The organism is Saccharothrix luteola (genome assembly GCF_020859565.1).
In the GTDB taxonomy this organism is placed as follows: Bacteria; Actinomycetota; Actinomycetes; order Mycobacteriales; family Pseudonocardiaceae; genus Actinosynnema; species Actinosynnema luteola.
Window position 1 is genome coordinate 182,081 of sequence record NZ_JAJHUO010000016.1, and the last position, 51,954, is coordinate 234,034.

The window sequence follows — 51,954 nt, forward strand, 5'->3', positions numbered from 1 at the left end:
GCCTGCCGGGTGCCGAGGGCACGCTGAAGGTCAAGGAGCCGAAGACGAGCAAGGCGGACCTGTTCGCCGCCGCGCTCGCCGCCGCCGGCGACGCGCCGTCCACCGAGGCGACGACCCCGAAGAAGAAGTCGGCCAAGAAGGACGACGCCAAGAAGGCTGACGCCGAGGCCGCTCCCGAGGCTGCCAAGGACGAGGCGTGAGCTTGTTGGCTGACGCCCTCGAACACCTCGTTCGGGGCATCGTCGACCACCCGGACGACGTCCGGGTGAACCTGGTCACGACCCGCCGCGGTCGCACGCTCGAGGTGCACGTCCACCCGGACGACCTCGGCAAGGTGATCGGCCGCAGCGGTCGCACCGCGACCGCCCTGCGCACCGTGATGGCCGGTATCGGTGGTCGTGGCGTGCGCGTCGACGTGGTCGACACCGACCGCTGAACGCGCACATGGACGTCGTCGTCGGCCGAGTGGCCAAGGCGCACGGGATCAGCGGCGAGCTCGCGGTCGACGTGCGCACGGACTCACCCGAGACCCGGTTCGCGCCGGGCTCGGTGCTGACCGCCAAACTGCGCGACGGCACCTCCCGCAACCTCACCGTCGCAGCCGCCCGGAACCACTCCGGGCGGCTGCTGGTGCGTTTCGAGGAAGTGCTGACCCGTGACGTCGCCGAGACGCTGCGCGGCACCTTGCTGCTCGCGAGCACCGAGGACCTGCCGCCGACCGGTGACCCGGACGAGTTCTACGACCACGAGCTCGAAGGGCTGACCGCCGAGCTCGCGGACGGCACGAGGATCGGCACCGTGCTGGAGGTCGTGCACGGACCGGGCGGCGAGCTGCTCGTGGTCAAGCGCGAGAACGGCGACGAGGCCCTGATCCCGTTCGTGCGCGAGATCGTGCCCACCGTGGACCTCGCGGGCAAGCGCGTCCTGCTGGACCCGCCCGAGGGCCTCCTCGATGCGGATTGACGTCGTCACGATCTTCCCGGAGTACCTGGACCCGCTCCGCGCCGCCCTGCTCGGCAAGGCGATCGACAAGGGTCTGATCAGCGTCGGCGTGCACGACCTGCGGAACTGGACGCACGACGTGCACAAGGCCGTCGACGACAGCCCGTACGGCGGCGGTCCGGGCATGGTGATGAAGCCCCAGGTGTGGGGCGAGGCGCTGGACGACGTCGTCACCCCGGCCACCCGCCTGATCGTGCCGACACCGGCCGGTCGGCCGTTCACCCAGCGGTTGGCGCACGACCTGGCCGCGGAGGAGCACCTGGTGTTCGCCTGCGGCCGGTACGAGGGCATCGACCAGCGGGTGGTGGACGACGCGTCGCGCCGGATGCGCGTGGACGAGGTCTCCATCGGCGACTACGTGCTCGTCGGCGGCGAGGTGGCGGTGCTGGTGGTGGTCGAGGCCGTCGTCCGCCTCCTGCCCGGTGTGCTCGGCAACCCGAAGTCGGCCGCCGAGGACTCGTTCTCCGACGGCCTGCTGGAGGGCCCCAGCTACACCCGGCCCGAGGTGTGGCGCGACCTCGCCGTGCCCGAGGTCCTGCGCTCGGGCAACCACAAGGCGATCGACCGCTGGCGGCGCGACCAGTCGCTGCGCCGCACCCGCGAACGCCGCCCCGAACTGCTCGAGGCCCTGCCCGAAGGGGCGCTCGACAAGCACGACCGCAAGCTGCTCGACGAGCTGGACCGAGGGCTGGACTAGGGCCGATTTCTCCCCGCCGCCCCTCGTCTGGCACACTGGACAGGTTGCTGCACCCGGTTCAACTCATCCGGCGTGCGCTAGGCCCGCCCCCGCGCGTGTGTGACTTGAGTTCGGCCGCGCCTTGGGGGAGTACGCAATACACGTGAGGACGAGGACGGACCACCGATGAACACCCTGGACGCTCTTGACGCCCAGTCGCTGCGCTCCGACATCCCCAGCTTCCGGCCGGGCGACACGCTGAAGGTCCACGTCCGCGTCATCGAGGGCTCCCGTGAGCGGGTCCAGGTGTTCCAGGGCGTCGTGATCCGCCGGCAGAACGGCGGCATCCGCGAGACCTTCACCGTCCGCAAGGTCTCGTTCGGCGTCGGCGTCGAGCGCACCTTCCCGGTGCACTCCCCGAACATCGCGGAGATCGAGGTCGCCTCCCGCGGCGACGTCCGCCGGGCGAAGCTGTACTACCTGCGCGACCTGCGCGGCAAGGCCGCCAAGATCAAGGAGAAGCGCGACGCCCGACCGGCCTCCTGACGCCGGACACACGCGGAAGCAGTAGCCTGCCCACGTGGCAGATCCCGTGCACCGCTCCGCTGACGAAGACGGTCAGGATCCCGCAGTCGAGTCCACTCCGGACTCGACTGCGGGCGGCAAGTCGAAGAAGGACAAGAAGAAGCCCCCGCTCTGGCGCGAGCTGCTCGTGCTCGGGGCCACGGCCCTGGTCCTCACCATCCTGATCCAGACGTTCCTGGCGCGGGTGTACGTGATCCCGTCGCAGTCGATGGAGGAGACCCTCCACGGCTGCCCCGGGTGCAACAACGACCGGGTGCTGGTCGACAAGCTGGTCTACGACTTCACCGAGATCGAACCGGGTGAGGTCGTGGTCTTCCGCGGCCCCGAGACCTGGGGCAACAACGACTTCAACTCCGGCCGGTCGGACAACCCGATCGTGGCCGGCATCCAGTCGGTGGCCTCCCTGGTCGGCCTCGCGCCGCCGGACGAGCGCGACTTCGTGAAGCGGGTCATCGCGGTCGGCGGGCAGACCGTCGAGTGCTGTGACGAGCAGCACCGCGTGAAGGTCGACGGCAAGCCGCTGGACGAGCCGTACATCTACTGGCAGCCCGGCACGTCACCGGAGAACCACGACCCGTTCGAGCCGGTCAAGGTCCCCGAAGGCCACCTCTGGGTGATGGGTGACAACCGCACGAACTCCACCGACTCCCGCAAGCAGGGCGGTGGCGGCGTGGCGGGCACCGTGCCGGAGGACAACGTCATCGGCAAGGCGCGGGTCATCGTGCTGCCGCCGTCGCGCTGGCAGGGCATCGGCGACCACAACCCCCAGTCCCTCGCGCTCGGCGCGCCCGCGTGGCAGGGCGCCATCCCGGCGGGTGCCGGCCTGGCCGCGGCGTGGCCGCTGGTGTTCTTCGGCCGCAAGGTCCGCAGGCGGTTGACCAGGGCCACACAGCCCTGATCGGTAGGCTGACCGGGTGGTGGACGTCGCGTCGTCCCGGGGCTCTTCCGACGAGGGTGAACCGGAGCACGAGGAAAAGGTCGAGCAGTGGCGCGCCCGCGCGCGCAAAACGGCCAAGCGCAAGGGCTCGTTCTGGAAAGAGCTGCCGATCCTGATCGGCGTCGCGGTGGTGCTCGCGGTGCTGATCCAGTCGTTCCTGGCGAAGGTCTACATGATCCCGTCGGAGTCGATGGAGCAGACGCTGCACGGCTGCTCCGACGGCTGCTTCGGCGACCGGGTGCTGGTCGACAAGCTGGTCTACGACTTCTCGGAGATCGAACCGGGCGAGGTCGTGGTCTTCCACGGCCCCGACACCTGGATCAACCAGGACTTCATCGCGCCCGAGCCGACGAACCCGCTGGTCAAGGCGTTGCAAGGGCTCGGGTCGCTGATGGGGTTCCCGGCGGCGAACGAGGAGGACTTCGTCAAGCGGGTCATCGCGGTCGGCGGGCAGACGGTGCAGTGCTGCGACGACCGCAACCGGGTCGTGGTCGACGGCAAGCCGCTGGACGAGCCGTACGTGTACTGGGCGCCGGGCCGCAGCACGGTGCAGGAGTCGTTCGCCGAGCTGAAGATCCCCGAGGGCTACCTGTTCGTGATGGGCGACAACCGCAACGACTCGTGCGACTCGCGGTGCCAGGGCGACGGCCGCGAGGGCGGTCTCGTGCCGGTGGACAACGTGGTGGGCAAGGCGCGGGTGATCGTGCTGCCGCCGTCGCGCTGGCAGGGCGTCGGTGACCACAACCCGCAGGTCGTGGCCATCGGGGCGCCCGCGTGGCAGGACGCGCTGCCCGCCGGGGTCGGCCTCGCGGCGGCGTGGCCGGTGCTGCTGCTGGGCAAGCGGGTGAGGTCGCGGTTGCGGGGTTCACGGCTGGGATAGGGTCGAGGGGTGATCCGCAAGCCGCCTCGCGTCCAGGTCCGGCAGACCGCGGGGATCTGGGCCTTCGAGGCCGCGTTGGACCGGCGCGGGTTCGGCCCGGTGGCCGGCGTCGACGAGGCCGGCCGTGGCGCCTGCGCGGGCCCGCTCGTCGTGGCGTCGTGCGTGCTCAAGCCGGGTGACGCGGCGAAGTTCGAGGGGCTCACCGACTCGAAGTTGCTCACCGCCGCGGCGCGCGACCGGATGTACGACCTCGTGCTCAAGCGCGCGCTGGACTACGCGGTGATCGTGATCCCGGCCGCCGAGGTCGACCTGATCGGCGTGCACGTGGCGAACATCGAGGGCATGCGGCGTGCGGTCGCGCGGTTGGAGGCACATCCCGGGTACGTCCTGACGGACGGCTTCCCGGTGCCCGGTCTCACGGCGCCGAACATGCCGGTGGTCAAGGGCGACCGGGTGGCGGCGTGCGTCGCGGCGGCGTCCGTGCTGGCCAAGGTCACGCGGGACCGGATCATGACCGGTCTGCACGAGGAACTGCCCGTCTACGGGTTCGACGTGCACAAGGGCTACAGCACCCCCGAGCACTCGGCGGCGCTGGTGGAGCACGGCCCGAGTGCGCAACACCGCTGGTCGTATGCGAACGTGGCCGCCGCGGCGCTCCGGCACGGGATGGCGGCGCCGCACCGGGTGGCGCGCGGCGTGGTCGCGGCCGCCGTGGTCCAGAATGGGACAACCCCGCAGACCAGCGGTGGCAGGCTCGCGACGAGGAGGGGCGCGGATTCGATGATTACCCGCGCGGAGGCGTAATGAGTGCAGAGGATCTCGAGAAGTACGAGACCGAGATGGAGTTGTCGCTGTACAAGGAGTACCGCGACATCGTCAGCCAGTTCTCGTTCGTCGTGGAGACCGAGCGGCGGTTCTACCTGGCCAACTCGGTGGACGTGCAGGTCCGCAACGCGGACGGCGAGGTCTACTTCGAGGTGCGGATGTCCGACGCGTGGGTGTGGGACATGTACCGCCCCGCCCGGTTCGTGAAGAACGTCCGCGTCATCACCTTCAAGGACGTCAACGTCGAGGAGTTGGACAAACCCGACCTCAGGCTGCCCGAGGACGGCCCGTTCAACTCCTGATACCCGCAAAGTCGCAGGGGCCCGCCCGTGAGGGTGGGCCCCTTTGCGTGTGTGGGCCGTTACCACGCGCCACCGACATTTCCCCGGCGGCTGTCCACAGCCCTTGAAGTTGTCCACAGCCGGCGAACTGCCCATCGCCACCCCTCCAGCACCCCGGCAAGGTCGAACCAAGACCGATTCCGGAGGAGGGGGACATGAACACGGCGACCGACCTGGGCAGGCGTGGCGAGGACGCGGCGTGCCGGTACCTGGAGCACCAGGGCCTGTCGATCCTGGCGCGCAACTGGCGGTGCGACGACGGTGAGCTGGACGTCATAGCCACCGACGGCGCCCGGCTGGTGGTGGTCGAGGTGAAGTGCCGTTCGGGCACCGGCAGGGGCACGCCCCTGGAAGCCGTGACGCCGGACAAGCTGGAACGGGTCCGGAAGTCCGCCCTGCGCTGGCTGAGCGCCAACCGGATCGGGCGCGTGGAGGTCCGGTTCGACGTGATCGCGATCGAGTGGCCGCCCGAGGGCAAGGTCCGCCTGCACCACCTGCGAGGTGTGTGATGGCGCTCGCGCGAACGTGGTCGGTGGCGTTGTTCGGCGTGGACGGCGTGCCGGTGGAGATCGAGGCCGACGTCGGTGTCGGCACCGTGAAGACCCAGCTCCTCGGCCTGCCGGACGCCGCCCTGCACGAGTCGAAGGACCGCGTGAAGGCGGCGGTGCGCAACAGCGGGCACGACTGGCCGTCCCAACGCGTGACGCTGGGCCTGTCCCCGGCCACGCTGCCCAAGAACGGCTCCGGCTACGACCTGGCCATCGCGTGCGTCGTCCTGGCCGCCGCGAAGGCGATCCCGGGCGAACGCCTGGCCGACACCGTGCTGCTGGGTGAGCTGGCCCTGGACGGCCGGGTCCGCACCGTCCGGGGTGTGCTGCCCGCGCTGCTGGCGGCCAAGCGGTCGGGCCTGACCGAGGCCGTGGTCCCGGTGGACGCGCTGCCCGAAGCCGCCCTGGTGGACGGCATGACCGTGCACGGCGCCACCACGTTGACCGACGTCCTGTCCTGGCTCGCCGGCGAGCACGCCCTCCACCACACCAACCCGCCCGCCATCGCCCCACCGCCGGACGGCCCGGACCTGGCGGACGTGGTCGGCCAGCCGGAGGCGAGGTGGGCCCTCGAAGTGGCCGCCGCCGGCGGTCACCACATCCTCCTGACCGGGCCGCCGGGCACCGGCAAGACCATGCTGGCCCAACGCCTGGCCGGCCTCCTGCCGCCGTTGTCGCCGGAGGAGGCCCTCGGCGTCACGGCGGTGCACTCCATCGCGGGCCTGCTCTCCCCGGAGACCCCGCTGGTCGCCACGCCGCCGTTCGTCTCGCTGCACCCGACCACGTCGGCGGTGGCGCTGATCGGCGGCGGCACCGGCATGGCGAAGCCGGGCGCGATGAGCCGGGCCCACCGGGGCGTGCTGTTCCTGGACGAGGCGAGGGAGTTCGGCGCGGCGAAGCTGGAGGTGCTGCGCACGGCGCTGGAGGAGGGCGAGGTGCGCCTGGCGAGGCGTGACGGCATCGCCCGCTACCCGGCCAGGTTCCAACTCGTGATGGCCACCAACCCGTGCCCGTGCGCACCGCCGAAGGACATCGACTGCGTGTGCCTGCCGGCCGCGCGGAGGCGCTACCAGAGCAAGCTCTCCGGCCCACTGCTGGACAGAGTGGACCTGAGGGTGGTGATGCGCCCCCTGACCGCCATGAGCAACGCGGAGATCGCCCCACCGGAACCGACGGCCGCCGTCCGCGAGCGGGTCCAGAAGGCCAGGACCAGGGCGACGGAACGCTGGGCGGCCCACGGCTGGCTGACCAACGCCGAGGTCCCGGGCCCCGCCCTCAGGCGGGAGTACGCCCTGCCGAGACACGCGACCACCGTCCTGGACCGGGCACTGACCACCGGAGCCCTGACGGGCCGGGGCGCGGACAGGTGCCTACGGGTCGCCTGGACCCTCGCCGACCTGGCCGAGGTCGACCAACCGACAGCAGACCACGTGGCCGTCGCCCTGGAGTTCCGAGAGCGCAGGAAGTCATGACCCAACCAACCCCGACCGCCCCGACCGCCACCGCCTCAACCCCCATTCAACCGACCACCGCCCCAACCCCAGCCCCGCCGCCCTCACCTGCACAAGGCCCTCAATCCACACCGCCGCCCTCCGCGCCCCAGACCCCGGCCATGCCCTCCCCTCCTCCCTCGAACACGGCCCCGAATCCCAACTCACCCCCAAGCCCCGAGCCGGCAGTGCAGGAGTCGACGTCGTCCCAAGCCACGCTCGTCGACCCCGTGAGGTCAGTGCTCATGCCGGGCATGGCCGTGCCGTCCGATGCCACCCCCACTGCAGCGGCGCGGACCGTGGTCGCGTCCAGCCGGGTCGAGGGCGGCCACCTTGCGGGCAGTCGGCTCGCCGGCCGGTCGGTCGAGTCGGGCCCGCCCTTCGAGCCGGGCTCCGGAATGCGGAGCGGGAGCGAACCGGTGCCGGCCGGGTCGAAGGCGGCTCGGGTGGCGGGGTCGGCGGACATGGGGCATGGCCCTGAGCCCGGCGAGGTGGTCGCGCCGGTCACGCGCCCCGGCCCCGACGAGTGGTGGCGGTCGCCGTGAGCACCGATGAGATCCGGCTGGCCCGGGCCTACCTGTCACGGGTGGCCGAGCCGCCCGCCACGGCGCTGGTCCGGTTCGTCGCCGAAGTCGGGCCGGTGCGGGCCGCCGAGTTGGTCAAGAGCGGGGAGGTGCCGTCCGGGGTCGACAGCCAGACGTCGGCCCGGCGGGCGTTGGACCAGGCCGAGCAGGACCTGGAGGCCGCCGCGAAGGTCGGCGGGCGGCTCCTGGTCCCCGAGGACGACGAGTGGCCCCGCTGGCCCTTCAACGCCCTCGCCATCGCCGCCGCCAACGGCCTGCGGTGCGGTGTCGAGCCGTTGGCGTTGTGGGTCCGAGGCGAGGCCGACCTCTCCTCGATCACCGAGCGGGCCGTCGCGGTGGTCGGCAGTCGGGCCGCCTCCGGCTACGGGCAGCACGTCGCGGGCGAGTTCGGCTTCGGGTTGGCCGAGGCCGGCGTCACCGTGGTGTCCGGCGCGGCCTACGGCATCGACGGCGCGGCGCACCGGGGCGCGATCACGGCGGGCGGGCCGACGATCGCCGTGCTGGCCTGCGGGATCGACGTCGCCTATCCGTCAGGCCACCGGGCCTTGCTGGAACGCATTCCGGGCCAAGGGCTGCTCGTGAGCGAATACCCGCCGACCCACACGCCCGCGCGCCACCGATTCCTGACGCGAAACCGGCTCATAGCGGCGCTGGCCGAAGGCACCGTCGTAGTCGAAGCGGGACAGCGCAGCGGCGCCAAGAACACCGCCGCGTCGACGGCGGCGCTCGGCCGGGTGCTCATGGCGGTTCCCGGGCCGATCACGTCGGTCAGCTCGTCGGGCTGCCACGAGCTGCTGCGTTCGGGGATCGCGCTGCCGGTGACCAGCGTCGCCGAGATCATCGAGTCGACCGGGCGGCTCGGCGTCGACCTCGTCGAAGCCACCAGGAACACCGACACCGGACCACCGCAGGGCGAGGCGATGCGGGTCTTCGAAGCACTGGGTCTGACCTTCGGGCACAGCCCGGAGGCGATCTCCGTCGAATCCGGTGTCGAGTTGGCCAGGGTGCGCGCATTGTTGCCGCAATTGGAACTGGCCAGTCTCGCCGAACGCGTGGAAAGCGGTTGGAAGCGCTCCCAGGACGGGAGTTGGCGTGGCGATACTTGACCAAGAGCGCTTGAGGGCGGAGCGTCAGGGGCTATGTCCCCGCCGCCGCCCGCTCGGACACGTCGTGTCGACCTGGTTCGCCTGCGTCGCGCGCTGCCCGCGGACGTCGCGGCGGCCCTGGACCGCTACGAACGCCACCTCGCGATGGAACGCGGTCTGTCACCGCACACGGTGCGCGCGTACCTCGGCGACGTGGTCGCCCTGCTGGTCCACTTAGCCGAGGGCACACCCGACAACGCCACCGTGGAAGCGATCGACCTGCCGGGCCTGCGGTCGTGGTTGGCTTCCCAGCACTCCGCCGGCGCGAGCCGGACGACGATGGCCCGACGCGCCGCCTCCGCCCGGACGTTCACCGCTTGGGCCTCCCGCAACGACCTGCTCGCCGCTGACCCCGGCCCGCGGCTCAGCGCGCCCCGCCCCCACCGGACCCTCCCCGCCGTGCTGCGGCCGGACCAGGCCGACGCCGCCATGGCAGTTGCCGAAGTAGGCGCGGAACACGGCGATCCGGTTGCGCTGCGTGACCAAGCCGTGGTGGAGTTGCTGTACGCAACAGGTGTCCGGGTCGCCGAGTTGTGCGGTCTCGACCTCGACGACGTGGACTACTCCCAAAGGGTGATTCGGGTTCTGGGCAAGGGTAGTCGCGAACGCACCGTGCCGTTCGGCGTTCCGGCCGAACGGGCTGTACGGCGCTGGGTGGAACATGGCCGATCCGCCCTGGTCAGCGACCGTTCACACCGTGCGCTGCTGCTCGGCGCGCGAGGTGGGCGGCTCGACCCGCGTACCGCCAGGAGGGTTGTCCACGATGTAGTGGGTGCGGTACCTGAGACGGCCGACACCGGGCCCCACGGCCTGCGCCACTCCGCGGCCACGCACCTGTTGGAAGGGGGAGCGGACCTGCGCACCGTCCAAGAGCTTCTTGGTCACGCTACGCTCGCAACGACTCAGCTCTACACACACGTCACCGTCGAACGGCTGAAGGCGATCCATGACCGAACCCACCCCCGCTCCTGACGTCGCAGGGGGAGGTTCGCGGACCGCAACCGTGACCTCTCCCTCCGCCGCGCACGTCGGGACCTCGTCGGCGGCGCGCACCCCGGCTGGGACGTACGGTCACCACGTCGACGCCGAGCCGCCGCGCACGAACGGGCACGCCGGTCCCGCGGCGGTCCCCGGCAGGCCCGCGCACGCGGCGTCTGAGTCGCGCACCGCGGATGACGTGGAAGCCGGGATCATCGCGCTGTGGCACACCTACGGCGAGTCACGTCGGCAGGCCCTGCGGGACCGCCTGGTGCTGCACTACGCGCCCCTGGTGAAGTACGTCGCCGGCCGGGTGGGCACCGGTCTGCCCGCGCACGTCGACGTGGCGGACCTGATCCAGTCCGGCATCTTCGGCCTGGTCGACGCGATCGAGAAGTTCGAGCCCGAGCGCGGTCTGAAGTTCGAGACGTACGCGATGCAGCGCATCAGAGGCGCGATCCTCGACGACCTGCGCTCACAGGACTGGGTGCCCCGCTCGGTGCGCAGCAGGGCACGTGACGTCGAACGCGCCCTGGAACGCCTGGGTGGCCGCCTGCAACGCACCCCGACCGACCGCGAGCTCGCCGCCGAGCTGAAGATCGGCCTCGGTGAGCTGCGCGAGCTCTACGCCCAGCTCCAGCTCACCAGCGTGGTCGCCCTGGACGAGCTGATCGCCGCCGGCCGCAGCAGCGGTGGCGCGGGCTCGTCACTGGCCGAGTCCCTGCCCGACGAGGGCGCCGAGGACCCGATCGCCACGCTGGTCGACCAGGACAGCCGCCGCCAACTCGCCGACGCGATCGCCCAGCTCGCCGAACGGGACCGCGTCGTGGTCACCCTGTACTACTTCGAGAACCTGACGCTGGCCGAGATCGGCAAGGTCCTGGGCGTCACGGAGTCCCGCGTGTGCCAACTGCACACCCGGGCGGTGCTGCGCCTGCGCACCAAGCTGAACGAGCAGCTGGAGGCCTAGCCCGGCTCCGCCGACGCTGGGTCGGCAGCAGCTGCCAACCGCCGAACGCCCCGCCACAGGCCATCGGCGAATCCCACACGCACATGCACCGCTCGCGGATCGGAATACGCGGTCTCGCGAAATCAAGGCCGCAAATCAAGGCTGCGCACTCAAGGCTGCGCAATCCGGGTCGTCCGCCCGGAGGCCACTCGCCCGCCGCGACCTCGCCCGGAGAAATCCCCGAATCGGGGACATCCGGACCGCGCCCGGGATCGCGCTGCACAGCGGCCGTGCGAGGGGAGGCGGCTGGGCGCGGCGGGGAGGTGGTGCGGCGGGGGCCGCGAGGAAGTGATGCGGTGGGTGCGGCGCTGGCTTGGGCGTGGTGACGGGAAGGGCGTGGTGACGGGAAGGGCGTGGTGACGGGAAGGGCGCGGTGACGGGAAGGGCGCGGTGACGGGAAGGGCGCGGTGACGGGAAGGGCGCGGCGGCTATGGGCGAGGTGGCGAAAGGGCGCGGTTTGCAGGGCGTCCGGCCGGCGCGGCGGCAGCCGGTTGAGGCGGTGGGGTGGATCGAGGGAGGGGTTGGGCGGCTGGGTGGCTGGGCTGAAGGCTCGTCATGCGGTGGGGAGTCCAGGCTGTCCGTGAGGTTGTGCGGTTGGTGGTGGCGGTTGATGAGGTCAGCGGGGGTTGGGGTGGGCGCGTTGGGAACCGCTGTTGTCCGGCCTCGGTAGGAGGCGGACTCGGCCGTTGGACACCAGGTGCAGTGGGTTCAGGTAGGTGCGGGATCGGGGTGGGGTGGTTCGGAGCGCGCCCCAGTGCAGGCAGGCGTCCGTCGGGCAGCCCTCGTGGCCCGGGTTCAGGGTGCCTATCCGCTCGCCTCGCCGTACCGGTTGACCTCGGCGGACGGTGGGGGTGACCGGTTCGTAGGTGGTCCGCAGGCCGCCGGTGTGCAGCAGTGAGACGACGGTCCGGTCGGCTACCGGGCCCGCGTGCACGACCACGGCGTCGCCGGCGGCCAGGACGGCGGCGCCCGCGGCAGCGGCCAGGTCCACGCCGCGGTGACCGGGCCCGTACTCCGTCACCGGGGCCTCGAAGGCGCGGACGACCTGGTGCGGTGGTGCGAGCGGCCAGGCGAAGCGCGGCGTGCGGTGGGCCCTCGCGGGCGACGGCGGCGCGATCAGAGGTAGCGTCACCACCGTTGTCAAGGTCAGGACCAGCAGTGTTCGCATGGTGGGAGTCACGGGTCCAGCGTTCCGGCGGGGACCGGGGGCTACCAGTGGCTTCGGCTCACCTGTGGACAACTCGTGGGGCTGTGGACAACTTCAGGCCCGGTTCGTGGTTCTCCGGCTCACCGGCGTACACTCGCCAGCGCGGCCCGTGTGAGTGCGGGACGACTTCGCGTGCCAATGCAGATCCGACCAGTTTCGGCGTGGTCGAGTCACGGCGTCCAGCGGTCCTGAGGCGAGACGTCCTCCGGTTCGGACGGCGGCAGGGGCACCAGGGCGGCGGTCCGACCCGGCCCGCCGCGACCAACCGGAACGCGCGCCGGCCCCACGCCAGGCGCGCCTGAACGAAGAGGTGCGAACCCGGCCATGGCCGTCGTCACCATGAAGCAGCTGCTCGACAGCGGCGTGCACTTCGGGCACCAGACCCGTCGCTGGAACCCGAAGATGAAGCGCTACATCTTCACCGAGCGCAACGGCATCTACATCATCGACCTGCAGCAGACGCTGACCTACATCGACCGGGCTTACGAGTTCGTTCGGGAAACGGTCGCGCACGGCGGTTCGATCCTGTTCATCGGCACGAAGAAGCAGGCGCAGGAGGCCATCGCCAACGAGGCCCTCCGCGTCGGCATGCCCTTCGTGAACCAGCGCTGGCTGGGCGGCATGCTCACCAACTTCTCCACGGTCCACAAGCGCCTCCAGCGGCTCAAGGAGCTGGAGTCGATGGAGCAGACCGGCGGTTTCCAGGGTTTCACCAAGAAGGAAATCCTGATGATGAACCGCGAGAAGGACAAGCTGGAGCGCACGCTCGGCGGTATCCGCGACATGTCCAAGGTGCCCAGCGCCGTGTGGATCGTGGACACCAAGAAGGAGCACATCGCCGTCGGCGAGGCGCGCAAGCTGAACATCCCGATCGTGGCGATCCTCGACACGAACTGCGACCCGGACGAGGTCGACTACCCGATCCCGGGCAACGACGACGCGATCCGGTCCGCCGCGCTGCTGACCAAGGTGGTGGCCGAGGCCGCCGCCGCCGGTCTGATGGCGCGCTCCGGCGCCCGCACCAAGGCCGCCGACGGCGCGGACAAGCCCGAGCCGGGTGTCGACGAGCCGCTGGCCGAGTGGGAGCAGGAGCTGCTGGTCGGCGCCGACGCGCCGGCCGCACCGGCTGCCGCCGAGGCGCCCGCCGCCGACGGCACGGAGCCCGTCCAGTCCTGATCCGTCCGCACGCCGCGCCTGCCCTGATCACGGTGGGCGCGGCGTGCGCACAGGACCCAGCGCTGAACAGCTGGTACCGCACCACCCCCAAGCGCGTAAACGCGTCGGCGAGCGAGCCGACGACCAGACCGCAGAAGGAACGGAAATCGCACGATGGCGAACTACACCGCCGCTGACGTGAAGCGCCTCCGCGAGCTGACCGCCGCAGGCATGATGGCCTGCAAGAAGGCGCTCGAGGAGACCGACGGCGACTTCGACAAGGCGGTCGAGCTCCTGCGCATCAAGGGCGCCAAGGACGTCGACAAGCGCGCCGAGCGCACGACCGCGAACGGCCTGGTCATGGCCGAGGACGGCGTGATGATCGAGCTGCGCTGCGAGACGGACTTCGTCGCCAAGAACGCCGACTTCCAGGAGCTGGCGGCGCGGATCGTCGCGGTCGCCAAGGCCACCCGCCCGGCCGACGTCGAGGTGCTCAAGGCCACCGACCTCGACGGCAAGGCCGTCGACGCCGTCGTCCAGGAGTTCTCGGCCAAGATCGGCGAGAAGCTGGAGCTGGCCAAGGTCGCCATCTTCGACGGCACCGTGACCACCTACCTGCACCGCCGTGCCGCCGACCTGCCGCCCGCCGTCGGCGTGGTGGTCGAGTACACCGGCGACGACACCGACGCCGCCCGCGGCGCCGCGATGCAGATCGCCGCGATGCGTCCCCGCTACCTCACCCGCGACGAGGTGCCCGCGGACGTGGTGGCCAACGAGCGCCGCATCGCCGAGGAGACCGCTCGCGAGGAGGGCAAGCCGGAAGCGGCGCTGTCCAAGATCGTCGAGGGTCGCGTGAACGGCTTCTTCAAGGACGTCGTGCTCCTGGAGCAGTCGTCCGTGACGGAGTCCAAGAAGACCGTCAAGGCCGTGCTGGACGAGGCCGGTGTCACCGTGACCCGCTTCGCCCGGTTCGAGGTCGGCCAGGCCTGATTCGCGTGAGGGCGGGGTTGCGCGCAGACGTCGCGACCCCGCCCTTGCCGTGTCCAGAGGAGTACCTGTGAGCGCAGAGGTAGACCACGCGAAAGCGGAGCACGCCGACGACGAGCCGATCCAGGGCTACCGCCGGGTGATGCTCAAGCTCGGCGGCGAGATGTTCGGCGGTGGCGGTGTCGGCGTCGACCCCGACGTCGTGCAGACCGTCTCACGCCAGATCGCCGCGGTGGTCCGAACAGGGGTCCAGGTCGCGGTCGTCATCGGCGGCGGCAACTTCTTCCGCGGCGCCGAGCTGCAGCAGCGCGGCATGGACCGCAGCCGCGCCGACTACATGGGCATGCTCGGCACCGTGATGAACTGCCTCGCCCTGCAGGACTTCCTGGAACGCGAGCACGGCATCGAGACCCGCGTGCAGACGGCCATCACGATGGGCCAGATCGCCGAGTCCTACATCCCCCGCCGGGCCATGCGGCACCTCGACAAGGGGCGCGTGGTGATCTTCGGCGGCGGCGCGGGCATGCCGTACTTCTCCACCGACACCACCGCCGCGCAGCGCGCGCTGGAGATCGGGTGCGAGGTCGTGCTGATGGCCAAGGCCGTGGACGGCGTCTACACGGCGGATCCCAAGACCGACCCGGACGCGTTGATGTTCGACAACATCACCCACCGCGAAGTGCTCGAACGCGGCCTGAACGTCGCCGACGCGACCGCGTTCAGCCTGTGCATGGACAACAACATGCCGATCATGGTCTTCAACCTGCTCACCGAGGGCAACATCGCGCGAGCCGTGCGCGGTGAGAAGATCGGCACACTGGTGAGCACCCCCGGTGGTCGCCCGTCCTTCTAGACCTGCTGGGATTCGAGCCGAACTGCGCACACCAAGGGAGTCAGCCGTGATTGACGAGACCCTCCTCGACGCCGAGGAGAAGATGGAAAAAGCGGTGTCCGTGGCGAAGGAGGACCTGGCCGCGGTGCGCACCGGCCGCGCCAACCCCTCGATGTTCTCCCGCATCGTGGTCGAGTACTACGGTTCGCCCACCCCCCTGAACCAGCTCGCCAGCGTCGCCATCCCGGAGGCGCGCATGGCGGTGATCAAGCCCTACGACGCCACCCAGCTCAACGCGGTCGAGAAGGCCATCCGCGACTCCGACCTGGGCGTGAACCCCAGCAACGACGGCTCGATCATCCGCGTGGTGATCCCGCAGCTGTCCGAGGAACGCCGCCGCGAGATGGTCAAGGTCGCCAAGGGCAAGGGCGAGGACGCCAAGGTGTCCATCCGCAACATCCGCCGCAAGGCCAAGGAAGAGCTGGACCGCCTGGTCAAGGACGGCGAGGTCGGCGAGGACGAGGGCACCAGGGCCGAGAAGGAACTGGAGAACGTCACCCACCGCTACGTCGCCCAGATCGACGAGCTGGTCAAGCACAAGGAAGCCGAGCTGCTCGAGGTCTAGTCGGTCACGTCGGTTCGGCGGGTCGGGCCACGGGCCCGCGCGCTTTCCTCGGCCGGTCTGCGGCCGTGATAGGAGCACAACAGGTGTCAGGCGGCGGTGACCAGGGCGCGCCGGAGAAGAGCGCGTCACGCGCGGGGCGCAACCTGCCCGCGGCCATCGCCGTGGGCGTCGGCTTGGGCGCCGTCATCCTCGTCGCGCTGCTCACGGTGCGCGAGCTGTTCGTCGGCGTCGTCGCCGTGGCCGTCGCCGTGTCGACGTACGAGCTGGCGGGTGCGCTCAAGCGCGGCGCGGGCATCCGGGTGGCCCTGCTGCCCGTGCTGGTCGGCGGGCAGGCCGTGGTGTGGCTCGCCTGGCCTCAGGAGCGCGCCGGCGTGCTGAGCGCGTTCGTGGTGACGATCCTGGTGTGCCTGCTCTGGCGGCTCAAGGACGGCGCGGACGGCTACCTGCGCGACGTCACCGCGTCCATCTTCACGGTCGCCTACGTGGCCGTGTTCGCGTCGTTCGCGGTCATGCTGGTCGTGCCGGACGACGGCGTGTTCCGCGTCCTGGCGTTCCTGATCGGCGTCGTGCTGTCCGACACCGGCGGCTACGTGGCCGGCGTGCTGTTCGGCAAGCACCCGATGGCCCCCACCATCAGCCCGAAGAAGTCCTGGGAGGGTTTCGCGGGCTCGATGGTGGCGGGCATGGTCGGCGGCGCGCTCACCGTCGGCCTGATGCTGGACGGCCAGTGGTGGCAGGGCGTGCTGTTCGGCGCGGCCCTGGTCGTCACCGCGACGGCGGGTGACCTGGTCGAGTCGCTGATCAAGCGCGACCTCGGGATCAAGGACATGGGCACGCTGCTGCCCGGCCACGGCGGCCTGATGGACCGGATGGACTCGCTGCTGCCGTCCGCCGTAGTGGCGTGGCTGCTGCTGCACGTGTTCGTGTAGCCCTCGACCGCCATCTGCGAAGCAGGGGCAGACTAATCGTCGTAGGGGTCGTCCACCCGCGTCTCGGTGGCCTCCTCTTCCGACAGCGGTGTGGTGCGGGACGGGTCGATCACCGAGAACACCGCGCCCGTGTGGTCGGCGACGACCGTGATCCGGCCGAACGGCGTGTCGTACGGCTCCACGGTGACGCGTCCGCCCAGCTCGAGCACCCGGGACGCGGCCGAGTCCGTCCCGATCTCCGGCGCGGCCGTGAAGTACACCATCCAGTGCGCGGGGGTGTCCGGCGCGAACGCCCGGCCCATCCGCTGACGCCCGAGCACGGTGTGCCCCTGGACGGCCCAGATCGTGTAGTCGACCGCCTGGCCGTCACCGATCTGGGTGATTTCGTACCCGCACAGCTCGTGGAAGAACTCGTCCGCCGCGTGCCCGTCGCGCGTGTTCAGCTCGGCCCACGCGTACGCGCCGTGCCCGTCCGCGCCGAACACCCAATCGGGTGGAACGTGCCGGAACCCGACCACCGCGCCGGTCGGGTCGGCGAGCACGGTGACGGTGTCCGACGGCTCGCCGAGCACGTGACCGCCCAACGCGTGCGCCTTCTCGGCGGTGGCGCGGGCGTGCGGCGTGTTCAGGTAGAGCGTCCACGCGCTCGGCTCCTCGGCGAGGACCAGCTCGGCCACCGGCATCCCGTCCACCAGCGCGATCGCGTTGCCGCCCGAGTCGGAGAAGTACCAGCCGAACAGCCCGGAGTAGAAGTCGATCGTGGCCTGGAGGTCCGTGGTGGCGATGTCGACCCAGCACGGCGTGCCGTGGTGCAACTCGGCCAAAGCGGGAGAATTGGGGACGATCGACACCGCGTACCTCCTGCAAGCCGCCTACTCGATCACGCTACGGCTCTAGAGTCGTCCCGTGAAGGGATTCGTCCGCGCCGCGTTGGCCGCCGTCCGGCCTGTCGACGTCCTGCCGAGCCCGAACATCTGGCACTGGCCCGAGCTCTACGAGGTCGAGAACCGCGCCCAGGACGTGGACGGGGCCATCTGGCGCGCGCTGCGCGAGCAGTGCGACTGGGCCGGCCGCGACGTGGTCGACGTCGGCTGCGGTGACGGGTTCCACCTGCCGGTGTTCGCGCGGGAGGCGCGTTCGGTCATCGGTGTCGAGCCGCACGCTCCGCTGGTGCAGCGCGCTCGCGCACGCGTGGCGGACGTGCCGAACGCCGAGGCGGTGGCCGGTCCGGCGCAACGCCTGCCGTTGCGCGACGCGACCGCGGACCTGGTGCACGCGCGCACGGCGTACTTCTTCGGTCCCGGCTGCGAGCCGGGCCTGCGCGAGGCCGACCGGGTGCTTCGGCCGGGCGGCGCGCTCGCGATCGTGGACCTCGACGGCCTGGCCGAGCCCTACGGGCCGTGGCTGTGCGCCGACGAGCCGCGCTACAACCCCGTGGACGTGGAGCGGTTCTTCGCGGATCAGGGGTTCTCGTTGCGACGCGTGCGCGCGCTGTGGCGGTTCGAACGCCGTGCGGACCTGGAGGCGGTGTTGCGCATCGAGTTCTCCGAGGCCGTCGCGGAGAAGGCCATCGCACGCACGCCCGGCCTGTCGTTCGAGGTCGGTTACCGCGTCCACGTGAGGCGCAAGCCGGCCGGGATTGTGCTGCCCTGAGCGCGCTCACCTAGGATTCGGGGCGTGGAGAACAGGAACGCGGGCAGGTTCGGTCGGCAGGTCGGCGTCATCGGTCTCGGCTGCTGGCAGCTCGGCGCCGACTGGGGCCAGGTCGAGGAGTCCGACGCGCTGGCGGTGCTGCACGCCGCCGCCGACACCGGCGTGAACTTCTTCGACACCGCCGACGTCTACGGCGACGGCCGCAGCGAGACGCTGATCGGCAAGTTCCTCCGCGAGCGCGGCGACGCGGGCATCACGGTGGCCACCAAGATGGGCCGCCGCGTCGACCAGACGCCGGAGAACTACAACCGCGAGAACTTCCTGGCCTGGAACGACCGGTCGCGCGCCAACCTCGGCGTCGACACGCTCGACCTGGTCCAGCTGCACTGCCCGCCGACGCCGGTCTACTCGACCGACGAGGTGTTCGACACCCTCGACGAGCTGGTGGAGGCCAAGCGGGTCGCCGCCTACGGCGTGAGCGTGGAGACCGTCGAGGAGGCGCTGACCGCGATCGCCCGGCCGGGTGTCGCGAGCGTCCAGATCATCCTGAACGCGCTGCGGCTCAAGCCGCTGGAGCGGGTGCTGCCCGCGGCGGCGGAAGCGGGCGTGGCGATCATCGCCCGCGTTCCGCTCGCCTCGGGGCTGCTGTCCGGCAAGTACACCGCGTCGACCACGTTCTCCGCCGACGACCACCGCAACTACAACCGCGGCGGTGAGGCGTTCGACGTCGGCGAGACGTTCTCCGGCGTGCCGTTCGAGGTCGGGCTGGAGGCGGTGGAGCGGCTGCGCGCCCTCGTGCCCTCCGGCGCGACCATGGCGCAGTTCGCGCTGCGGTGGGTCGTGGACCAGCCGGGCGTCACCGTGGTCATCCCCGGCGCCCGCAACGCCGAGCAGGCTCGGGCCAACTCGGCCGCCGCGGACCTCGCGCCGCTGTCGGAGCAGGACCGGGACGAGGTGCGGGCCGTGTACGACTCGCTGATCCGGCCGCTGGTCCACGACCGCTGGTAGGTCACTCCTCCGGGTCGTCTTCCTCGACGTCGAGCTCGCCGAGGATCGCGTACAGCTTGCGGCGGGCCTCGCTGAGGACCTCGACGGCCCGCACCTGCTGCTCACGCGTGCCCGCGTGGGCCATCTGCTGCATGGCCGCGCCGAGGTGCCGTGCCGCCGTGCGCAGCTTCGCCGCGTGCTGGTCGAGGTCGTCGTTGACCTGCTGCCACGGCGGCGCGCCGTCGAGCTTCGCGGCCGTGTCCCGACCGGTCTCGGTCAGCGTGAACAGCTTCTTGCCGCCCGCCTCCTCGGTGGAGGCGACGAGGCCCTCGTCGGCCAGCATCTGCAGGGTCGGGTAGACCGAGCCGGGGCTGGGCCGCCAGAGGCCGTCGGTGCGGCCGCTGATCTCCTGGATCATCTCGTAGCCGTGCATGGGGCGTTCGGCGAGCAGTGCCAGGACCGCCGTGCGGACGTTGCCCTTGCGCTGCCTCCCGCCGCGACCCCGTCCCCGGCCGTGCCCCCGGAAGCCGGGCGGCTCGGGCGGGATCGGAGGGCCGCCGAACGGCTCGGGGGGTGGCGGGGGACCGCCGAAGGGGCCGCGGCCGAAGCCGCCGCCGAAGCCGAACCCCTGTCGTGGGTCGCCGAAGCCGTGCTCGCGGTGGTGTCGGTGTTCGTGGTGCCCGTGTCCGTGGAAACGCATCTTCATGCTCCTCGTATCGATCGGTTGCGACGTGTCGACGATATATCGGAACGTATCGCGATGCAACGGTGATGGCGATCGCAGTCGGCGTGGTCATGGGTGCGGCGTGCGCGTGGGACACTGGAGGGCGCTATGACTGCCCTCCCCCTCGTCTTCGACGCGCCCAAGCGCGGGCTGCCGCCGCGCCACCTCGCCGACCTCTCCGCCGACCAGCGTCGAGAGGCCGTCGCCGCACTCGGTGAGAAGCCCTTCCGCGCCGCGCAGCTGTCGAACCACTACTTCGGCCGGCTGACCGTCGACCCCGACGCGATGACCGACATCCCCGCCGCCGCGCGGGAACGCCTGGTGACCGACCTGATGCCGCCGTTGTGGACGGAGCTGCGCAGCGTCGAGGCCGACGGCGGCACGACGCGCAAGACGTTGCTGCGCGCCCACGACGGCACGTTGGTCGAGAGCGTCCTGATGCGCTACCCGGACCGAGCCACGCTGTGCATCTCGTCGCAGGCGGGCTGCGGCATGGCGTGCCCGTTCTGCGCGACCGGGCAGGGCGGCCTGACCCGGAACCTGTCCACGGCGGAGATCGTGGACCAGGTGCGGCGCGGTGCGGCGGCCATGCGCGACGGCGAGCTGCCCGGCGGGCCGGGACGGCTGTCGAACATCGTGTTCATGGGCATGGGCGAGCCGTTGGCCAACTACAAGCGGGTGGTCGAGTCGGTGCACCGCATCTGCGACCCGGCTCCGGATGGCCTGGGGATTTCCCAGCGTTCGGTGACGGTGTCGACGGTGGGCCTGGTGCCGGCGATCCGGAAGCTGACCGAGGAGAACCTCCAGGTCCGCTTGGCGGTCTCGCTGCACACGCCGGACGACGAGCTGCGCGACACGTTGGTGCCGGTCAACACCCGGTGGAAGGTGGCCGAGGTGCTGGAGGCGGCCCGCGGCTACGCCGATCGCACCGGTCGGCGGGTGTCGATCGAGTACGCCCTGATCCGCGACATCAACGACCAGCCGTGGCGCGCGGACATGCTGGGCAAGCTGCTGCGTCGGCACCTGGGCCAGTTGGTGCACGTCAACGTGATCCCGCTGAACCCGACGCCGGGCTCGAAGTGGGACGCGTCGCCGAAGCCGGTGGAGCGCGAGTTCGTCCGGCGGGTCAACGAGCAGGGCGTCGCGTGCACCGTGCGTGACACGAGGGGTCAGGACATCGCCGCCGCGTGCGGCCAGCTCGCCGCCGAGGGTTGAGCGTGGAGCTGCTCGCCGGGGGTGTGCCACAATTGTGGCCATGACCGTCGAACCGCTGCGTGCCGTCCGTGATCACCTGTCGGAGTTCGTCGATCGCGCCGAGCGTGAGCACGAACGGGTCGTGGTCACCCGGAACGGGCGGCCGGCGGCCGTGCTGATCGGGTACGAGGATCTGGCGGCCCTCGAGGAGACGTTGGAGATCCTCAGCGACCCGAACGCGATGGCGGCGATCAGGGAAAGCCGTGACGAGGTGGCCCGTGGCGAAGTGGTTCGCGGCGTGGAAGCCGTTCGAGCCCTGCGGCCTCGCTTGTGACCCAGCCCTACGATCTCCGGGTTTCCGCCAGTGCCGCGCGAATCATCCAGGACAAGTTGCCCGAGGGCGTGGCCTCGGCGGTGATCGAGTTCATCACACACACGTTGCTGGACAACCCCCACCGCGTCGGCAAGCCGCTGCGGTACGAACTGGAGGGTGTCCACTCGGCTCGGCGTGGAGCCTTCCGAGTGCTCTACGAGATCGATGACGAGCGACGTGAGGTCACCGTGCTCCGCGTCGAACACCGCGCCGACGTGTACCGGCCGCGTTGACGTGCGGGGGTGGGTCAGCGGCGCCAGGAGGTGCGGCTGCGGACCTGGTCCCAGATCAGCAGGGCGGCCATGGTGAGGCCCGTGAGGATCACCCAGAGGTTCTCGGTCTGGCCGTGGTGGTTGCCGATCAGCAGCGAGAAGACCGCCAGGGTGGAGAGCCAGCCCGCGATCTTGATGCCCTTGGGGAAGGTGCCGTGCCAACCCCACTCGGCCGACGGCTCGTCGTGGAGGTCGACCGCCGGACGCTTGTCCAGTTCCGAGGACGAAGACACAGCCGCACGACCTTCCTGCCCGATCACGTTCACCAACGGCGTCATCGTCGCACACCCGCGCGCCGGCCGAGACGTGAGGTGCGCGGCACCGCCGTGACGTCTACCCTCGGCCCTCGCGCGTGTTCGCCGCGTGTCCGCATCGCACCCCGCCAGGCCGGAACGGGCGCCGCAGTCGCCCAGAAGGGCGACGAGGTTGACCGAACGGTTCCACCCGGCCGAGGGCCGCACGCCGGACACGTTCGCGCCGGTCGAAGTCGGCCTGCACGGCGTCACCAAGCGCTTCTCCGACCAGACCGCCGTGGACGACGTCACGTTGCGGATCCACGAAGGCGAGTTCTTCTCCGTCCTCGGCCCCTCCGGCTGCGGCAAGACGACGTTGCTGCGCATGATCGCCGGGTTCGAGGACCCGACCGCGGGCCGGATCGAGCTGGACGGGGTGGACGTGGTCGGCGTGCCGCCCTACCGGCGTGACGTGAACACGGTCTTCCAGTCGTACGCGCTGTTCCCGCACATGTCGGTGTGGGACAACGTCGCCTACGGCGTCAAGCGCAAAGGCGTGCGCGGCGCGCGGCTGAAGCAGGTCGTCGGGGAGCACCTGGAGCTGGTCCGGCTGGAGCGGTACGCGAAGCGACGGCCCGCGCAGCTCTCCGGCGGCCAGCAGCAGCGCGTCGCCATCGCCCGCGCCCTCGCGGCCGGGCCCCGGCTGTTGTTGCTGGACGAGCCCCTCGGCGCGTTGGACGCGGTGCTGCGCAAGGAGTTGCAGATCGAGCTGATGCGCATCCAGCGCGAGGTCGGCACGACGTTCCTCTACGTCACGCACGACCAGGAGGAGGCGCTGGTGCTGTCCCACCGCGTCGCCGTGATGAACGCGGGCAGGGTGGCGCAGGTCGGCTACCCGGAGGACGTCTACGAGCGCCCGGCCACCCGGTTCGTCGCCGGTTTCATCGGCACCTCCAACATCCTCGACGCCCGGGTGTCCGGTGTGGACGGTCGCTGGGTCGTGCTCGACGCGCCGGGCGTCACCGGCCTCAGGGCGCCGATGAACGGCCACCGGGTCCGCCACGGGCAGCCGGTCGCGGCCACCGTGCGCCCGGAGAAAGTGCACCTGCACGACCTCGCCGACGAACCGCCGACGGGCTGGTGCGTGCTCACCGGCACGGTCCGGGACGTCGTGTACGCGGGCGTGTCCACGCAGTACGTGGTGGACGTGCCGGGCGGCGCGGAGCTGGTCGCGTTCGTGCAGAACACCCGCCGCGTCGCCGACGCGGGCTCGCCGGGGCAGGCCGTGCGGATGGCCTGGGACCCCGACTTCACCGTGTTGCTGGGGAGCGCCGATGACTGAGCGGACACTGCGGATCGCCCGACTCTGGGACCCCGCCGACGCGAAGGTGACCCGCCGGACCGTGCTGCGGTCGACGGCGTTCTTCGCCCTCGCCGCGACCGGGGCGTGCGGCGTCGGCGACGCGCCACCGACCGGCACGAGCAGCGCGCCCACGTCGGGCGCGAAGGCGGGCAACGCGGTCGACGAGCCGAAGCTCAACCTCTACAACTGGACCGACTACATCGCGCCCGACACGTTGTCCGGCTTCAAGGACGCCTCGGGCATCGAGGTCACCTACGACAACTTCAGCTCCAACGACGAGATGGAAGCCAAGGTCGCCTCCGGCGCGGCCGGGTACGACCTGGTGGTGCCGAGCGACAACTTCCTGCGCCGGTTCCTGCGCTCCGGGCTGCTCACGCCGCTGGACCACGACCTGCTGCCGAACCTGGCGAACCTGGGCAAGCGGTTCACCGAGGCCGACTACGACCCGGGCAACGCCTACTCCGTGCCGTGGGCCTGGGGCACGACCGGCCTGGCGTACTCGAAGTCGCAGCTCGGCGACGTGACCGGGTTCTCGGCCTACGACCTGGCCGCCGCGCAGGGCCGCGCCACGATCCTGGACGAGGCGCGCGACGCGCTGGCGCTCGGCCTGCTCAAGCTCGGCCACGACCCGAACACCACCGACGCCGGGCAGATCGCCGAGGCGGTCGAGGTGCTGCTGGAGCTCAAGGGGAAGCTCGGCCAGATCACCTCGGACGTGATCGAGCCGCTGACCTCGGGCCAGACGCCGCTGGCGCAGGCGTACTCCGGTGACGCGTTCCAGGCACGTGACGCCAACGACGACCTGGCCTACGCGATCCCGGTCGAGGGCGGCCTGTCCTACGTCGACCTGCTGTGCGTGCCCAAGGACGCGCCGCACGCGGAGAACGCGCACCGGTTCATCGACTACGTGCTGGAGCCGTCGGTCGGCGCGGCGCTGGCCAACGCCATCCGCTACGGCAGCCCGAACGAGGCCGCGAAGCCCATGATCGAGCCGGAGCTGCTCAACGACCCGCTGGTGTACCCGTCGGACGAGCAGCTGGCCAAGCTGCCGTTCACCAAGGACCTCGGCGCGGACGTGGAGGCCCGCTACGCCGACGCGTGGACCAGGGTCAAGACCGGCTGATGGCCCGGCCGCGGTGGCTGGTCGCCACCGGTCTGCTCGCGCCGACCGGGGTGTGGCTCGGCCTGTTCCTGATCGCACCGCTGGCGCTGGTGGTGCAGTTCAGCTTCGCCACCCGCGACACGGGGGTGGCGCGGGCCGTGCTGCCGTGGACGCTGCGGGCCTACGCGACCGCGCTGGACCCGGCGTTCCTGCCGATCTTCGGCCGCACGCTGGCGTACGCGGGCGTGACGACGGCGTTGTGCCTGGTCCTGGGCTTCCCGCTGGCCTGGTTCATCGCCCGGCACGCCGGCCGGCACCGGACCGCGCTGCTGGTGGCGGTGCTGGTGCCGTTCTGGTCGAGCTACCTGGCCCGGATCTACGCGTGGAAGGCGCTGCTGGACGGCGAGGGGCTGGTCAACCGGCTGCTGGGCGCCGTGGGGCTGGGCCGTGACGGCGGGTTCCTGCTGACGCACGGCGCGGTGGTGGTGGGGCTGACCTACGGGTTCCTGCCGTTCATGGTGCTTCCCTTGTACGTGGCGTGCGAGCGGTTCGACCACCGGCTGGTGGAGGCGTCCTACGACCTGGGGCACGGGCGGGCGTCGACGTTCTTCCGGGTGGTCCTGCCGGGCGTGTTCCCGGGCGTGCTGGCCGGGTCGTTGCTGGTCTTCGTGCCGTCGGCCGGTGACTTCGTCACGCCGAAGCTGCTCGGCGGCGTGGGGCAGTCGACGTTCGGCAGCGTGATCGACGACCAGTTCCGCGGCGGCAACAACTGGCCGCTCGGGTCGGCGATGGCGGTGTTGCTGCTGGTCCTGGTGGTGGTCGTGCTGGTGGCGCGCGGCCGGCGAGGGGAGGACGTGCTGTGAACCGCCGCCCGTGGGCGCTGGGCGGCGTCGCCGCGCTGGTGTTCGCGTTCCTCTACGCGCCGATCGTGTGGCTGGCGCTGGTGTCCTTCAACGACTCGCGGTCGCTGAGCCGCCTCACCGGCCTGTCGGTCCGCTGGTACGTGGCGCTGTTCGGCGACTCGCGGGTGCTCGACGCGCTCGGGCTGAGCCTGCGGCTGGCGGTGACGAGCGCCGTCGTCGCCACGGCCGTCGGCACGCTGGCCGCGTTCGGCCTGCGGCGGGCGTTCCCCGGCCGGGGCGCGTGGACGGTGCTGTTGAGCCTGCCGCTGGTGGTGCCCGAGGTGGTGCTGGGGGTGGCGTTGCTGGGGTTCTGCGTGAAGCTCGCGGGCATCCCGCTCGGGTTCGGCGCGCTGCTGGCCGCGCACGTCGCGTTCTCGGTGAGCTTCGTGGTGGTCGTGGTGCGGTCGCGGGTGGCGGGCATGGACCACCGGCTCGAAGAGGCCGCCGCCGACCTCGGCGCGAGCCCGCTGGTGGCGTTCCGCACGGTCACGTTGCCGCTGGTCGCGCCCGCGGTGGCGGCGGGCGCGGCGTTCGCGTTCCTGCTGTCGTTCGACGACGTGGTGACCTCCAGCTACCTGACCGGCGTGGGCTCGACCACGCTGCCGGTGTTCGTGTACGCCCAGGCCGGCCGCCGGGGCGTGTCGCCGGAGATCGTCGCGCTGTCGACGGTGATGGTGGCGGTGAGCGCGGCGCTGCTGATCGCCGGCGTGCTCGTGGTCGCCTGGCGGGCCCGCCGCGCGTCACCTGCGTCAACTTTCGTCGGAGGCGGTCGAGACCAATGAACGCGGCCGTCCGGCGGCTCGTTCTTTACCGTGGTCCCCTGTGACGTCTGTCGTTCAGCGGCTCCGGCCCGCCCTGCCGGATCTCCGGGCGGCGCCCGCCGCGTTCCTGCGCGCCCACGCCGAACGCCTCGGCCAGGTCACGCCCTGGCGCGTCGGGCGCGAGGTGCTGGCCGTCGTCGTGTTCCTCGGCCTGGACGTGTTCCCCGGCTGGGTCTCGGGCGACTGGCGGGCGTCCGGCTGGGCGATGATCGCCCTGGGCGCCGGGTACGTGGTCATCTACCTGTCCAGGCTGCTGTTCCCCGCGCTGGCCCTGCTGGCGGCCACGTGGGTCGTCTTCAGCTCCGAGCACGGCGGGATCGCGCTGGTGGTGATGCTCTCCTACGCCGCCGGCTACCGGATCGCGCCGTGGCAGCGCTCGCTGCTCACCGCCGTCCTCGCGCTCGCGCTGCACATGTTCGCGTGGGGCGTGTCCGCGCCCGGCCTGTCCGGGCCGTTCGGCCAGTGGGTGATGCTGACCGTCTACTGCATGGTCGTGGCGCTGCCGTTCCTGGTCGGCCGGTACGTCGCGCAGCGCAACGCGCTGGTCGCGGCGTTGCAGGAACGCGAGGAACGGGTGGTGCGCGAGCGGCGGATGGTGTCGCGCCAGGTGCGGCTGCGCGAGCGCAACCGGATCGCGCAGGACATGCACGACAGCCTCGGCCACCGGCTCAGCCTCATCTCCGTGCACGCGGGCGCGCTGACCATGGACACCGGGCTCGGCGAACGCCAGCGCGAGGCCGTGCAGGTGCTGCGCAGCGCGGCCCTCACCGCGATGGAGGAGCTGCGCGGCGTCATCGGCGTGCTGCGGCGCGACGAGGAGCCGGACGAGGACCAGGTGCGCCGGACGGTGGACGCGATCGACGAGCTGGTCGACGGCGCGCGGCGGGCAGGCGTGCGGGTCAGCCTGGTCCGCGGCGGCCAGCCCGTGCCGCTGCCCGCGAAGGTCAGCCACGCCGCGTACCGCATCGCCCAGGAGGGCCTGACCAACGCCAACAAGCACGCGCCGGGCGCGAGCGTGCAGGTGACCGTGAAGTACGAGCCGGACGCGCTGGTGGTGGAGGTGCGCAACAACCCGCCCCGGACCAGGCTGCCCAGCGGTGGCGGCTTCGGCCTGATCGGGCTCGGCGAGCGGGTGCGGCTGGCGGGCGGCATGCTGCACGTGGGCGAGCTGCCGGCCGGCGGGTTCCGCATCGCGGCCGTGCTGCCGTACGAGGACACCGCCGCGGCGGGCGACGAGCCGTCCGACGAGGAGCAGCCCGAACCCGCCAAGCCCACCGGCATCCGCAAGTGGGCGGGCGTCGGCTCGATCGTGCTGGCCGGGATCGTGGTGCTGGTGGTCGTCGGCGGCTACACGTGGATCGGGTCACAGCCCGTCACCAAGGTGGTGTCGGAGGAGTTGTACGACTCGGTGTCGGTCGGGCAGTCGGAGGCGGAGGTGATGGCCAAGCTGCCGGGCGGGGCCGAGCCGCCGCTGGGCGACCTCAACTCCGACGCCGAACCCGAACCCGCCGGAACGCGGTGCGAGTACCGCGTGGCCGACGTGCAGACCTACTCCTCGCGGGCGACCAAGATCGTGCGGTTCTGCTTCGCCGACGGCACGCTGGTCGAGAAGAACACCCACTTGCAGGAGTTGTGACAGTGATCCGGGTCCTCATCGCCGACGACGAGCCGCTGATGCGCGCGGGCATCAAGGCCATCCTCGGCACCGCCGAAGACATCGAACTGGTCGCCGAGGCCGGTGACGGGCGGGAAGCGGTCCGCATCGCCCTGGAACGGCGGGTGGACGTCGCCGTGCTCGACATCCGGATGCCCCGCCTGGACGGCCTGGCCGCCGCACGCGAGCTGCGGAGCGTCGCGCCTTCGGTGCGGGTGGTGATGCTCACCACGTTCGGCGAGGACGACAACATCGTCCGGGCGCTGTCCGACGGCGCCGCCGGGTTCCTGCTGAAGGACTCCGCCCCGGAAGAGCTGCTACGCGCCGTGCGCGCCGTTCACTCGGGCGAGGCCTACCTGTCACCCATGGTGACGAGCCGGGTGGTGGGCATGGTCGCGCAGGTGGGTCAGCCGCGCCGACAGGAGGCGATGCGCCAGGTCGAAGGGCTGACCGAACGCGAGGTCGAGGTGCTGGCCCTGCTCGGGCTGGGGATGTCGAACGCCGACGTCGGGCAGCGGCTGCACATGAGCGAGGCGACCGTGAAGACCTACGTGAGCAGGCTGTTGGCCAAGCTCGGGCTCACGAACCGGGTGCAGGCGGCGTTGCTGGCGCGCGACGCGGGACTGGCGAACTAGGTGGTGACATGGGTGTGCCCCGCCGATTTCTCGACGGGGCACACCCGGAGTGGTCATCTGCTCCGAGCGTCGTCATGCCCGGGCACGGTTGCCGCGGTTGCCGGTCACCATCCGGTACACGCCCAGCACGATCAGCGAGCCGAGGATGGCGAGCAGCCAAGTGCTCAGGTCGAAGAACGTGTTGATGTTGGTCCCGAAGATGGCCTGGCCGACGAAACCGCCGATGATGGCGCCGACAATGCCGAGCAGCATCGTGATGATGATGCCGCCGGGGTCCCGACCTGGCATGATGGCCTTGGCGATGGCACCCGCGATGAGGCCGAGGACGATCCAACCCAAGATGCCCACGGGGGCTCTCCTTCCTGATGGCCGCGACGGGCGGATCCGTCGGGCGCTTGATCGAGGAATGCCCACGTTCGAGTGAGACCACGCCCCTGTTACCGTTCTGTTATCGAAGTACCGCTGTGCGGGCTATCAGGACGGCTCGGGAACAATGGTCGGTGATGAGCACACCACGCACGGTCCTGGTACTCGGGTCGACCGGGTCGGTCGGCACCCAGGCCCTCGACGTCATCGCCGCCAACCGCGACCGGTTCACCGTGGTCGGACTGGCCGCCGGCGGCGCGGACCCGGCCGCCCTCGCCGCGCAGGCCGTCGAGTTCGGGGTCCAGGCCGTGGCCGTCGCCCGGGCCACCGCGGTCGAGGACGTCACGCTCGCCCTCTACGCCGAGGCGCAGAAGCGGGGCTACGCGCAGGGCGCGTTCAAGCTGCCGCGCATCCTGGCCGGCCCGACCGCGATGACCGACCTGGTCGACTCCACCCCCGCCGACGTGGTGCTCAACGGCATCACCGGCTCGATCGGCCTGGCGCCGACGCTGCACGCGCTCAAGGCGGGCGCGACGCTCGCCCTGGCCAACAAGGAATCGCTGATCGCGGGCGGTCCGCTCGTGCTCAAGGCGGCCAAGCCGGGCCAGATCGTGCCGGTCGACTCCGAGCACTCCGCGCTGGCCCAGTGCCTGCGCGGCGGTCGGCCCGACGAGGTGGCCAAGCTCGTCCTCACCGCCTCCGGCGGCCCGTTCCGCGGTCGCACCCGCGCGGACCTCGCCGACGTCACCGCGCGTGAGGCCATGGCGCACCCCACGTGGTCGATGGGGCCCGTCATCACCGTCAACTCGTCCACCCTGGTCAACAAGGGGCTGGAGCTGATCGAGGCGCAGCTGCTGTTCGGCGTGCCCTACGACCGCATCGACGTGGTCGTGCACCCGCAGTCGGTCGTGCACTCGATGGTCACCTTCACCGACGGCTCCACGCTCGCCCAGGCCAGCCCACCGGACATGAAGCTGCCGATCGCGCTGGCGCTGGGCTGGCCCGACCGGATCCCCGGCGCCGCCGCCGCGTGTACTTTCGACGTGGCGACGGCGTGGACGTTCGAGCCGCTGGACGACGAGACGTTCCCGGCGGTGAGGCTGGCCAGGCAGGCGGGCTCCGGCGGTGGCTGCCTGCCCGCGATCTACAACGCGGCGAACGAGGAAGCGGTCGCGGTCTTCCTCGGCGGCGGCACCTCGTTCACCTCCATCGTGGACACTGTGGCGGGAGTGCTCGCGGAGGCGGACGGCTGGGCGCACGAGCCGGTCGACGTCGACGAAGTCCTCGCGGCGGAGCAATGGGCCCGGGCGCGGGCGCGGGAACTCGTGGCCACTTCGGTGGGGTCTGGAAGGGACTGACGTGCTCGTTTTCCTGGGCATTCTGCTGTTCGCCCTGCTCATCGGCATCTCGATCGCGCTGCACGAGCTCGGCCACCTGGCCACCGCGAAGATGTTCGGGATGAAGGTGACCCGGTACTTCATCGGGTTCGGGCCGAAGATCTGGTCCTTCCGCCGCGGTGAGACCGAGTACGGCCTCAAGGCGATCCCGGCGGGCGGCTTCTGCGAGATCACCGGCATGACCGCGCTGGAGGAGGTCGCGCCCGAGGACCGGCACCGCGCGTTCAACCGGCAGAAGACCTGGAAGCGCGTGGTGGTCCTGTCCGCGGGCTCCATTACCCACTTCATCGTGGGCTTCATCATCCTGTACTTCATGGCCTTCACCATGGGCATCCCGAACCTGCGGGACAGCGCGCTCATCGCCGAGGTCGCGCCGTGCGTGCAGAGCAGCACCGACGCCGAGTGCGCGCCCGGTGCGCCGTCGCCGGCCAAGGACGCGGGCTTCCAGGCGGGCGACGAGATCGTGGCCGTGGCGGGCGCGGCCACGCCCACCTGGGCAGACGTGCTGACGAAGACGCGCGAGCGGACCGGCACGACGGAGTTCAAGGTGCTCCGCGACGGCGAAGAGCTGACCCTCACCGCCGACGTCGCCCGCGTCGAGCGCGAGATGGAGCGCAAGGACGGCACGCGCTACAAGGAGCAGGTCGGCGCGATCGGCGTCATCCAGCAGCGCAACTTCGAGTACAACGCGTTCACCGCGATCGGCGGCGCGACCCAGTTCACCGGCACGATGTTCGAGAACACCTGGCGCGGCCTGATCAACTTCCCGAAGAAGATCCCGGCCGTGATCGAGGCCATCGGCGGCGGCGAGCGCGACATCGACAGCCCGGTCAGCGTGGTCGGCGCGAGCAGGCTCGGCGGCGAGGCGGTCGACCGGGGCCTGTGGCAGCTGTTCTGGCTGATGCTGGCGGGTCTGAACTTCTTCGTGGGTGTGTTCAACCTCCTGCCGCTGCTGCCGCTTGACGGTGGTCACATCGCCGTCAACCTGTACGAACGGGTGCGAAACTGGATCCGGAAGCTGCGCGGCCTTCCGGATGGCGCACCGGTCAACTACCTGCGACTGTTGCCGCTGACCTACTTCGTGATCTTCGTCGGCGGATCGGTCACGCTGCTGACGATCACCGCGGACATCGTCAACCCGATCAAGCTCTTCCAGTGATCACAGTGAGAGGTGCGTAGTTCATGAGTGACGGCGTCATGCTCGGCCTGCCGGCGATGCCTCCTCCGGTGTTGTCGGAGCGGCGCAAGACCCGCCAGCTCATGGTGGGTTCGGTCGGTGTCGGCAGTGAGTTCCCCGTCTCGGTGCAGTCCATGACGACCACGGTGACGGCGGACGTGAACGCCACGCTCCAGCAGATCGCGGAGCTGACGGCGGCGGGCTGCGACATCGTGCGGGTGGCGTGCCCGTCGCAGGACGACGCGGACGCGCTGGCGGCGATCGCGAAGAAGTCGCAGATCCCGGTGATCGCGGACATCCACTTCCAGCCGAAGTACGTGTTCGCGGCGATCGAGGCCGGGTGCGCGGCGGTGCGGGTGAACCCCGGGAACATCAAGAAGTTCGACGACAAGGTCAAGGAGATCGCGGCGGCGGCCCGGGACCACGGCACGCCGATCCGGATCGGTGTGAACGCGGGGTCGTTGGACCCGCGGTTGATGGCGAAGTACGGCAAGGCGACGCCCGAGGCGCTGGCGGAGTCGGCGCTGTGGGAGGCGTCGTTGTTCGCCGAGCACGACTTCCACGACTTGAAGATCTCGGTGAAGCACAACGACCCGGTGGTGATGATCCGGGCGTACGAGCTGCTGGCCGAGCAGTGCGACTACCCGTTGCACCTGGGCGTGACGGAGGCGGGCCCGGCGTTCCAGGGCACGATCAAGTCGGCGGTGGCCTTCGGCGCGTTGTTGCGGCAGGGCATCGGCGACACGATCCGCGTCTCGCTGTCGGCTCCCCCGGTCGAGGAGGTGAAGGTCGGGCACCAGATCCTCCAGTCGCTCAACCTGCGCCCGCGCAAGCTGGAGATCGTGTCGTGCCCGTCCTGCGGTCGCGCCCAGGTCGACGTCTACACGTTGGCGGAGCAGGTCACGGCCGGTCTGGAGGGCATGGAGGTGCCGCTGCGGGTCGCCGTGATGGGCTGCGTGGTGAACGGGCCCGGTGAGGCGCGCGAGGCCGACCTCGGTGTCGCCTCGGGCAACGGCAAGGGTCAGATCTTCGTGAAGGGCAAGGTCGTCAAGACCGTGCCGGAGCACCAGATCGTGGAGACCCTGATCGAAGAGGCGATGCGGATCGCCGAGGAGATGGGCGAGACCGCCGAGGGCGGCGAACCGGTCGTCACGGTCGGCTGAGGGCGGCCGGGAGTGGGCCGGCAGTCGGCTGAGCGGGTGGCGGACGCGCGGGTAACGCCGTCGATCTGGCAGGCTTGACGGCGTGCTGAGGTTGGCTGGCGCGCGCTTGCTCGACGAGCGGGACCTGACCGAGGTTCTCGCCGTGCTCGCGGCCGACCCGGTGGCGTCCTGCATGGTCGCCGCACGGGTCGAGGTCGCGGGTCTCGACCCGTGGCGGCTCGGCGGCGAGGTGTGGGCGTACGACCACCGGTCGCTGCGCGGCGGCCGGGTCGACGCGCTGTGCTTCGCCGGTCCGAACCTCATCCCGCTGCGCGGCAACGCGCAGGCGCTGCGCGGCTTCGCCGACCGCGCCCGCCGCCGGGGCCGCATGTGCTCGTCGCTGGTCGGGCCCGCCGAGCAGGTGCTCGGCCTGTGGGAGGAGCTGTCCCCGGACTGGGGACCGGCCCGCGAGGTGCGCGCCGACCAGCCGTTGATGGCGTTGGGCGGCAGCCCGTCGATCCCGCTGGACCCGCTCGTGCGGCCGGTCCGGCCGGACGAGCTCGACCGGTACCTGCCCGCCGCGATCGCCATGTTCATCGAGGAGGTCGGCGTCGACCCGTGCGCCGAGGACGGCGGCGTGTCCTACCGGGCACGGGTGGCCGAGCTGATCGCGGGCGGGCGGGCGTTCGCCCGGTTCGAGGGCGGCGACGTGGTGTTCAAGGCCGAGATCGGGGCCATGTCGGCGCAGGTCGGCCAGATCCAGGGCGTGTGGGTGCGGCCGGACCGCCGTGGGTGCGGCATCGGCGCGGCGGGCACCGCGGCGGTGGCCGAACACCTGGTCAGGACCCTGGGCCGGACCGCGTCGCTGTACGTGAACTCCTACAACGACGTGGCCAAGGCGGCGTACCGCAAGATCGGGTTCTCCCAGGTCGGCCAGTACGCGACCGTGCTGTTCTGAGACCGTCGCGGCGTGCGGCCGGCCGCACCGGGCATACTCGGCGCCGTGATCGCGCGCAAGCCGTCCCTGTCCCGCTTGGTCCTTCCCGGGGTGGTCCTGCTGCTCGTCAGCGGCTGCGGCCTGTTCTCGTCCCGTCCAGGTCCGGACCAGGTGGCGGGCGATTTCCTGGCCAAGCTCGCCGCCGGTGACGTCGACGGCGCGGCCGGCCTGACCGACGACCCGGGTGGCGCGAAGGACGTGCTGGGCAAGGTCCGCGAGGTGCTCAAGCCCGAGGGCCTGACCACGAAGGTCGAGCAGGTGCGCTCGGCGGGCGAGTCGACCACCGCCGACGCGACCGCGCAGCTGGACTGGGACCTCGGGCACGACCACGCGTGGAGCTACCAGACGAAGTTCGACCTGCGGCGCGAGGAGGACGACTGGAAGGTGCACTGGGCGCCGTCGGTCGTGCACCCGAAGCTCGCCGTGCAGCAGTCGCTCGGCGTGGCCGACGTGAAGCCCGCGCTGGCGCCCGTGCTGGACCGGGACGGCACGCCCCTGCTCGCGCCGGAGCAGGTCGTGTCGATCCTGCTCAACGCCCAGGAGGCCGGTGACGTCAACGCGGTGGCCGGTGCGCTGGCCGCGGCGCTGACGCCGATCGACCCCTCGATCACCCAGCCGGCGATCATGGACGGGGTGTCGAAGGTGCCCGCCGGGCAGGTCTACCAGGTGGCCGCGCTGCGCGACGCGGACTACCGGACCGTGAAGGCCGCGATCTACGAGCTGCCGGGGGTGCGGTTCACCACGCAGACGAGCCTGCTGGCGCCGTCGCGCACGTTCGGCTCGCAGGTGCTGCCCGCCGTGCGCAAGGCGGTGGAGGAGGAGATCGCGGGCAAGGCCGGGCTGCGCGTCTACACGGTGAACGCGGCCGGTGACGAGGTGGAGACGCTGCACGAGCAGGCGCCGGAGCCGGCGCAGGCGATCTCGACCGCGTTGAGCCGGGGCGTGCAGGTGGCGGCGGAGGACGCGCTGGAGCCCGTGCCGCAGGCCGCGATGCTGGTGGCGTTGCAGGCGTCGACCGGCGACATCCTGGCGGTGGCGCAGAACGAGCCGGCCGACGCCGAGGGCCCGATGGCGCTGAGCGGCCGTTACCCGCCGGGGTCGACGTTCAAGATCGTGACGGCGGCGGCGGCCCTGTCGTCCGGGCAGGCGACGGCGGACAGCCCGCTGCCGTGCCCTGGCAAGGCGGTGATCGACGGTCGCCGGGTCGTGCCGAACGACCACGAGTTCGACAAGGGCACGATCCCGCTGCACTCGGCGTTCGCGTTCTCGTGCAACACGACGTTCGCGCAGCTCGCGGCCGGGATGGCGCCGGACGCGCTGACCAAGGCGGCGGACTCGTTCGGCCTCGGGGTCGACTTCGAGATCCCGGCGATCACCACGATCACCGGCTCCGTGCCGCCCGCCACCGACGTGGTGGAGCGGGCGGAGGACGGGTTCGGCCAGGGCAAGCTGCTGGCGAGCCCGTTCGGCATGGCCCTGGTGGCGGCGACGACGGCGACGGGCAAGATGCCGGTGCCCACGCTGCTGAAGGGCCGGGAGACGAAGGTGGACCACACCCCGACCCCACCGGCGCCCGCCGTGCTGGAGCCGTTGCGGGCGATGATGCGGGAAGTGGTCGACACCGGCACCGCGCCGCAGCTCAAGCCCTACGGGGACGTGCGGGGCAAGACGGGCACGGCGCAGTTCGGCGACGGCACGAACTCGCACGGCTGGTTCGTCGGCTACCGCGGCGACATCGCGTTCGCGACCCTGCTCCTGGGCACGAACAGCTCCGCACCCGCGGTCGACGCCTCGGCCCGCTTCCTGGCCGCGCTGGGCTGAACGGCCCGGCGACTGCCACATCCCCACCCAGGCCCGGTTCGAGCAGGATCCGACCACCGAACCGGCCGCACCACCTCGACGGTCCGAGGTGGTGCTCCGGAGGCGCGTGGAGGAGCGTTGGTGACCTGGAGCGACCGCGTAACGGACACGTGGCGCATGCCCCGTCACGCTGAGCCGTAATCTGGAGGGCATGTCCGTGCGTGCCGTCCTCCAGCCAGGTGTGCTGTCCCCGCGCCGTCCGGTGCCCGCCCAGATCGAGCGGCCCGAGTACGTCGACCGACCCGAACCCAAGCGCAACACCGATCCCTGGGTGCAGCCGCCCGAGGTGATCGAGGCGATGCGCGTCGCGGGCAGACTGGCGGCGCAGGCGTTGCAGGAGGCGGGCAAGGTGATCGTGCCCGGCGTGACAACCGACGAGATCGACGCGGTCGCGCACGAGTTCCTGTGCGACAACGGCGCGTACCCGTCCACGCTCGGCTACCGCGGTTTCCCCAAGTCCTGCTGCACCTCGCTGAACGAGGTCATCTGCCACGGCATCCCCGACACGACCGTGGTCGAGGACGGTGACATCGTCAACGTCGACGTCACCGCCTACATCGGCGGCGTGCACGGCGACACGAACGCCACCTTCCTCGCCGGCGAGGTGAGCGAGGAGGCCCGCCTCCTGGTCGAGCGCACCCACGAGGCCACGATGCGCGCCATCAAGGCGGTCAAGCCGGGACGGCAGCTCAACGTGGTCGGCCGCGTCATCGAGTCCTACGCCAACCGCTTCGGCTACGGCGTGGTGCGCGACTTCACCGGTCACGGCATCGGCCGCACCTTCCACAGCGGCCTGGTCGTGCTGCACTACGACGCGCCGCACGTGCCCACGGTGATCGAAGAGGGCATGACGTTCACCATCGAGCCGATGATCACCCTCGGCGGCATCGAGCACGACCTGTGGGACGACGGCTGGACGGTCACCACCCGCGACAAGAGCTGGACCGCCCAGTTCGAGCACACCGTCGTGGTCACCGCGGACGGCGCGGAGATCCTCACGGTCTGCTGAGCAGCGGCACGAGGGTCTGCGCCACCTCGCGGGGTGAGGTCACCGCGCCGAGGTGGTGGCTGTCCAGCTCCACCACGGGCCAGCCGAGCTCACGTGCCGCCGCCGCGGCGGCGTCGTAGGCGGGGCTGAGCTTCACGTACGAGCACGGCCCGGTCCACGCCACGGTGGGCCGGGGCTCCTTCAGGAACGCCAGCGGCACCTCGGGCGCCTCGGCCACGATCTCCTCCAGCAGCCGCACGTCCGGCACCATCGCCGACAGCACCTCGGGCGCGAACCACAGGTCCCAGCGCGGCATCAGCCCGTCCCGCGCGATGGTCTTGAGGTGCGCCATCCGCTCGGCGGGCGCGTCGTCGCGCCAGCTCCGGCCCGGCGTGGGCAGCTCGGCGTCGAGGAACACCAGCCCGCGCACGGGCGTCTCCAGGGCGTCGGCGAACGCGGGCAGCAGCGGACCGGCGCCGCTGTGCCCCACGAGCACCAGGTCGCCTTCGACCAGGGAGTCCTCCACGGCGTCGGCGAAGACGCCGAGCAGCCGCTGGTGGACGGGCGCGGCGTTGACCGTCACCTGGAGGTCGAGCAGCACCACGGGGTGACCGAGTTCGGCCAGCGCGTCGGCGAGCGGGCGCATGCTCGCGGGCCCGAGGTAGGGGCTGTGCACCAGGACCGCGGTTGGGGGGACGTCGACCATGCCGTGGATGATGTCAGCCCGGACCGACAACGAGGGGACATTGTGCGCAGTGCGTTGCTGGTGGCCGGCACCACGTCGGACGCGGGGAAGAGCGTGCTGGCGGCGGGTCTGTGCAGGTGGCTCACCCGGCAGGGGGTGAGGACGGCCCCGTTCAAGGCCCAGAACATGTCCAACAACTCGGTCGTGACGGCCGACGGCGGCGAGATCGGCCGCGCGCAGGCGGTGCAGGCCGCCGCGTGCGGGCTGGCGCCGAGCGTGCGGTTCAACCCGGTGCTCCTCAAGCCGGGCGGCGACCGGAGCTCGCAGGTCGTCGTGCTGGGCCGGGCGGTCGGCGAGGTGTCCGCGTTGTCCTACCGCGAGCGCAAGGCCGAGCTGTTCGCCACGGTCCTGACCACCCTGGACGGGCTGCGCGACGATTTCGAGGTGGTCGTCTGCGAGGGCGCGGGCTCGCCCGCCGAGATCAACCTCAGGGCGAACGACATCGCGAACATGGGCTTGGCGCGGGCCGCGGGCCTGCCGGTGCTCGTGGTCGGCGACATCGACCGGGGTGGGGTGTTCGCGCACCTGTTCGGCACGCTGGCCCTGCTCGACCCCGCCGACCAGGCTCTGGTCGCCGGGTTCGTGGTGAACAAGTTCCGCGGCGACCCGGCGTTGCTCGAACCGGGCCTGCGGCAGCTGGACGCCCTCACCGGGCGTCCGGTGCTCGGCGTGCTGCCGTGGCGGGAGGAGCTGTGGCTGGACGCGGAGGACTCCCTGTCCTACGCGGCGGACGGCGTGATCGGCCGGCCCGAGCCGCCGTGCGGCGACCAGTGGCTGCGGGTGGCAGTGGTGCGGTTGCCGAGGATCTCCAACGCCACGGACGTGGAGGCGCTGGCGTGCGAGCCGGGCGTGTCGGTGCGGTTCGTCACCGAGCCGTCCCGGCTGGCCGACGCGGATCTGGTGGTGGTGCCGGGGTCGAAGGCGACGGTGGACGACCTGCGGTGGCTGCGCGCCACCGGCCTGGCCGACGCGATCGCCGCGCACGACGGTCCGGTGCTCGGCATCTGCGGCGGGTTCCAGATGCTCGGCCGGACGATCGAGGACGCGGTGGAGTCGCGCGCGGGCGCGGTGGCGGGGTTGGGCCTGCTCGACGTGGACGTGCGGTTCGAGGCGGACAAGACGCTGGGCACACCGCACGGCGACGCGTTCGGCGAGCCCGTCACCGGCTACGAGATCCACCACGGCGTGGTCACCCGCAACGCCGAGGAAGCCCTGGTCACCCTGCCGGACGGCACCCCGGAGGGCGCGCTGCGCGGCCGGGTCGCCGGCACGCACTGGCACGGGTTGCTGGAGAACGACGGGTTCCGCCGCGCGCTCCTGCGCTGGGCCGCCGGCCACGCGGGCCGGCAAGGATTCACCCCCGCGCCGGACGTGGACTTCGCCGGACGGCGGTCCGCTCAGCTCGACCTGCTCGGCGACCTGGTCGCCGACCACCTCGACACCGGCGCGGTGTGGGCGTTGTTGGAGAAGGGCGTGCCACCGGGACTTCCGGTCATCCCTCCCGCGGGTGCGCCACCTGTCGCCTGACGACATCCGACCGCGGTGCGCGCGACCGACAAGTCGCGCGGTTGTGCCACCGGTGGGCGGAGCGCGTGGACGACCGGCTCGGCGACGGCGGCGGGTGGCTGCCCGACCGGCAAGCCGGGCGGACCTGCCCGCGTGAACCCGTCGTGGGCCGTGCGGTCGCATCCGTGCGTGAGGGAATCAGCGTGGTCCGAGGTGGACGATCGCTAGATGGTGTCCGCGGTCAGGCGGAGGGACGGGCGGAAGACGGTGCACACGTCACACCTCCGCTCACGGGTGGTCACAAAGTGAAGGTACCGGCGGAGGGACGGGGGATACGTCGCCCGTTCGGGTCAAACGGGCTTGTCGAGGGGCACGAGCGCGGCCCAGCCGGGTTCGGCGGCCCGCTCCACCCACCCCGCCGGCCACTTCCGCCGCACGTCACCGGTCCGCGTCCGGGCGTCGGCCAGCTTGGCCGTCGTGTGCACGCCGAAGTCCGTGCGGCCCTCGAACACCGCGCCCCGGAACACGGAGTCGCCGAATGTGACCCGCCGGAAGTCGGCCAGGTCGCGGAAGCGGGTGTCGCGGAAGTCGGCCGTGCCGGTGAACTCGGTGCCGCGGAACGCCGCCGGGCCGACGAACGTGGTGCCGGCGAACGACGCGGACTTGACCCGGGCGAGGGTCAGGGTGGGCTTGACCAGCGTGGCGTTGGACAGGTCGAGCGTGATGTCGGCCCAGAACACCTCGGGTGCGTCCGGTCGCAGGTGGGCCGCCAGCAGCGCGGTCGCGGTCTGCCGGACCTCCAGCTCCTGGAACCGGTGCGCGTCGCGCGGCCCGATCCGCGTCCTGGCGCGGACCTCCGGCGGCGGGGTGAACGGCATCCGCAGGTAGGCGCAGATCAGGTTCACGATCGTCTGCCGGTGCGCGGGGTTGCCCTGAGCGAGCCGCTCCAGCGCGTACAGCCCGGCCAGCCGCACCGGGGCCTTGTCGCTGCCGAGCTGGTCGGCGGCCTTGCCGTACAGCTCGGTGACGCGGCGCTCGGTCGCGTCGTGGTCCTTCTGCACGAGGTCCAGCTCCGCGTAGCGCTGGCGGCGGGCCGTGAGCAGCAACGCCGCCGCGCCGCCCGTGCCGAGCACGATGCCGGACGCCGTGCGGACGACGTCCAGGCGTACCCCGTCCTGCGGCTCGCCGGACCCCAGCGTGACCAGCAGGAGCACGACGGACCCGACCGCCACCACACCGAGCCCGACCGCCCAGAGCACGATCGTCCTGGCCGACAGCACGCGATGCTCCACACCTCCAGCCCAGCGGAACGCCGGCGGGTCGTCAATCACCGATGCGGGCGGTAGAAAGGCATGTGGTGGATTCGCGCAACGACATGAGCGGGACCGTGGCGGGGCCGCTGATCCAGGCGCGGGACGTCGCCTTCACCCAACCCGCCCCGGTCGCGCTGGCCGGCTTGCCGCCGGTGGACCTGTTCACCGGCCGCGCGGCGGACCTCGACGCGCTGGCGGCGGCGTTGCGACCCGGCCCGGAACCGGCCGCCGCGCCCGTGGTGCTCTCCGCCGTGTCGGGGCTGGCCGGTGTCGGCAAGACCACGTTGGCGGTGCGCGCGGCGCACGACGCGGTCGCGGCGGGCTGGTTCCCCGGCGGCGTGCTGTTCATCGACCTGCGCGGCTACGACCCCGAGGCGCGGGTGACCCCGGACGTGGCGCTGTCGACGTTCCTGCGCGCGTTGGGCGTGCTCGCCGAGCACATCCCCGGCGAGCGGGCGGGCCGTGAGGCGCTGTACCGGTCGAAGCTCGCCGAACTGCCGCCGGTGCTGATCGTGCTGGACAACGCGTCGGCCGCGGACCAGGTGCGCCCGCTGCTGCCCGGCACGCGGACCCATCGCGTCCTGGTCACCAGCCGCCACACGTTGGCCGACCTGATCGGCGCCCGCCTGCTCGACCTGAACGTGCTCGACGAGGCCGAGGCGGTGAGCCTGCTGGACGGCGCGGTGCGCGCGGCGCGGCCCGACGACGACCGCGTGGTGGACGACCCGGGCTCCGCCTCGGAGCTGGTCCGGTTGTGCGGTCGCCTGCCCCTGGCGTTGAGCATCGTGGCCGCGACCCTGGCCGCGGACCCGGAGCAGCCGCTGGACAGCCTGGTGTCCGCGTTGGGCGAGGCGTCCACGAGGTTGGGCGAGCTGTCGTTCGGCGACAGCTCGGGGGTGCACGCCGCGTTCGACCTGTCCTACCAGCGGCTCACGCCCGCCGAAGCGCGGTTGTTCCGCCTGCTGTCGCTCAACCCCGGCCGGCAGGTGAGCACCGCCGCCGCGGCGGCGCTGGCGGGCCTGGCGGACGGGGAGGCCGAGAAGCTGCTGCGGTCGTTGCGCAGGGCTCACATGGTCGAGCCCGGTGAGCCGCGCGGCTGGTTCCGCCTGCACGACCTGCTCCGGCTCTACGCGCGGAAACAGGCGGAAGAAGAGCCGGAGGCGGACCGGGACGGCGCGGTGGCGCGCCTGCTCGACCACTACATCTCGGCCACCGAGGAAGCGGACGCGCGGCGCAACCCGGCGTACCAACTCTCCAGCGAGGCGTTGGCGTGGCTGGACATCGAGCACCCGACCCTGGTCTACGCCGTCGTCCTGGCCGGTCTGACGCGTCACCACGACCGGGCGCTGCGGTTGGCGTTCCTGCTCACGGGCTTCCTGTTCTACCGGCGGCACTGGGACGACTGCCGGCTGCTGTACGACCTGGCGCTGGACGTGGCGAAGCAGTCCGGTGACCGGGTCGCCGAGGCGCAGGCGGTGCACCGGCTGGCCCGGCTCGCCCGCGAGATGCGCAAGCGTGACGTGGCGCAGCGGCTGTACCAGGAGTTCCTGGCGTTCAGCCGTGAGCTGGGCGACCGGCCCGGGACTGCTCAGGCGCTGCACAACCTGGGCTCGATCGCCCGCCGCGCGCGGGAGCTGCACATCGCGCAGGCCCATTACGACGAGGCCCTGGTCCTCTACCGCGAGCTGGGCGACTGGCGCGGTGAGGCGGACATCCTGTTCAACCTCGGCACGGTCGCCCGTGAACGCCGCCGCCACGCCCTGGCCGACGAGCACTACACCGCGGCGATGCGGTTGGCGGTCGAGCACGACGACCGGCTGCGGGAGGCGCGGGTGGCGGTGTCGAGGGGCATCCTGTCCCGGCGGTTGCACGACCACGAGATGGCGCGGCACTGGTGGCTGGCGGCCATCACCCGGTACCAGGAGCTCGGCCAGGACGACATGGTGCGCGGCGTGCGCAAGCGGTTGGCGAAGTTACGGCGCCGCTGACCCGACGAGCACCGGCTCCGCCACGCGGGGCGCACGCCGCTTCACCGTCGTGGCCGCCATGCCGACGATCACCAGCGCCGCCGCCCCGAGGCGGACCGCGGTGATCGTCTCGTCCAGCAGCAGCCGGCCGGACAACATCCCCGCCACCGGCACCAGCAGCGCGAACGGCACGACGGCGCTCGCCTCGTAGGTCCGCAGCAGCAGGTTCCACAGCCCGAAGCCGAGCAGCGTCGACACCCAAGCGATGAACAGGATCGCCCCCACCCCGGTCCAGCCCATCCCGCGCAACGCGGCCAGATCCGCCGCCGGGCCCTCGAAGACCAGCGACAACCCGAGCAGCGGCAGCACCGCCAACGCGCTGACCCACACGATGAAGTTGATCGGGTCCGGCGGCCGGGCGTAGCGGGTGGCGACGTTGGCCAGGCCCCAGGCCACCGCGCCGAGGACCACCAGCAGGAAGGCCGAGATCGGGCTGCCGACCCCGTAGTCGAACGCGATCACCACGATCCCCGCCGCCGCCACGCCCATCCCCAGCAGCTGCACGGGCCGCGGCCGTTCCCGCAGCAGCACGGCCGCGAACAGCACGGTGAAGAACACCTGGCTCTGCAACACCAAGGACGACAACCCGGCGGGCATCCCGGCCGCCATGCCGACGAACACCAACCCGAACTTGGCCACGCCGAGCGCCAACGCGACCGCGACCACCCACTTCCACGCCACCTTGGGCCGGCCGACGAACCACAGCGCCGGCACGGCGGCGGCCAGGAACCGCAGCGCGGAGAAGAACAACGGCGGGAAGTCGCGCAGCCCCACCTTGATGACGACGAAGTTGACCCCCCAGATGGTGGCGACGAGCACCGCGATCGCGACGTGGCGTGGTTTCACACCCCGAGTCTCAGCGGTCTCATCGTTTAGGACCAGCGACGAGTTCTGAAGGTTTCGGTTTAGTATTGCTACATGCTGGATCTCGGACGGCTCCGCGCCCTGCACGCGGTGGCGCAGCACGGCTCGGTCGGCGCGGCGGCCACGGCGTTGGGCTACACGCCGTCGGCGGTGTCGCAGCAGATCGCCAAGCTGGAACGGGAGACGCGCACCACGCTGCTGGAACGCCGGGGCCGCGGCGTCGCGCTGACCGACGCGGCCCACCTGCTGTCGGCCACCGCCGGGCAGGTGCTCGCGCTGGTCGAGCACGCCGAGGTGGCGTTGGAGGAGCAACGCGGCGCGGCCGTCGGCGAGTTGCGGGTCGGCGCGTTCGCCACCGCCGCGCGCGGCCTGCTGCCGGCGGCGTTGGTGCGACTGGCCGAACGGCACCCGCAGCTGGACGTGCGCCTGGTCGAACTCGACCCGCCGGACTGCCTGGAGGCGGTGGCGCGCGGCGAGCTGGACCTGGCCGTCACGCACGACTGGGTGAACGCGCCGCTGGCCGTGCCCGAGCCGGTGTCGCGGGCGCGGCTCGGCGAGGACGTCGCCGACGTGCTGCTGCCCGTCGCGCACCCGTTGGCGCAGCGGGAGTCCGTGGTGCCGGAGGACCTGGCGGGCGAGCGGTGGATCTGCCAGCCGGAGGGCACGATCTGCCACGACTGGCTGGTGAACACCTTCCGCGGCGCGGGCATGGAACCCGACCTGGCCTACCGGATCGCCGAGTACGAGACGCAGTTGTCGTTGCTGGCCAAGGGGATCGGCGTGGCGCTGCTGCCCCGGCTCGGCCGCGGCGCGTTGCCGGGCTCGGTGCGCGCGGTGCCGTTCCGGCCGACGCCGACGCGTCGGGTGTTCGCGGTGTGGCGCACGCAGGCCGGCCGCCGTCCCGCCGTGACCGCGACCCTGGCGGCGTTGCGGGACTGCTGGGAGCAGCGGGAGACCGCCTGACGACCGCGTCAGGCGGCAGATAACGATCGGGCATCCCACGGTTGCGGTGCGCGCAATTGCGACGACTATCGAAGTGGGTCCTCGGGGGTTGTGGGTCTGGGCCCGGTCAAGCCATTCACCAGGAGGCCTCCTGCGGAAATCCGCCGCCGTGGGAGGTCTCCGCCCCGTCGTGAAAGCCCTTACCGGCCTGGCGCCCCAAGAGGGCGCACGCCGGTGAGACCCGCCCGCAGGTCGTCGTCAACCTGCGGGACCTCGACCCCGGGACGGCGTGATGGCCTCGGTCGCGGACCGCGGTTCAGTCCTTGTGCCGCTCCAGCAACTCCTCCAGGAAGCCTCCCGCCTCCGCCGCGGCACGGGCCGCGTCACGGTCGCGGACCGCGTCGAGCAGGCCGGTGTGCGACACGTGGTCGTCCTCGTGGTCGGTTTCCACGGTGGCCGTGATGCTGGCCCGGACCGCCTCGGTCAGGCCCTGGTACAGCTCGGCCAGCAGGGTGTTGTGCGAGCACTGCACGAGCATCACGTGGAACGCGGTGTCCCGCTCCACCAGCCGGGCCCACTCCTTCGCGGCCAGCGCGGCGTCCCGCTCGGCCAGCAGCTCCTCGAGCTTGCGGACCTCCTCGTCCGTGCGGTGGGTCGCGGCCAGGCGGGCGCCCTCCACCTCCAGCGTCCGGCGCACCTGCAGCACCTCGCGCAGCTCGCTGCCGCACATCCGGCGGACCGCGCCGGAGATCTCGCTGGTCGCGCGGACGAACGTGCCGTCGCCCTGGCGCACCTCCAGCAGCCCGGCGTGTGACAACGCGCGCACCGCCTCCCGCACGGTGTTGCGACCCACGCCCAGGGCGGTGACCAGCTCCGGTTCCGGTGGGATGCGACGGCCGACCGGCCATTCACCGGCGGCGATCGCCCCCCTCATCTGGTCGATCACCTGGTCGACGAGCCCGGCCCGCCGAGTAGTGGCCAACGGCACAGCGTCATCCTTTCATCCGAACATCCCATGTCTGCGATAGTGGTCCGGTGCCAATCCAGCAGACCCGGCCAGACTGGTCACCGTCGACTGCCCACATTGCCACCGATGGCGATGCCAATGCGACGATCGCCGACCATCCTGGCCGCACTGCCGTGGGTGAGGGGCGTCGGAGCCGCCAAGTTGCCCTGGTCGGCAGCACCCTGTTGGCGATCGGCGTAGCGCTGGCCGCCGCGAACCTCCGCCCGGCCGTGACGAGCCTGGCCTCCGTGCTCGGCGACGTGCGCACGTCGCTCGGCGTGTCGACCGCGTGGACGAGCCTGCTGACCGCCGTGCCGACGCTGTGCTTCGGGTTCGCCGCGTTCCTCGCGCCCTGGTTGGGGCGGCGGTTCGGGATGGCCCGCGCGGTCGCGCTGTCGTTGCTGGTGCTGACGGTCGGCTTGGTGCTGCGGGTGGTGGACGGGCCGGCGGCGGTGCTCGGCGGCACGTTCGTCGCGTGCGCGGGCATCGCGGTGTGCAACGTGCTGATCCCGGTCGTGGTGAAGGAGTCGTTCCCGGGTCGGGTCGGCCTGGTGACCGGCGTCTACACGGCGGCGTTGGCGGCCGGCGCGGCGGTGGGCGCGGCGTTCACGCCGGGGCTGGAGTCGGTGTTCGGGTCGTGGCGGTTGGCGGTCGGCGCGTGGGCGTTCCTGTCGGCGGCGGCGCTGCTGGTGTGGCTGGCGGGCGCCCGGCACGGGTTGGCCGCACGGCCGGTGGTGCGGCCGGCGAGGGTGGGGCGGCCGTTGTTCCGCAGCCCGTTGGCCTGGGTGATCACGGTGTTCTTCGGGCTCCAGTCGCTGCTGGCCTACACGGTGATGGGCTGGCTGCCGCAGATCCTCGTCGACGCGGGGGTGGACCGGACGACGGCCGGGCTGCTGCTGGCCATCACGATGGTGCTGGGCGTGCCCGTGAGCCTGGTCGTGCCCCCGTTGGCGGCGCGGTGGTCCGGGCAGTCGTGGCTGGTGCTGGTGTTGGGCGTGCTGTCGGTGGCGGGTGTGCTGGGGCTGGCCCTGGCGCCGGGTGCGGCGCCCGGGTTGTGGGTCGTGCTGATCGGCGTGGGGATGGGCATGTTCCCGCTCGCGCTGGTGATGATCTCGTTGCGCACGTCGACCGGCGCGGACACGGCGCGGCTCTCGGCGATGGCGCAGAGCATCGGCTACCTGATCTCGGCCGCCGGGCCGTTCGCCTTCGGGGTGCTGCGCGGTGCGACGGGCACCTGGACGGTGTCGATGCTGGTCCTGGTGGGCTTGCTGGTCGTGCTGACCGGGCTCGGGTGGGTCGCCGGGCGGCCGCGCACGGTGTAGGCGATGCGACCACGCGCGGTGTAGGTGATAACGCCTCGTCTTCCCGGCGCGATGTGTCGGTTACGGACAGAACGGAGACCCGGTCGCACGAGGGGTACGACCGGGTCTCCTCTCGTGGTCCTGTCTCGTGGTCCGGCCGTCCGCGCCGGTCAGTCCGCCAGCGGCAGGTTGAGCAGCGCGTTCTCGATGACCTCGGGCATCGCCGGGTGGATCCAGTACTGCCCGCGCGCCATCGTCCGCGCGTCCAGGCCGAAGCTCATCGCCTGGATCACCGGCTGGATCACGCTCGACGCCTGCGGCCCGATCACGTGCGCGCCGAGGATCAGGCCCGTGTCGGGGTCGGCCAGCACCTTCGCGAACCCGGTCGTGTCCTCCATCGCCCAGCCGTACGCGATCGACGCGTAGGCCTGCGACGCCTTCACGTAGCGCACACCGCGTTCGACGACCTGCTCCTCGGTCAACCCGACCGACGCGATCTGCGGCGACGAGAAGACGGCGGCCGGCACGAACCGGTGGTCCGAGGAGATCGGCTCGTCCGGGTGCAGCAGGTTGTGCTGCACGACCCGCGCCTCGTGGTTGGCCACGTGCTTGAGCTGGTACTCCGAGCTGACGTCGCCCAGCGCGTAGATGCCCTCGACGGACGTCTGCTGGCGCTCGTCCACGACCACGCGGCCGTCGGGGTGCACGTCGACGCCGGTGGCGGCCAGGTCGAGCAGGTCCGAGTTCGGCGTGCGGCCGACCGCGACCAGCAGCTCCTCGGACTCCACGACCTCCGCGCCGTCCGGGCCCTCCAGGTGCAGCCGCACGACGCCGTCGACCCGTTCGGCCCGCACCGCCTTGCGCTTGAGCCGCACGTCCCACTTCTGCGCGGCGGTCTCGGTGAACCGGGTGGCGATCTCGTGGTCCTCGTGGCGCAGGAGCAGGTCCGACCGCCCGACCACGGTCACCTGCACGCCGAAGGACGAGAACACGTGCGCGAACTCGGCCGCGACGAAACCGCTGCCCAGGATGGTGAGGCGAGGGGGCAGGGCGTCGAGCCGCATGATCGTGTCGCTGGTGTGGTAGCCGACGGAGTCGAGGTCGGCGACGTCCGGGACCACCGGTCGGCTGCCGGCGGCGAGCACGAACCGGTCCGCGGTGATCACCTCGCCGGTGCCCGTGTCGAGGGTCTTGGGGCCGGTGAACCGGGCCGTGCCCTCGTAGACGGTGACGTTGGCGTTCTCCTCGGCCCGCCAGTGGCGTCCGCCCTCGGAGATGGGGTCGATCCGGCCGAAGATCCGGTCGCGCACGTCGGTCCACCGCACGCCGTCCAGGTGGGCGTCGACGCCGAGCCGCGCGCCCGAGCCGGGTGCGGCGGCGACGTCGGCGGTGTGCACGAACATCTTCGTGGGGATGCACCCGACGTTCAGGCACGTGCCGCCGAACACGCCCTTCTCGACGATCGCGATGTTCCAGCCGGCGAACCGCCCGTCCGCGATGGAGTTGCCGGAACCGGTGCCGATGATGACCAGGTCGAAGTGCCTCACGTCGTGCTGCAACCCGCGACGTGAGGCACTTGTTCCCGGGGTCGGGTCCGCGCGCTCAGTGGGCGTAGGTCGGCACGAGGATCGCGCGGGCCAAGGTGTGGAACGCCAGGTTGAAGCTCACCACGGCGGGCGACGCGTCGCCGTCCACGTCCAACTCGTCCACGTCGACGGCGTGCACCACGAAGTAGTACCGGTGCACCTGGTCGCCGGGCGGCGGGGCGGCCCCGCCGAACGCGCGGGCGCCGAAGTCGCTGCGCACGTGGAACGCGCCGGCGGGCAAGGTGTCGTCCGAGGCGCCCGCGCCGGTGTCGAGGGAGGTGACGGACGCCGGGAGGTTCACCACGACCCAGTGCCAGAAGCCCGAGGGCGTCGGCGCGTCCGGGTCGAAGCAGGTGACCACGAAGCTCCTGGTCCCCTCCGGGAACCCGGTCCAGCTCAGCTGCGGCGAGGTGTTGCCGCCCTCGTACACCTGCGCCTCCGCCAGGGGTTGGCCGTCGGACACGTCGGTCGAGCTGAGGGTGAACGACGCCACCTGCGGCAACAGCGCGTAGGGATCGGGCGCGACGGGGCGTTCGAGGCTCATCGGGTCCTCCACACGTGATCTTGCGGGACAGACCCGCACGACCCTATCCCCGGGGTGACGGCGCCGCAGCCAGGGTGCGCCGAAGGCCTCGCCGGGTGAGGCTCGAACCCGTGAGCAACCTGAGTGATCCTCGTGGCGTCTCCAATCGAGTGAGCGTCACCTGGATGGGTGACGCCCGTTCGAGGGGGAAGCCCGGATGAGACCCAGGGGAGTGGCGGTCCTGGCCGCCGTCGTCGCGGTGCTGTGCGCGTGCACGCCGCAGCCGGAAGCGCGGCAGGTCCCGTCGGCGGCGGCCGTTGCCGAGACGACGACTGCCACGACGACCACGACGACCACGCCGCCGACGGCCGTGCCCGGTCCCGGCGGGACCACCATTCCCGTGTTCCAGCGGCCGTACGCCTTCGGCACGCCCCAGCAGCACGTGCCGCCGATCGTGGACGGCATGGTGCCGGTGGTCCGGCGGATCGAGACCGACCGGCCGTACGTGTTCGTCACGATCGACGACGGCGCGGTCCGTCACCCGGCCGCGGCCGAGTTGATGCGCAAGAGCGGCGTCGAGCCGACCCTGTTCCTGAACTCGAAGCACGTGGACGGGCACGCCGACTACTTCAAGGGGTTCGAGGGTCTCGCGACGGTCCACGCGCACACAGCGACGCACCCCGACCTGACGGGCACGTCGTACGACTTCCAGCGCGGTGAGATCTGCGGCAACGCGGAGCTGCTCCGGGCGCAGCTCGGGGCGCGGCCGAAGCTGTTCCGCCCGCCGTTCGGCAACTTCGACCACACGACGCGCCGGGCCGCCGCCGACTGCGGGTTCAGCGCGCTGGTCATGTGGACGGCGGCGGTCAACGACGGTGTCGTGCAGTTCCAGGCCGGTGGTCGGCTGAACGCGGGTGACATCGTGCTGATGCACTTCCGGCACACGTTCGTGGAGGACTTCCTGGCGTTCCTGGAGCGCTGCAAGCTGGACGGGGTGACGCCGGTCGTGCTGGGGGACTTCCTGGCCGATCCGCAGGCAACCGTGTGACGTGCGACACGTCTTTGGGGGTGTACCGGCATTCAGCCGGGTGAGCCCTTGGAGGACCGTCATGAACAGCCGCTTCAGGAAACTCGCGTTGCTCGTCTTCGCCATGGCTGCGGTCGGGGTCGCGGTTCCGGCCGCGTCCGCGGCGTCGGGCGCGTCGGGTGTGTCCGGTGCGTCGGCCGCGTCGGCCGCGTCTTCGATGACGCAAACGCCGGTGTTGACCGGCGTCCGCACGGGCAGACACGTCGGGTTCGACCGCGTCGTGCTCGACCTCGTCGGTCACCGGCCGGAGTTCTTCATCCGGAACGTCGACCAGCTCTACGAGGACGGTTCCGGCCACCCCGTCTCGTTGCCGGGTCCCTACTTCCTGGAGGTGCGGCTCGCGCCGGCCGCCGCGCACGACGACAACGGGAACCTCACCTACACCGGTCCCCGGAAGTTCGAGACGCCCGCGTTGACCAACGTCCGGGCGTTCGCGATCACGGGTGACTTCGAGGCCAACCTCACCGTCGGGCTCGGCATGCGGCGCGACTCGTGGCACCGCGTGTTCCTGCTCGACTCGCCGACCCGCGTGGTCATCGACGTCGGGCACTGATCGGTGGTTCGAGCGGCGAGCTCCCTTGACGACCGGTGAAGTCGAGGTGAACTCGTGGAGATGACCCGGTTCTCGGTCGGTCCGCCGACCGAGAATTCGGTGTGCAGGTGCTGCAATCCGCGTTGGACTTCCTCGGTGGTCCCGGTCCGGTGCTGCTCGCGATCGGGTTGCTGTTCGCGACGCCGGTCATCGACCGCCTCTTCGTGCGCCGCAAGCGGCTCGGGTTCCGGGTGCTCTACAACTCGAAGATCGGTCTCGGGCCGGAGCAGCTGCACGACGGGACGGACCCGAACTCGCCCCAGCTGAGGGAACTGGTGCGGGTGCTGGACCGGATGAGCATCGTGGTGGTCCGGGTCCGCAACACGGGTAGCTACGACATCGACGGCGAGGACTTCGACAAGCCGCTGACGTTCACCTTCGGCGACCGGGTCGTGTGGAACGCCAGGGTGTCCGAGGCGGGCTCCGAGGAGATGAAGGCCGAGATCCGGCGGAGCCTGCAGTTCTTCGGCTCGGAGGCGAGTCCGGCGAAGGCGTCGCTGCCGACGGTGCGGGAGCGGATGGCGCAGCGCGTGGCCAAGTGGGGCGGGCTGGCGGTGCCGGCGGACCCGCCGGGCGAGCCGGTGTGGCACGGCGTGCGGCTGGAGAAGCTCGCGTTGCGGCGCAAGCAGAAGTTCAAGCTGCTCGTGGTGCTGCGTGAGCCGGACGGCAAGTCGAAGGGCGAGCTCGGCAAGGACGTGAAGGTCGTCGGCAGCCTCGGAGGCGCGGGGATCGTGCACGACGAGCGCCCGGAGCGGCTGCTCACCCTGCCCCGGCTGACCGGTGGCCTGGCCGCGTTGCTGGCGGCGGTGCTGGTGCTGGTGCTGGCGTGGCCGCCGGGTTCGAACGACGCGACGGTGGCGTGCGCGTCGGGGAAGTTGCGGGTGGAGGGGTCGAGCGTGTTCATGCCGACTATGGCCACCATCGCCGACCAGTACGAGCGGGCCTGCCCCGGTGCGGACATCACCACGTCCGCGACGGGGAGCATCCAGGGCGTGCGCGAGGTGGCCGGGGGTGAGGAGGGGGTGGTGGCGCTGTCGGACGGCAAGCAGGAGGTGCAGGGCGTTTTCGCGCAGCAGCTGGCGATCGTGGTCTACCACGTGGTGGTGCACGGCTCGGTCGGGCTCGACAGCATCACGGTGGAGCAGCTGCGCGGGATCTACGCGGGGGTGTACACGGATTGGAGCCAGCTGCGGGGTGGTTCGCCGTTGCCGATCCGGATCGTGGGCAGGGGTGGTGAGTCGGGGACGCGGGAGCTGTTCGAGCGCCGGGTGCTGGGTGCGAGTGAGAGCGCGTTGTCGTCCAACGACTGCCGGGTGAGGGATCGCGCGCCGGAGGCGCCGGTGATCCGGTGCGAGCGGGACAAGAACGCGGACGTGGTGCGGGAGATCGGTGCGGTGGAGGGTGCGATCGGGTACGCGGACGCGCCTTCGGTGGCCGAGGCGCGCAAGACGAACGCGTTGACCGCGTTGTCGTTGGGCGGGAAGGTGTTCGACGCGGCGGCGGGGGTGGAGGCGGGCTACCCGTTCTGGACGGTGGAGTACTTGTACACGCGGTCGGAGCCGGTGGCGGGGTCGTTGGTGGGGCGGTTCGTGGCGTACGTGCGGGAGCACGACGGGGCTCGGGTTCGGATGAAGGATGCCGGGTACCTGCCGTGCGTGACGGCGGATGGGGTGCCGTTGGATTTGTGCAATCTGAGGTGAGGGTTGGGTTCGGGCTGGTGGTGTGGTGGTCGGGTTTTGCCCGGTGGTCACGCTCAAGCCCGGCTCGATTTGACGATCGGCTCGGTGGTCAGGTCCGGCTCGATTTGACAGGTGGATTCCAGCGGTCGTCGCATCACGGTGGTCAACTGCTGTCGGTGAGGAGTTTAGTGAGGCGCTCGGCTGGGGT

At 71.5% G+C, this 51,954-nt stretch carries 55 protein-coding genes (1 of these 55 running past the window's edge); 44 read left to right on the forward strand and 11 right to left on the reverse strand.

The window, feature by feature from the left end; genetic code table 11:
• From rpsP to LNK82_RS23075, 15 genes are all read left to right on the forward strand, one after another.
• Positions 1–200, forward strand: the end of a protein-coding gene (gene rpsP, locus LNK82_RS23005) for a 30S ribosomal protein S16 (protein WP_123745950.1). The gene continues 253 nt to the left of window position 1, outside the view; 200 of the gene's 453 nt are visible here — the last part of the coding sequence; its start codon lies off the left edge, out of view; the stop codon is at positions 198–200.
• Positions 197–436 carry an RNA-binding protein gene (locus tag LNK82_RS23010; protein WP_015104447.1) on the forward strand — a complete coding sequence of 80 codons (240 nt, stop codon included), beginning with the start codon at positions 197–199 and terminating at the stop codon, positions 434–436. Before rpsP ends, LNK82_RS23010 begins: the two co-directional genes overlap by 4 nt.
• Before the next feature lie 8 nt (positions 437–444).
• On the forward strand, positions 445–963 hold the full coding sequence (gene rimM / locus LNK82_RS23015) for a ribosome maturation factor RimM (protein WP_230567682.1): 519 nt from the start codon (positions 445–447) through the stop codon (positions 961–963).
• The gene (gene trmD / locus LNK82_RS23020) at positions 953–1,699 is read left to right on the forward strand and encodes a tRNA (guanosine(37)-N1)-methyltransferase TrmD (RefSeq protein ID WP_230567681.1); all 747 of its coding nucleotides are present in this window, start codon (positions 953–955) and stop codon (positions 1,697–1,699) included. Before rimM ends, trmD begins: the two co-directional genes overlap by 11 nt.
• Positions 1,700–1,864: 165 nt before the next feature.
• Positions 1,865–2,224, forward strand: coding sequence for a 50S ribosomal protein L19 (rplS, locus tag LNK82_RS23025; RefSeq protein WP_230567680.1), 360 nt, complete (start codon positions 1,865–1,867; stop codon positions 2,222–2,224).
• A 34-nt stretch (positions 2,225–2,258) separates the two neighbouring features.
• Complete coding sequence (gene lepB / locus LNK82_RS23030; protein WP_230567679.1) at positions 2,259–3,161, forward strand: signal peptidase I; 903 nt, start codon at positions 2,259–2,261, stop codon at positions 3,159–3,161.
• Between the two features lie 16 nt (positions 3,162–3,177).
• Complete coding sequence (gene lepB / locus LNK82_RS23035) at positions 3,178–4,080, forward strand: signal peptidase I (protein WP_230567678.1); 903 nt, start codon at positions 3,178–3,180, stop codon at positions 4,078–4,080.
• 9 nt (positions 4,081–4,089) lie between these two features.
• Positions 4,090–4,884: a ribonuclease HII gene (locus LNK82_RS23040; RefSeq protein ID WP_230567677.1), complete on the forward strand. Its 795-nt coding sequence runs from the start codon at positions 4,090–4,092 to the stop codon at positions 4,882–4,884.
• Positions 4,884–5,207, forward strand: coding sequence for a DUF2469 domain-containing protein (locus LNK82_RS23045; RefSeq protein ID WP_015104440.1), 324 nt, complete (start codon positions 4,884–4,886; stop codon positions 5,205–5,207). The genes LNK82_RS23040 and LNK82_RS23045 overlap by 1 nt, the downstream gene beginning before the upstream one ends.
• Before the next feature lie 194 nt (positions 5,208–5,401).
• On the forward strand, positions 5,402–5,755 hold the full coding sequence (locus LNK82_RS23050) for a YraN family protein (RefSeq protein WP_230567676.1): 354 nt from the start codon (positions 5,402–5,404) through the stop codon (positions 5,753–5,755).
• Positions 5,755–7,266 (forward strand): YifB family Mg chelatase-like AAA ATPase, encoded by a 1,512-nt coding sequence (locus LNK82_RS23055; protein WP_230567675.1) that lies wholly within the window; start codon positions 5,755–5,757, stop codon positions 7,264–7,266. Before LNK82_RS23050 ends, LNK82_RS23055 begins: the two co-directional genes overlap by 1 nt.
• 248 nt (positions 7,267–7,514) lie before the next feature.
• Entirely contained in the window at positions 7,515–7,829 is a 315-nt protein-coding gene (locus tag LNK82_RS23060) for a hypothetical protein (RefSeq protein WP_230567674.1), read from the forward strand.
• Complete coding sequence (dprA, locus tag LNK82_RS23065; protein ID WP_230567673.1) at positions 7,826–8,974, forward strand: DNA-processing protein DprA; 1,149 nt, start codon at positions 7,826–7,828, stop codon at positions 8,972–8,974. Before LNK82_RS23060 ends, dprA begins: the two co-directional genes overlap by 4 nt.
• Before the next feature lie 33 nt (positions 8,975–9,007).
• Positions 9,008–9,985, forward strand: coding sequence for a tyrosine recombinase XerC (locus LNK82_RS23070; protein WP_230567672.1), 978 nt, complete (start codon positions 9,008–9,010; stop codon positions 9,983–9,985).
• On the forward strand, positions 9,960–10,961 hold the full coding sequence (locus tag LNK82_RS23075) for a FliA/WhiG family RNA polymerase sigma factor (protein WP_230567671.1): 1,002 nt from the start codon (positions 9,960–9,962) through the stop codon (positions 10,959–10,961). The genes LNK82_RS23070 and LNK82_RS23075 overlap by 26 nt, the downstream gene beginning before the upstream one ends.
• A 655-nt stretch (positions 10,962–11,616) precedes the next feature.
• On the opposite strand, the gene LNK82_RS23080 is transcribed toward LNK82_RS23075, so the two are convergent.
• On the reverse strand, positions 11,617–12,135 hold the full coding sequence (locus LNK82_RS23080; RefSeq protein ID WP_230567670.1) for a peptidoglycan DD-metalloendopeptidase family protein: 519 nt from the start codon (positions 12,133–12,135) through the stop codon (positions 11,617–11,619).
• 396 nt (positions 12,136–12,531) lie between these two features.
• On the opposite strand from LNK82_RS23080, the gene rpsB reads away from it, so the two are divergent.
• The 5 genes from rpsB (at position 12,532) to LNK82_RS23105 (ending at position 16,735) form a co-directional block, all read left to right on the forward strand.
• A complete protein-coding gene (gene rpsB / locus LNK82_RS23085) occupies positions 12,532–13,383 on the forward strand; it encodes a 30S ribosomal protein S2 (RefSeq protein ID WP_230567669.1) in 852 nt (283 codons plus the stop codon).
• 153 nt (positions 13,384–13,536) lie between these two features.
• Complete coding sequence (tsf, locus tag LNK82_RS23090; protein ID WP_230567668.1) at positions 13,537–14,352, forward strand: translation elongation factor Ts; 816 nt, start codon at positions 13,537–13,539, stop codon at positions 14,350–14,352.
• A gap of 139 nt (positions 14,353–14,491) precedes the next feature.
• Positions 14,492–15,202: a UMP kinase gene (pyrH, locus tag LNK82_RS23095; protein WP_051772088.1), complete on the forward strand. Its 711-nt coding sequence runs from the start codon at positions 14,492–14,494 to the stop codon at positions 15,200–15,202.
• A gap of 46 nt (positions 15,203–15,248) precedes the next feature.
• Positions 15,249–15,806 (forward strand): ribosome recycling factor, encoded by a 558-nt coding sequence (gene frr, locus LNK82_RS23100; protein ID WP_230567667.1) that lies wholly within the window; start codon positions 15,249–15,251, stop codon positions 15,804–15,806.
• A gap of 83 nt (positions 15,807–15,889) precedes the next feature.
• Entirely contained in the window at positions 15,890–16,735 is an 846-nt protein-coding gene (locus LNK82_RS23105; RefSeq protein WP_230567666.1) for a phosphatidate cytidylyltransferase, read from the forward strand.
• A gap of 32 nt (positions 16,736–16,767) precedes the next feature.
• Here the strand turns inward: LNK82_RS23105 and LNK82_RS23110 are convergent, their stop codons facing one another.
• Positions 16,768–17,586, reverse strand: coding sequence for a VOC family protein (locus LNK82_RS23110; protein WP_230567665.1), 819 nt, complete (start codon positions 17,584–17,586; stop codon positions 16,768–16,770).
• 55 nt (positions 17,587–17,641) lie between these two features.
• Here LNK82_RS23110 and LNK82_RS23115 point away from each other — a divergent pair, with 55 nt between their 5' ends.
• Both LNK82_RS23115 and LNK82_RS23120 read left to right on the forward strand, forming a co-directional pair.
• Positions 17,642–18,388, forward strand: a complete 747-nt coding sequence (locus LNK82_RS23115; RefSeq protein WP_230567664.1) for a class I SAM-dependent methyltransferase — start codon at positions 17,642–17,644, stop codon at positions 18,386–18,388.
• Positions 18,389–18,412: 24 nt separating this feature from the next.
• The gene (locus tag LNK82_RS23120; RefSeq protein ID WP_230567663.1) at positions 18,413–19,396 is read left to right on the forward strand and encodes an aldo/keto reductase; all 984 of its coding nucleotides are present in this window, start codon (positions 18,413–18,415) and stop codon (positions 19,394–19,396) included.
• 1 nt (position 19,397) lies between these two features.
• Here the strand turns inward: LNK82_RS23120 and LNK82_RS23125 are convergent, their stop codons facing one another.
• Positions 19,398–20,075, reverse strand: a complete 678-nt coding sequence (locus LNK82_RS23125) for a PadR family transcriptional regulator (RefSeq protein WP_230567662.1) — start codon at positions 20,073–20,075, stop codon at positions 19,398–19,400.
• A gap of 132 nt (positions 20,076–20,207) precedes the next feature.
• Here LNK82_RS23125 and rlmN point away from each other — a divergent pair, with 132 nt between their 5' ends.
• The 3 genes from rlmN to LNK82_RS23140 are packed head-to-tail and all read left to right on the forward strand — an operon-like array spanning position 20,208 to position 21,899.
• Positions 20,208–21,314, forward strand: a complete 1,107-nt coding sequence (gene rlmN, locus LNK82_RS23130) for a dual-specificity RNA methyltransferase RlmN (protein ID WP_230567661.1) — start codon at positions 20,208–20,210, stop codon at positions 21,312–21,314.
• A gap of 40 nt (positions 21,315–21,354) precedes the next feature.
• A complete protein-coding gene (locus LNK82_RS23135) occupies positions 21,355–21,627 on the forward strand; it encodes a type II toxin-antitoxin system Phd/YefM family antitoxin (RefSeq protein ID WP_230567660.1) in 273 nt (90 codons plus the stop codon).
• Positions 21,628–21,683: 56 nt separating this feature from the next.
• Positions 21,684–21,899, forward strand: coding sequence for a type II toxin-antitoxin system RelE family toxin (locus LNK82_RS23140; protein WP_230567659.1), 216 nt, complete (start codon positions 21,684–21,686; stop codon positions 21,897–21,899).
• Positions 21,900–21,913: 14 nt separating this feature from the next.
• On the opposite strand, the gene LNK82_RS23145 is transcribed toward LNK82_RS23140, so the two are convergent.
• The gene (locus LNK82_RS23145; protein WP_230567658.1) at positions 21,914–22,171 is read right to left on the reverse strand and encodes a DUF2631 domain-containing protein; all 258 of its coding nucleotides are present in this window, start codon (positions 22,169–22,171) and stop codon (positions 21,914–21,916) included.
• A 193-nt stretch (positions 22,172–22,364) separates the two neighbouring features.
• Here LNK82_RS23145 and LNK82_RS23150 point away from each other — a divergent pair, with 193 nt between their 5' ends.
• The 6 genes from LNK82_RS23150 to LNK82_RS23175 are packed head-to-tail and all read left to right on the forward strand — an operon-like array spanning position 22,365 to position 28,648.
• Positions 22,365–23,513, forward strand: coding sequence for an ABC transporter ATP-binding protein (locus LNK82_RS23150; RefSeq protein ID WP_230567657.1), 1,149 nt, complete (start codon positions 22,365–22,367; stop codon positions 23,511–23,513).
• Positions 23,506–24,657 carry a polyamine ABC transporter substrate-binding protein gene (locus tag LNK82_RS23155; RefSeq protein ID WP_230567656.1) on the forward strand — a complete coding sequence of 384 codons (1,152 nt, stop codon included), beginning with the start codon at positions 23,506–23,508 and terminating at the stop codon, positions 24,655–24,657. Before LNK82_RS23150 ends, LNK82_RS23155 begins: the two co-directional genes overlap by 8 nt.
• Complete coding sequence (locus LNK82_RS23160; protein WP_230567655.1) at positions 24,633–25,499, forward strand: ABC transporter permease; 867 nt, start codon at positions 24,633–24,635, stop codon at positions 25,497–25,499. Before LNK82_RS23155 ends, LNK82_RS23160 begins: the two co-directional genes overlap by 25 nt.
• The gene (locus LNK82_RS23165; RefSeq protein ID WP_230567654.1) at positions 25,496–26,320 is read left to right on the forward strand and encodes an ABC transporter permease; all 825 of its coding nucleotides are present in this window, start codon (positions 25,496–25,498) and stop codon (positions 26,318–26,320) included. The genes LNK82_RS23160 and LNK82_RS23165 overlap by 4 nt, the downstream gene beginning before the upstream one ends.
• 40 nt (positions 26,321–26,360) lie before the next feature.
• Complete coding sequence (locus LNK82_RS23170) at positions 26,361–27,995, forward strand: sensor histidine kinase (RefSeq protein WP_230567653.1); 1,635 nt, start codon at positions 26,361–26,363, stop codon at positions 27,993–27,995.
• A gap of 2 nt (positions 27,996–27,997) precedes the next feature.
• Positions 27,998–28,648 carry a response regulator gene (locus tag LNK82_RS23175; protein ID WP_230567652.1) on the forward strand — a complete coding sequence of 217 codons (651 nt, stop codon included), beginning with the start codon at positions 27,998–28,000 and terminating at the stop codon, positions 28,646–28,648.
• A 72-nt stretch (positions 28,649–28,720) separates the two neighbouring features.
• On the opposite strand, the gene LNK82_RS23180 is transcribed toward LNK82_RS23175, so the two are convergent.
• Positions 28,721–28,996: a GlsB/YeaQ/YmgE family stress response membrane protein gene (locus LNK82_RS23180; RefSeq protein ID WP_230567651.1), complete on the reverse strand. Its 276-nt coding sequence runs from the start codon at positions 28,994–28,996 to the stop codon at positions 28,721–28,723.
• 155 nt (positions 28,997–29,151) lie between these two features.
• Here LNK82_RS23180 and dxr point away from each other — a divergent pair, with 155 nt between their 5' ends.
• The 6 genes from dxr (at position 29,152) to map (ending at position 36,596) form a co-directional block, all read left to right on the forward strand.
• On the forward strand, positions 29,152–30,372 hold the full coding sequence (dxr, locus tag LNK82_RS23185; RefSeq protein WP_230567650.1) for a 1-deoxy-D-xylulose-5-phosphate reductoisomerase: 1,221 nt from the start codon (positions 29,152–29,154) through the stop codon (positions 30,370–30,372).
• Between the two features lies 1 nt (position 30,373).
• Entirely contained in the window at positions 30,374–31,570 is a 1,197-nt protein-coding gene (locus LNK82_RS23190) for a M50 family metallopeptidase (RefSeq protein ID WP_230567649.1), read from the forward strand.
• 23 nt (positions 31,571–31,593) lie between these two features.
• Positions 31,594–32,751, forward strand: coding sequence for a flavodoxin-dependent (E)-4-hydroxy-3-methylbut-2-enyl-diphosphate synthase (gene ispG, locus LNK82_RS23195; RefSeq protein WP_230567648.1), 1,158 nt, complete (start codon positions 31,594–31,596; stop codon positions 32,749–32,751).
• Positions 32,752–32,833: 82 nt separating this feature from the next.
• A complete protein-coding gene (locus tag LNK82_RS23200; protein WP_230567647.1) occupies positions 32,834–33,688 on the forward strand; it encodes a GNAT family N-acetyltransferase in 855 nt (284 codons plus the stop codon).
• A gap of 45 nt (positions 33,689–33,733) precedes the next feature.
• Positions 33,734–35,548 carry a penicillin-binding transpeptidase domain-containing protein gene (locus LNK82_RS23205; RefSeq protein ID WP_230567646.1) on the forward strand — a complete coding sequence of 605 codons (1,815 nt, stop codon included), beginning with the start codon at positions 33,734–33,736 and terminating at the stop codon, positions 35,546–35,548.
• A 190-nt stretch (positions 35,549–35,738) separates the two neighbouring features.
• On the forward strand, positions 35,739–36,596 hold the full coding sequence (map, locus tag LNK82_RS23210; RefSeq protein WP_230567645.1) for a type I methionyl aminopeptidase: 858 nt from the start codon (positions 35,739–35,741) through the stop codon (positions 36,594–36,596).
• On the opposite strand, the gene LNK82_RS23215 is transcribed toward map, so the two are convergent.
• Positions 36,583–37,281, reverse strand: a complete 699-nt coding sequence (locus LNK82_RS23215; RefSeq protein ID WP_230567644.1) for an alpha/beta fold hydrolase — start codon at positions 37,279–37,281, stop codon at positions 36,583–36,585. The two genes, map and LNK82_RS23215, sit on opposite strands and share 14 nt — an antisense overlap.
• 42 nt (positions 37,282–37,323) lie before the next feature.
• Here LNK82_RS23215 and LNK82_RS23220 point away from each other — a divergent pair, with 42 nt between their 5' ends.
• Positions 37,324–38,847, forward strand: coding sequence for a cobyric acid synthase (locus LNK82_RS23220; RefSeq protein ID WP_230567643.1), 1,524 nt, complete (start codon positions 37,324–37,326; stop codon positions 38,845–38,847).
• 329 nt (positions 38,848–39,176) lie between these two features.
• Here the strand turns inward: LNK82_RS23220 and LNK82_RS23225 are convergent, their stop codons facing one another.
• On the reverse strand, positions 39,177–40,106 hold the full coding sequence (locus tag LNK82_RS23225) for a pentapeptide repeat-containing protein (RefSeq protein ID WP_230567642.1): 930 nt from the start codon (positions 40,104–40,106) through the stop codon (positions 39,177–39,179).
• Positions 40,107–40,201: 95 nt separating this feature from the next.
• On the opposite strand from LNK82_RS23225, the gene LNK82_RS23230 reads away from it, so the two are divergent.
• Complete coding sequence (locus tag LNK82_RS23230; protein WP_230567641.1) at positions 40,202–42,127, forward strand: ATP-binding protein; 1,926 nt, start codon at positions 40,202–40,204, stop codon at positions 42,125–42,127.
• Here LNK82_RS23230 and LNK82_RS23235 read toward each other — a convergent pair.
• The gene (locus LNK82_RS23235; protein ID WP_230567640.1) at positions 42,113–43,012 is read right to left on the reverse strand and encodes an EamA family transporter; all 900 of its coding nucleotides are present in this window, start codon (positions 43,010–43,012) and stop codon (positions 42,113–42,115) included. The genes LNK82_RS23230 and LNK82_RS23235 overlap by 15 nt on opposite strands.
• Positions 43,013–43,084: 72 nt before the next feature.
• On the opposite strand from LNK82_RS23235, the gene LNK82_RS23240 reads away from it, so the two are divergent.
• Positions 43,085–43,993, forward strand: a complete 909-nt coding sequence (locus tag LNK82_RS23240; RefSeq protein ID WP_230567639.1) for a LysR family transcriptional regulator — start codon at positions 43,085–43,087, stop codon at positions 43,991–43,993.
• Positions 43,994–44,288: 295 nt separating this feature from the next.
• Here the strand turns inward: LNK82_RS23240 and LNK82_RS23245 are convergent, their stop codons facing one another.
• Positions 44,289–44,960, reverse strand: coding sequence for a FadR/GntR family transcriptional regulator (locus tag LNK82_RS23245; protein WP_230567638.1), 672 nt, complete (start codon positions 44,958–44,960; stop codon positions 44,289–44,291).
• Positions 44,961–45,055: 95 nt separating this feature from the next.
• Between LNK82_RS23245 and LNK82_RS23250 the strand changes: the two genes are divergently transcribed.
• The gene (locus LNK82_RS23250) at positions 45,056–46,300 is read left to right on the forward strand and encodes an MFS transporter (RefSeq protein ID WP_372470502.1); all 1,245 of its coding nucleotides are present in this window, start codon (positions 45,056–45,058) and stop codon (positions 46,298–46,300) included.
• A gap of 149 nt (positions 46,301–46,449) precedes the next feature.
• Here the strand turns inward: LNK82_RS23250 and LNK82_RS23255 are convergent, their stop codons facing one another.
• The gene (locus LNK82_RS23255; RefSeq protein ID WP_230567636.1) at positions 46,450–47,826 is read right to left on the reverse strand and encodes a mycothione reductase; all 1,377 of its coding nucleotides are present in this window, start codon (positions 47,824–47,826) and stop codon (positions 46,450–46,452) included.
• 55 nt (positions 47,827–47,881) lie between these two features.
• The gene (locus tag LNK82_RS23260; protein WP_230567635.1) at positions 47,882–48,409 is read right to left on the reverse strand and encodes a YbhB/YbcL family Raf kinase inhibitor-like protein; all 528 of its coding nucleotides are present in this window, start codon (positions 48,407–48,409) and stop codon (positions 47,882–47,884) included.
• Positions 48,410–48,605: 196 nt separating this feature from the next.
• Between LNK82_RS23260 and LNK82_RS23265 the strand changes: the two genes are divergently transcribed.
• From LNK82_RS23265 to LNK82_RS23275, 3 genes are all read left to right on the forward strand, one after another.
• Complete coding sequence (locus LNK82_RS23265; RefSeq protein ID WP_230567634.1) at positions 48,606–49,436, forward strand: polysaccharide deacetylase family protein; 831 nt, start codon at positions 48,606–48,608, stop codon at positions 49,434–49,436.
• A 103-nt stretch (positions 49,437–49,539) separates the two neighbouring features.
• Positions 49,540–50,028, forward strand: coding sequence for an AMIN-like domain-containing (lipo)protein (locus tag LNK82_RS23270; RefSeq protein ID WP_443706258.1), 489 nt, complete (start codon positions 49,540–49,542; stop codon positions 50,026–50,028).
• A 101-nt stretch (positions 50,029–50,129) separates the two neighbouring features.
• Positions 50,130–51,767 (forward strand): PstS family phosphate ABC transporter substrate-binding protein, encoded by a 1,638-nt coding sequence (locus LNK82_RS23275; RefSeq protein ID WP_230567632.1) that lies wholly within the window; start codon positions 50,130–50,132, stop codon positions 51,765–51,767.
• Positions 51,768–51,954: the final 187 nt, after the last annotated feature.

Bases quoted from the DNA above. Each gene is read 5' to 3' on its own strand.
- rimM (WP_230567682.1), top strand. From the start codon at position 445: ATGGACGTCGTCGTCGGCCGAGTGGCCAAGGCGCACGGGATCAGCGGC.
- trmD (WP_230567681.1), top strand. From the start codon at position 953: ATGCGGATTGACGTCGTCACGATCTTCCCGGAGTACCTGGACCCGCTC.
- rplS (WP_230567680.1), top strand. From the start codon at position 1,865: ATGAACACCCTGGACGCTCTTGACGCCCAGTCGCTGCGCTCCGACATC.
- LNK82_RS23045 (WP_015104440.1), top strand. From the start codon at position 4,884: ATGAGTGCAGAGGATCTCGAGAAGTACGAGACCGAGATGGAGTTGTCG.
- LNK82_RS23050 (WP_230567676.1), top strand. From the start codon at position 5,402: ATGAACACGGCGACCGACCTGGGCAGGCGTGGCGAGGACGCGGCGTGC.
- LNK82_RS23055 (WP_230567675.1), top strand. From the start codon at position 5,755: ATGGCGCTCGCGCGAACGTGGTCGGTGGCGTTGTTCGGCGTGGACGGC.
- LNK82_RS23070 (WP_230567672.1), top strand. From the start codon at position 9,008: ATGTCCCCGCCGCCGCCCGCTCGGACACGTCGTGTCGACCTGGTTCGC.
- LNK82_RS23075 (WP_230567671.1), top strand. From the start codon at position 9,960: ATGACCGAACCCACCCCCGCTCCTGACGTCGCAGGGGGAGGTTCGCGG.
- rpsB (WP_230567669.1), top strand. From the start codon at position 12,532: ATGGCCGTCGTCACCATGAAGCAGCTGCTCGACAGCGGCGTGCACTTC.
- tsf (WP_230567668.1), top strand. From the start codon at position 13,537: ATGGCGAACTACACCGCCGCTGACGTGAAGCGCCTCCGCGAGCTGACC.
- pyrH (WP_051772088.1), top strand. From the start codon at position 14,492: ATGCTCAAGCTCGGCGGCGAGATGTTCGGCGGTGGCGGTGTCGGCGTC.
- LNK82_RS23125 (WP_230567662.1), bottom strand. From the start codon at position 20,075: ATGCGTTTCCACGGACACGGGCACCACGAACACCGACACCACCGCGAG.
- rlmN (WP_230567661.1), top strand. From the start codon at position 20,208: ATGACTGCCCTCCCCCTCGTCTTCGACGCGCCCAAGCGCGGGCTGCCG.
- LNK82_RS23135 (WP_230567660.1), top strand. From the start codon at position 21,355: ATGACCGTCGAACCGCTGCGTGCCGTCCGTGATCACCTGTCGGAGTTC.
- LNK82_RS23155 (WP_230567656.1), top strand. From the start codon at position 23,506: ATGACTGAGCGGACACTGCGGATCGCCCGACTCTGGGACCCCGCCGAC.
- dxr (WP_230567650.1), top strand. From the start codon at position 29,152: ATGAGCACACCACGCACGGTCCTGGTACTCGGGTCGACCGGGTCGGTC.
- ispG (WP_230567648.1), top strand. From the start codon at position 31,594: ATGAGTGACGGCGTCATGCTCGGCCTGCCGGCGATGCCTCCTCCGGTG.
- map (WP_230567645.1), top strand. From the start codon at position 35,739: ATGTCCGTGCGTGCCGTCCTCCAGCCAGGTGTGCTGTCCCCGCGCCGT.
- LNK82_RS23215 (WP_230567644.1), bottom strand. From the start codon at position 37,281: ATGGTCGACGTCCCCCCAACCGCGGTCCTGGTGCACAGCCCCTACCTC.
- LNK82_RS23230 (WP_230567641.1), top strand. From the start codon at position 40,202: ATGAGCGGGACCGTGGCGGGGCCGCTGATCCAGGCGCGGGACGTCGCC.
- LNK82_RS23240 (WP_230567639.1), top strand. From the start codon at position 43,085: ATGCTGGATCTCGGACGGCTCCGCGCCCTGCACGCGGTGGCGCAGCAC.
- LNK82_RS23260 (WP_230567635.1), bottom strand. From the start codon at position 48,409: ATGAGCCTCGAACGCCCCGTCGCGCCCGATCCCTACGCGCTGTTGCCG.
- LNK82_RS23265 (WP_230567634.1), top strand. From the start codon at position 48,606: ATGAGACCCAGGGGAGTGGCGGTCCTGGCCGCCGTCGTCGCGGTGCTG.
- LNK82_RS23270 (WP_443706258.1), top strand. From the start codon at position 49,540: ATGGCTGCGGTCGGGGTCGCGGTTCCGGCCGCGTCCGCGGCGTCGGGC.